This is a genomic window from Vibrio sp. 970 (genome assembly GCF_033339075.1).
Genome location: NZ_JAWOTW010000022.1, coordinates 1 through 57,671 on the forward strand (window position 1 = coordinate 1; position 57,671 = coordinate 57,671).

The 57,671-nt window shown below is 46.2% G+C and carries 50 protein-coding genes; 18 read left to right on the forward strand and 32 right to left on the reverse strand.

The genetic code is table 11. The features are described 5' to 3' along the window. The first annotated feature begins 1,013 nt into the window (after nucleotides 1–1,013). Together R7Q11_RS22165 and R7Q11_RS22170 are read left to right on the forward strand one after the other, a co-directional pair. Nucleotides 1,014–2,585 (forward strand): ABC-F family ATP-binding cassette domain-containing protein, encoded by a 1,572-nt coding sequence (locus R7Q11_RS22165; protein WP_054579333.1) that lies wholly within the window; start codon nucleotides 1,014–1,016, stop codon nucleotides 2,583–2,585. Then, nucleotides 2,582–3,739: an MFS transporter gene (locus tag R7Q11_RS22170; protein ID WP_054579332.1), complete on the forward strand. Its 1,158-nt coding sequence runs from the start codon at nucleotides 2,582–2,584 to the stop codon at nucleotides 3,737–3,739. Before R7Q11_RS22165 ends, R7Q11_RS22170 begins: the two co-directional genes overlap by 4 nt. Nucleotides 3,740–3,813: 74 nt before the next feature. Here the strand turns inward: R7Q11_RS22170 and fis are convergent, their stop codons facing one another. The 9 genes from fis to R7Q11_RS22215 all read right to left on the reverse strand — a co-directional run bounded on the left by fis (nucleotide 3,814) and on the right by R7Q11_RS22215 (nucleotide 13,608). After that, nucleotides 3,814–4,110 carry a DNA-binding transcriptional regulator Fis gene (fis, locus tag R7Q11_RS22175; RefSeq protein ID WP_000462885.1) on the reverse strand — a complete coding sequence of 99 codons (297 nt, stop codon included), beginning with the start codon at nucleotides 4,108–4,110 and terminating at the stop codon, nucleotides 3,814–3,816. 23 nt (nucleotides 4,111–4,133) lie between these two features. Then, nucleotides 4,134–5,102, reverse strand: coding sequence for a tRNA dihydrouridine synthase DusB (dusB, locus tag R7Q11_RS22180; RefSeq protein ID WP_005382505.1), 969 nt, complete (start codon nucleotides 5,100–5,102; stop codon nucleotides 4,134–4,136). Between the two features lie 139 nt (nucleotides 5,103–5,241). Continuing rightward, nucleotides 5,242–6,129 (reverse strand): 50S ribosomal protein L11 methyltransferase, encoded by an 888-nt coding sequence (prmA, locus tag R7Q11_RS22185; protein ID WP_225466728.1) that lies wholly within the window; start codon nucleotides 6,127–6,129, stop codon nucleotides 5,242–5,244. Between the two features lie 165 nt (nucleotides 6,130–6,294). Beyond that, the gene (gene accC, locus R7Q11_RS22190) at nucleotides 6,295–7,638 is read right to left on the reverse strand and encodes an acetyl-CoA carboxylase biotin carboxylase subunit (protein ID WP_005382509.1); all 1,344 of its coding nucleotides are present in this window, start codon (nucleotides 7,636–7,638) and stop codon (nucleotides 6,295–6,297) included. Nucleotides 7,639–7,652: 14 nt separating this feature from the next. After that, nucleotides 7,653–8,114 carry an acetyl-CoA carboxylase biotin carboxyl carrier protein gene (gene accB, locus R7Q11_RS22195; protein WP_005386355.1) on the reverse strand — a complete coding sequence of 154 codons (462 nt, stop codon included), beginning with the start codon at nucleotides 8,112–8,114 and terminating at the stop codon, nucleotides 7,653–7,655. Nucleotides 8,115–8,175: 61 nt separating this feature from the next. Next, complete coding sequence (gene aroQ / locus R7Q11_RS22200; protein ID WP_005382360.1) at nucleotides 8,176–8,625, reverse strand: type II 3-dehydroquinate dehydratase; 450 nt, start codon at nucleotides 8,623–8,625, stop codon at nucleotides 8,176–8,178. A 303-nt stretch (nucleotides 8,626–8,928) separates the two neighbouring features. Beyond that, nucleotides 8,929–10,881: an acetate--CoA ligase gene (acs, locus tag R7Q11_RS22205; RefSeq protein ID WP_225466729.1), complete on the reverse strand. Its 1,953-nt coding sequence runs from the start codon at nucleotides 10,879–10,881 to the stop codon at nucleotides 8,929–8,931. Nucleotides 10,882–11,118: 237 nt separating this feature from the next. Beyond that, on the reverse strand, nucleotides 11,119–11,748 hold the full coding sequence (locus R7Q11_RS22210; protein WP_005382363.1) for a 3'-5' exonuclease: 630 nt from the start codon (nucleotides 11,746–11,748) through the stop codon (nucleotides 11,119–11,121). A gap of 33 nt (nucleotides 11,749–11,781) precedes the next feature. Then, nucleotides 11,782–13,608: a DUF294 nucleotidyltransferase-like domain-containing protein gene (locus tag R7Q11_RS22215; protein ID WP_213894212.1), complete on the reverse strand. Its 1,827-nt coding sequence runs from the start codon at nucleotides 13,606–13,608 to the stop codon at nucleotides 11,782–11,784. Nucleotides 13,609–13,841: 233 nt separating this feature from the next. On the opposite strand from R7Q11_RS22215, the gene R7Q11_RS22220 reads away from it, so the two are divergent. Together R7Q11_RS22220 and R7Q11_RS22225 are read left to right on the forward strand one after the other, a co-directional pair. Further along, nucleotides 13,842–15,029: a 3-phenylpropionate MFS transporter gene (locus tag R7Q11_RS22220; protein ID WP_005382367.1), complete on the forward strand. Its 1,188-nt coding sequence runs from the start codon at nucleotides 13,842–13,844 to the stop codon at nucleotides 15,027–15,029. A gap of 135 nt (nucleotides 15,030–15,164) precedes the next feature. Continuing rightward, complete coding sequence (locus R7Q11_RS22225) at nucleotides 15,165–18,596, forward strand: PAS-domain containing protein (RefSeq protein ID WP_170890895.1); 3,432 nt, start codon at nucleotides 15,165–15,167, stop codon at nucleotides 18,594–18,596. Between the two features lie 90 nt (nucleotides 18,597–18,686). Here R7Q11_RS22225 and R7Q11_RS22230 read toward each other — a convergent pair whose 3' ends face one another. The 5 genes from R7Q11_RS22230 to R7Q11_RS22250 form a co-directional block, all read right to left on the reverse strand. Beyond that, complete coding sequence (locus tag R7Q11_RS22230) at nucleotides 18,687–20,072, reverse strand: class II fumarate hydratase (RefSeq protein ID WP_170890894.1); 1,386 nt, start codon at nucleotides 20,070–20,072, stop codon at nucleotides 18,687–18,689. Between the two features lie 17 nt (nucleotides 20,073–20,089). Beyond that, on the reverse strand, nucleotides 20,090–20,467 hold the full coding sequence (locus tag R7Q11_RS22235) for a hypothetical protein (RefSeq protein ID WP_005382370.1): 378 nt from the start codon (nucleotides 20,465–20,467) through the stop codon (nucleotides 20,090–20,092). 199 nt (nucleotides 20,468–20,666) lie between these two features. Further along, the gene (locus tag R7Q11_RS22240; RefSeq protein ID WP_005382371.1) at nucleotides 20,667–21,149 is read right to left on the reverse strand and encodes a hypothetical protein; all 483 of its coding nucleotides are present in this window, start codon (nucleotides 21,147–21,149) and stop codon (nucleotides 20,667–20,669) included. A gap of 108 nt (nucleotides 21,150–21,257) precedes the next feature. Then, a complete protein-coding gene (locus tag R7Q11_RS22245; RefSeq protein ID WP_170890893.1) occupies nucleotides 21,258–22,985 on the reverse strand; it encodes a sodium:solute symporter family protein in 1,728 nt (575 codons plus the stop codon). A 12-nt stretch (nucleotides 22,986–22,997) separates the two neighbouring features. Then, nucleotides 22,998–23,261, reverse strand: coding sequence for a DUF4212 domain-containing protein (locus tag R7Q11_RS22250; protein ID WP_005382373.1), 264 nt, complete (start codon nucleotides 23,259–23,261; stop codon nucleotides 22,998–23,000). Nucleotides 23,262–23,781: 520 nt separating this feature from the next. Between R7Q11_RS22250 and R7Q11_RS22255 the strand changes: the two genes are divergently transcribed. Then, the gene (locus tag R7Q11_RS22255; protein WP_054577280.1) at nucleotides 23,782–25,533 is read left to right on the forward strand and encodes a potassium/proton antiporter; all 1,752 of its coding nucleotides are present in this window, start codon (nucleotides 23,782–23,784) and stop codon (nucleotides 25,531–25,533) included. Here the strand turns inward: R7Q11_RS22255 and R7Q11_RS22260 are convergent. The 4 genes from R7Q11_RS22260 to aspA form a co-directional block, all read right to left on the reverse strand. Beyond that, nucleotides 25,530–26,159, reverse strand: a complete 630-nt coding sequence (locus R7Q11_RS22260; RefSeq protein ID WP_005382375.1) for a response regulator — start codon at nucleotides 26,157–26,159, stop codon at nucleotides 25,530–25,532. The genes R7Q11_RS22255 and R7Q11_RS22260 overlap by 4 nt on opposite strands. 194 nt (nucleotides 26,160–26,353) lie before the next feature. After that, the gene (locus R7Q11_RS22265) at nucleotides 26,354–28,186 is read right to left on the reverse strand and encodes a protein-disulfide reductase DsbD (protein WP_225455800.1); all 1,833 of its coding nucleotides are present in this window, start codon (nucleotides 28,184–28,186) and stop codon (nucleotides 26,354–26,356) included. 161 nt (nucleotides 28,187–28,347) lie between these two features. After that, complete coding sequence (locus tag R7Q11_RS22270; protein ID WP_005382378.1) at nucleotides 28,348–29,655, reverse strand: anaerobic C4-dicarboxylate transporter; 1,308 nt, start codon at nucleotides 29,653–29,655, stop codon at nucleotides 28,348–28,350. A 176-nt stretch (nucleotides 29,656–29,831) separates the two neighbouring features. Further along, entirely contained in the window at nucleotides 29,832–31,283 is a 1,452-nt protein-coding gene (gene aspA / locus R7Q11_RS22275) for an aspartate ammonia-lyase (protein ID WP_005382379.1), read from the reverse strand. Between the two features lie 431 nt (nucleotides 31,284–31,714). Between aspA and R7Q11_RS22280 the strand changes: the two genes are divergently transcribed. Then, complete coding sequence (locus R7Q11_RS22280) at nucleotides 31,715–32,233, forward strand: FxsA family protein (RefSeq protein ID WP_005386383.1); 519 nt, start codon at nucleotides 31,715–31,717, stop codon at nucleotides 32,231–32,233. 70 nt (nucleotides 32,234–32,303) lie between these two features. Here R7Q11_RS22280 and trmL read toward each other — a convergent pair whose 3' ends face one another. The 4 genes from trmL to R7Q11_RS22300 all read right to left on the reverse strand — a co-directional run bounded on the left by trmL (nucleotide 32,304) and on the right by R7Q11_RS22300 (nucleotide 35,786). Further along, the gene (gene trmL / locus R7Q11_RS22285; protein WP_225466736.1) at nucleotides 32,304–32,783 is read right to left on the reverse strand and encodes a tRNA (uridine(34)/cytosine(34)/5-carboxymethylaminomethyluridine(34)-2'-O)-methyltransferase TrmL; all 480 of its coding nucleotides are present in this window, start codon (nucleotides 32,781–32,783) and stop codon (nucleotides 32,304–32,306) included. 136 nt (nucleotides 32,784–32,919) lie between these two features. Continuing rightward, complete coding sequence (locus R7Q11_RS22290) at nucleotides 32,920–33,528, reverse strand: superoxide dismutase (RefSeq protein ID WP_005382382.1); 609 nt, start codon at nucleotides 33,526–33,528, stop codon at nucleotides 32,920–32,922. A 174-nt stretch (nucleotides 33,529–33,702) separates the two neighbouring features. Continuing rightward, nucleotides 33,703–35,097 carry an envelope stress sensor histidine kinase CpxA gene (gene cpxA, locus R7Q11_RS22295; protein ID WP_054579327.1) on the reverse strand — a complete coding sequence of 465 codons (1,395 nt, stop codon included), beginning with the start codon at nucleotides 35,095–35,097 and terminating at the stop codon, nucleotides 33,703–33,705. Continuing rightward, nucleotides 35,097–35,786, reverse strand: coding sequence for a response regulator (locus R7Q11_RS22300; protein WP_005382384.1), 690 nt, complete (start codon nucleotides 35,784–35,786; stop codon nucleotides 35,097–35,099). Before R7Q11_RS22300 ends, cpxA begins: the two co-directional genes overlap by 1 nt. Before the next feature lie 190 nt (nucleotides 35,787–35,976). Here R7Q11_RS22300 and R7Q11_RS22305 point away from each other — a divergent pair, with 190 nt between their 5' ends. From R7Q11_RS22305 to pfkA, 3 genes are all read left to right on the forward strand, one after another. Beyond that, nucleotides 35,977–36,489: a CpxP family protein gene (locus R7Q11_RS22305; RefSeq protein ID WP_005386388.1), complete on the forward strand. Its 513-nt coding sequence runs from the start codon at nucleotides 35,977–35,979 to the stop codon at nucleotides 36,487–36,489. A gap of 111 nt (nucleotides 36,490–36,600) precedes the next feature. Further along, the gene (gene fieF / locus R7Q11_RS22310; protein ID WP_025768809.1) at nucleotides 36,601–37,509 is read left to right on the forward strand and encodes a CDF family cation-efflux transporter FieF; all 909 of its coding nucleotides are present in this window, start codon (nucleotides 36,601–36,603) and stop codon (nucleotides 37,507–37,509) included. Nucleotides 37,510–37,792: 283 nt separating this feature from the next. After that, entirely contained in the window at nucleotides 37,793–38,755 is a 963-nt protein-coding gene (gene pfkA, locus R7Q11_RS22315) for a 6-phosphofructokinase (RefSeq protein WP_005381521.1), read from the forward strand. An 89-nt stretch (nucleotides 38,756–38,844) separates the two neighbouring features. Here pfkA and R7Q11_RS22320 read toward each other — a convergent pair whose 3' ends face one another. After that, nucleotides 38,845–40,227 carry an MATE family efflux transporter gene (locus tag R7Q11_RS22320; protein WP_064354383.1) on the reverse strand — a complete coding sequence of 461 codons (1,383 nt, stop codon included), beginning with the start codon at nucleotides 40,225–40,227 and terminating at the stop codon, nucleotides 38,845–38,847. Between the two features lie 240 nt (nucleotides 40,228–40,467). Here R7Q11_RS22320 and R7Q11_RS22325 point away from each other — a divergent pair, with 240 nt between their 5' ends. From R7Q11_RS22325 to R7Q11_RS22335, 3 genes are all read left to right on the forward strand, one after another. Next, nucleotides 40,468–40,758 (forward strand): co-chaperone GroES, encoded by a 291-nt coding sequence (locus R7Q11_RS22325; RefSeq protein WP_005381516.1) that lies wholly within the window; start codon nucleotides 40,468–40,470, stop codon nucleotides 40,756–40,758. Between the two features lie 77 nt (nucleotides 40,759–40,835). Then, nucleotides 40,836–42,482: a chaperonin GroEL gene (gene groL, locus R7Q11_RS22330; protein ID WP_005381509.1), complete on the forward strand. Its 1,647-nt coding sequence runs from the start codon at nucleotides 40,836–40,838 to the stop codon at nucleotides 42,480–42,482. A gap of 315 nt (nucleotides 42,483–42,797) precedes the next feature. Beyond that, complete coding sequence (locus R7Q11_RS22335) at nucleotides 42,798–43,361, forward strand: VC2662 family protein (protein WP_005381507.1); 564 nt, start codon at nucleotides 42,798–42,800, stop codon at nucleotides 43,359–43,361. A gap of 100 nt (nucleotides 43,362–43,461) precedes the next feature. Here R7Q11_RS22335 and R7Q11_RS22340 read toward each other — a convergent pair whose 3' ends face one another. Both R7Q11_RS22340 and epmB read right to left on the reverse strand, forming a co-directional pair. Further along, nucleotides 43,462–43,959, reverse strand: a complete 498-nt coding sequence (locus tag R7Q11_RS22340; protein ID WP_005381504.1) for an MgtC/SapB family protein — start codon at nucleotides 43,957–43,959, stop codon at nucleotides 43,462–43,464. 95 nt (nucleotides 43,960–44,054) lie between these two features. After that, nucleotides 44,055–45,077, reverse strand: a complete 1,023-nt coding sequence (epmB, locus tag R7Q11_RS22345) for an EF-P beta-lysylation protein EpmB (protein WP_225466730.1) — start codon at nucleotides 45,075–45,077, stop codon at nucleotides 44,055–44,057. Between the two features lie 32 nt (nucleotides 45,078–45,109). On the opposite strand from epmB, the gene efp reads away from it, so the two are divergent. Continuing rightward, on the forward strand, nucleotides 45,110–45,676 hold the full coding sequence (efp, locus tag R7Q11_RS22350) for an elongation factor P (RefSeq protein WP_005381500.1): 567 nt from the start codon (nucleotides 45,110–45,112) through the stop codon (nucleotides 45,674–45,676). A gap of 267 nt (nucleotides 45,677–45,943) precedes the next feature. Further along, nucleotides 45,944–47,347, forward strand: coding sequence for an SPFH domain-containing protein (locus tag R7Q11_RS22355; protein ID WP_171346246.1), 1,404 nt, complete (start codon nucleotides 45,944–45,946; stop codon nucleotides 47,345–47,347). A gap of 102 nt (nucleotides 47,348–47,449) precedes the next feature. Here R7Q11_RS22355 and frdD read toward each other — a convergent pair whose 3' ends face one another. Genes frdD through frdA form a run of 4 tightly spaced genes read right to left on the reverse strand, consistent with a single transcriptional unit; the run spans nucleotide 47,450 to nucleotide 50,782 of the window. Continuing rightward, nucleotides 47,450–47,827 (reverse strand): fumarate reductase subunit FrdD, encoded by a 378-nt coding sequence (frdD, locus tag R7Q11_RS22360; RefSeq protein WP_005381493.1) that lies wholly within the window; start codon nucleotides 47,825–47,827, stop codon nucleotides 47,450–47,452. Between the two features lie 11 nt (nucleotides 47,828–47,838). Further along, nucleotides 47,839–48,222: a fumarate reductase subunit FrdC gene (gene frdC / locus R7Q11_RS22365; protein ID WP_005381491.1), complete on the reverse strand. Its 384-nt coding sequence runs from the start codon at nucleotides 48,220–48,222 to the stop codon at nucleotides 47,839–47,841. Nucleotides 48,223–48,224: 2 nt separating this feature from the next. Continuing rightward, entirely contained in the window at nucleotides 48,225–48,983 is a 759-nt protein-coding gene (locus tag R7Q11_RS22370; RefSeq protein WP_005381489.1) for a succinate dehydrogenase/fumarate reductase iron-sulfur subunit, read from the reverse strand. Beyond that, nucleotides 48,983–50,782, reverse strand: coding sequence for a fumarate reductase (quinol) flavoprotein subunit (frdA, locus tag R7Q11_RS22375; protein ID WP_017821831.1), 1,800 nt, complete (start codon nucleotides 50,780–50,782; stop codon nucleotides 48,983–48,985). Before frdA ends, R7Q11_RS22370 begins: the two co-directional genes overlap by 1 nt. Before the next feature lie 438 nt (nucleotides 50,783–51,220). Here frdA and epmA point away from each other — a divergent pair, with 438 nt between their 5' ends. The 4 genes from epmA (at nucleotide 51,221) to R7Q11_RS22395 (ending at nucleotide 54,334) form a co-directional block, all read left to right on the forward strand. Beyond that, a complete protein-coding gene (gene epmA, locus R7Q11_RS22380; protein ID WP_225466731.1) occupies nucleotides 51,221–52,192 on the forward strand; it encodes an elongation factor P--(R)-beta-lysine ligase in 972 nt (323 codons plus the stop codon). 9 nt (nucleotides 52,193–52,201) lie between these two features. Then, nucleotides 52,202–52,576 carry a VanZ family protein gene (locus tag R7Q11_RS22385; RefSeq protein WP_225466732.1) on the forward strand — a complete coding sequence of 125 codons (375 nt, stop codon included), beginning with the start codon at nucleotides 52,202–52,204 and terminating at the stop codon, nucleotides 52,574–52,576. Nucleotides 52,577–52,597: 21 nt separating this feature from the next. Next, nucleotides 52,598–53,233, forward strand: coding sequence for a TetR/AcrR family transcriptional regulator (locus R7Q11_RS22390; RefSeq protein ID WP_042523716.1), 636 nt, complete (start codon nucleotides 52,598–52,600; stop codon nucleotides 53,231–53,233). Between the two features lie 144 nt (nucleotides 53,234–53,377). Then, nucleotides 53,378–54,334, forward strand: a complete 957-nt coding sequence (locus R7Q11_RS22395) for an acetyltransferase (RefSeq protein ID WP_053350700.1) — start codon at nucleotides 53,378–53,380, stop codon at nucleotides 54,332–54,334. 73 nt (nucleotides 54,335–54,407) lie between these two features. On the opposite strand, the gene R7Q11_RS22400 is transcribed toward R7Q11_RS22395, so the two are convergent. From R7Q11_RS22400 to gpsA, 3 genes are all read right to left on the reverse strand, one after another. Then, nucleotides 54,408–55,553 carry a murein hydrolase activator EnvC family protein gene (locus R7Q11_RS22400; RefSeq protein ID WP_005381476.1) on the reverse strand — a complete coding sequence of 382 codons (1,146 nt, stop codon included), beginning with the start codon at nucleotides 55,551–55,553 and terminating at the stop codon, nucleotides 54,408–54,410. 27 nt (nucleotides 55,554–55,580) lie between these two features. Then, nucleotides 55,581–56,402, reverse strand: a complete 822-nt coding sequence (gene cysE / locus R7Q11_RS22405; RefSeq protein WP_005381475.1) for a serine O-acetyltransferase — start codon at nucleotides 56,400–56,402, stop codon at nucleotides 55,581–55,583. A 78-nt stretch (nucleotides 56,403–56,480) separates the two neighbouring features. Beyond that, nucleotides 56,481–57,518 (reverse strand): NAD(P)H-dependent glycerol-3-phosphate dehydrogenase, encoded by a 1,038-nt coding sequence (gpsA, locus tag R7Q11_RS22410; protein WP_225466733.1) that lies wholly within the window; start codon nucleotides 57,516–57,518, stop codon nucleotides 56,481–56,483. Nucleotides 57,519–57,671 lie beyond the last annotated feature (153 nt).

Sequence of the window (57,671 nt, forward strand, 5' to 3'; positions counted from 1 at the left end):
GGTAGTTCAGTTGGTTAGAATACCGGCCTGTCACGCCGGGGGTCGCGGGTTCGAGTCCCGTCCACTCCGCCACTTATATTAAGCCTCAGTCGAAAGACTGGGGCTTTTTTTGTTTTGGTTACCTGACTTACCTTAAACCCACTTTCATATTGAAACCTTGCATCTAGAGGCAGGCTTCCCTCTGGCGATGCTTTCTAAGCCCTGTTATGAGTGAAGTGGAACTCAGTTTTGTGTGGTTTCTACTGAACCGGGTCCTAGTATCGAGCGCTAGTTCTCAGCCCTTATGCTTACTTACCAAAGCTTCCTTTATTATTACCTGGAAAATTTATTCACTAGGTTATGTTATTTTCGGGGGAGATTTCTCTGCTTTAGATGTTTTGATTTAGCCATAGGCGCTTATTAATATAAACTCAGCGCATTTAAAACTTTCCAAACATGGATTTTGTTTTGTCGATCTATTTAAGCCAGTGTCTTAAAGTGTATTCGCTACTTCTTCCCTCTAACCCTCTCTAACCTTCAAAGCCACCACTACGTACGTATATAACGTGAGCGGTATAGGTGCTTTCATAGCTGTGTTTGCAGAGTAAGCAGTTCACCTGGCACATTGACTGAGGAAAAGTCTTCTTTCTGTGGACCTTCGTGTAAGTCACGATAGTTTTAACAATTATCTGGTACTTTTTATTCTAAAGGTGTACGCTTCACATCGAATATTTTTTCGACAGTAAATCATGTTATATCTCTTGTTTAAAAGCTTTGTAAGAAGGCTGAACTCCGTGCAAAAAACGCGATGAAGTGTTGCTCGGAGTCTTAAATTATCTTCATCAGGTGTTTTATGTGTGGGTAGCTTCGCTGAAGTTATACGCAGGAGCTTGTACACCTGATAAAAGAGAAGAGATGGCCGGTGATATTTCATCATCGGCCTTTTTGTATCTGTTAAGCAGCTACAAAGCATTACCCAGTATTGAAATAAGGGCCGGTATTGATCACCGGCCCTTTTTTATTTGGTTGAAAACATGAGTATTTTACAAGTTAAAAATTTGTCTTATCAGGTAGCCGATAAGACATTATACAACAACGTGACCTTTCGTATTAACGTGGGAGAGAAAGTAGGTATCACCGGAGCGAATGGTGTTGGAAAAAGCACCTTATTGAAACTGCTTTTCGGTGAATTATCTGCAGATAAGGGCTGCATTGAATGGTTACCAAACCTTGAGGTGGGGTATTTAGAACAACATTTTAAGATCGATAATGTGCTGACAGTTCATGAGTGTTTAAAGGGCTCTTTTGAGAGTTTATACGCTGCAGAGCAAAAGCTTTGGACTTTGTATCATGCGATGACCGAGTCTCACTCTACATCTCTTTTAAGCCAAGTCGCTCGGCTACAGGCATATTTAGAAGATGAAGACTTCTATGCAATTAATACCAAAATTGAACGAGTTGCTGTAGGTCTTGGTATTTATCAATTTGGCTTAGATACACCGCTTATCTCGCTAAGTGGCGGTCAAAGGCACAAAGTCCTTTTAGGCAGGTTGTTACTTCGCAACCCCGATGTGTTAATTCTTGATGAGCCGACAAACTATCTTGATGCTCCGCACATTGAATGGCTAGTCACGTTTCTCAATGATTACATTGGTACCGTTTTACTGGTTTCTCATGATGTTGATTTTCTTAATCAAGTAGCGACCAGTATTTGTGATATTGATTATCAAACGGTTCGAAAATACAGCGGTACTTATGTCAAAGCAATGCAGCAAAAGCAGCACGACGGTGCTTTATTAGAAAAGCAATATAAGGCTCAGCAAAGTGAAATTCGAAAGTTAGAGAAATTTATTGCCCAAAATGGTGCAGGAGTTAACGCCAGTCTTGCTAAAGGGCGTAAGAAGAGACTGGATAAAATCGAACGTATTCAACTGAATCATGTAGAGAAAGTATCGACGTTTGACTTTGCTTACCAGCCCATTGAGCAACCGAATGTGGTTGAGGCAAAAGCGTTGATGATCGGTTATCAGCAGCCTCTGCTTCCAGTATTTGATATCACGTTAGCGCGCGGGGAAAATTTGGTTGTTGCTGGCTTTAACGGCGTGGGTAAGTCGACCTTACTTAAAACCCTGATGGGGAAGATCGAGCCACTCTCTGGTGAGGTGGTATTGGCAAAAGGTGCAATGATTGGTTATTTTTCTCAAGATTTGTCTTGGCGCCATCCTCAGAACACGCCTGAACAGGAGCTGTGCTCTTGTGCGCCAACAATCTCAAGCAAAGAGTCACGCAAGCTATTAGCTCGCTTTGGGATCACGGGGGATAAGACGCAGCGCCACTTAGGTACATTGAGCGGTGGTGAGCAAACTCGGGTGAAACTGTGTTGTTTATCGGTTCAGAAATGCAATGTTTTGCTGTTGGACGAACCAACAACACATTTGGATAGCAGCAGCAAAAATGCGCTTAAAGAGGCTCTCCAGCGCTTTTCCGGTAGCGTGATTGTGGTATCTCATGAGAAGGCATTTTTGCAATCTTGGCCTGATAGAGTTTTAGATATTTCGTTGCTCACTTGTGCTGAATCGAAAACAGAACAGGAGGTGGAGCTATGATGCAGTCCATGATCCTATTTCTCGTTGCTTTTCTTGTTGGTGCTGATGAGTTGATGCTTGGATCTATTCTTGAACCTATCGGAAATGATTTAAGTGTTCAACCGAGTCAGGTGACCTTATTTATTACGGCATATAGTTTAGCCATAGCAATTTTCGCTCCTTACTTGGGCCGTTTATCAGACCGAGTTGGGCGTATTCGAATCATGGTGCCTGCTTGCTTTGTATTTGGGGTTGCGTCTATTACGACGGGCATAGTTCATGATTTTGAACTTGCTATTGCAACTCGAGTGATCACTGGTATTGCAAGTGCAGGCATGTTGCCAATTGCATTCGCGTTAGCGGGAGACGCGAAGGGTAATAGAGCGATGCGTCAAATTGTGATGGTTCAGGCGGGATTAACGCTAGGTATGATAACCAGCCCGGCGCTCGGAGCATTGTTGACCCAGCTTTTATCATGGCGTGCCGCTTTTATTATTTTGGGCGTTGCGGCTCTTTTTGTCGGTGCCATGAGCGTAGTGTCCATGAACAACAAGCATAATGAGTCCAAGAAGTCAGATACTCTGCCACCTATCACAGACGTCATTCATCTTCCAGGCGCGTTGAGGGCGATTCTAGCGATGTGTTTAGGCCTAGGGGGAGGTATTGGTGTATTTAACCTGATAGGCCTTCATATTCGAGATACCAGTGATTTGGCGCTCGGTTGGGTGGGCGCTATTTATGCAGCTCTAGGGATCGTGAGTGTGGTTGGAAATATGTGCGTGGCGAGAGCTTCTCGCTGGCTTGGTAGCTCTCGAGCCGTTATGCGAGTGGCTTTAATGGTGTGCATACCTTGCAGTGCATGGGTGTTCTCAAATGAGATGAGTACGGTGACCGCTTATCTTCCAGCTCTAGTGCTCTGGTCTCTTGCTGGAGGGGTTGGTTCTCCGGCATTACAAGCACATATCGCAAGCTTATCTGATGAATATCGAGGTGTGTTAATGTCTTCTGGAATGAGTATGATGCACTTTGGTGTCGCGATTTGGTCTGCCTTGGCGGGCTTCGCGTATTCTGTAGGCAATGAATGGGTCGCTTTCGTGGCTTTCCTATTGTTTGGCTCAGCAGTAGTTATCTTAAAGCCAGTTGGTAATACTGAACAAAGTGAGCGTTATTCGTAGTGTTTTAGTAGATAAAGAAAAGCCGTTACCTAAAAAGGTAACGGCTTGTTCCAAATACTTTTTGAAAAACGGTCTTAGTTCATGCCGTATTTCTTAAGTTTCTTGCGAAGAGTACCGCGGTTGATACCCATCATAGTTGCTGCGCGAGTTTGGTTACCGCGAGTGTACTGCATGATAGTATCTAGTAGTGGCTGTTCAACTTCAGCTAGAACTAATTCGTATAGTTCTGTTACTTCCTGGCCGTTTAGTTGAGCAAGGTAGTTTTTAAGAGACGCTTTAACAGAGTCACGTAAAGGCTTCTGAGTAATCTGGTCTTGTGACGTTACTGTAGTTACTGTTAATGCTTCTGAAGTCAGATTTTGTTCGAACATATTCGGTCTAGCTCTTCTCTTAATTATGATGCAACGTTATCAAAATAACCTTCTAACGCCTCAATTTGCAGCGGAGCTGCGTCGATAGCGTTGAAGGTACGGCGAAACTCACTTGCCTGTTCATGCTCTTTCAGGTACCACCCAACGTGCTTGCGCGCGATACGTGGACCTAAGAACTCCCCATAAAACTCATGCAGAGCATTTACATGACCAAGCATAATGGTTTTCACTTCCTCAGTTGGAAGCTCCTCCATTGTGGTGCCGTTTTCCAAATAGTGATGGATTTCCTGGAAAATCCAAGGACGACCCTGGGCAGGGCGTCCAATCATTAAAGCGTCCGCACCGGTGTACTCCAGTACAAATTTGGCTTTCTCCGGGCTATCGATATCACCGTTCGCGATAACCGGAATTGAAATCGCCTCTTTTACCGCTTTAATGCTGTCATATTCGGCCTCACCTTTGTACATACATGCTTTCGTTCTGCCATGCAGAGCAAGAGCTTGTATGCCGCAGTTTTCGGCTAATTTAGCGATCTGGACACAGTTCTTGTTGTCTGTATCCCAGCCAGTTCGAGTCTTTAACGTTACAGGAACGTCCACTGCATTCACGACCGCTTTCAAAATCTCTTCGATAATGTTTGGGTATTGAAGCAGAGCAGAGCCCGCTAGCTTCTTATTCACTTTTTTTGCCGGGCAGCCCATGTTGATGTCGATGATTTGTGCACCGTTCTCAACACTGAATTGAGCTGCGTCCGCCATAAGCTGTGGATCGGAACCCGCAATCTGTACAGAGCGAATGCCCGATTCGCCCTCGTGTACCATGCGCTGTTTCGACTTTGACGTTCCCCATAGTTTTGGGTTAGCAGACATCATTTCACTGACGGCCATTCCCGCACCATAGCGAAGACACAACTCGCGAAACGGTCTATCCGTTACACCAGCCATAGGGGCTACGATTAGATTGTTCTTAAGTTGATAGTTTCCGATTTTCAAAACGTCATCACAGTTCTGTACCAGCAAGGGCGCGCATTTTACGCATTTTTTCACTGCGTGAAAAGACTAATATTTGAGCATTTACAAATTGTTTTTGTAAATTGTATGAATTTCAAACAATTAGCTCTGAAAACCTTGTCTAGCCTTGCTTACGACCAGAGATGCGACACCATTCACTTTGCTCAACAATCGGGTCAATGTGAAGCTCGTCACGGTAATAGTTCGCAACATCTTTAGCTTGAGTGTCTAATACGCCGGACATAGCGAGGTCGCCATTTGGCTTAACTAGTCCTTTGATGATAGGTGCAAGTTCACGTAAAGGTCCCGCAAGGATGTTGGCCACAACGACGTCAGCGACGAGACCTTCAGGTTGATTTTGCGGTAAGTAAACTTCTAGTTTGTCTGCAACGCCATTACGCTCAGCATTGTCTTTTGAAGCAAGCAGGGCTTGAGGATCAATGTCGATCCCTATCACTTTTTCAGCGCCCAGTTTGATCGCTGCGATCGCAAGAATACCTGAGCCACAACCGAAGTCGATAACGGTCTTACCGCTTAAGTCCATGCTTTCTAGCCACTCAAGACAAAGTGCTGTTGTAGGGTGAGTACCCGTACCGAATGCAAGGCCTGGATCCAACATAACATTAACAGCGTCAGGATCTGGAATGTCGCGCCAGCTTGGACAAATCCATAAGCGTTCACCAAATTTCATTGGGTGGAAGTTTTCCATCCATTCGCGTTCCCAGTCTTTATCTTCAAGCTGTTCTACTTTGTAAGCAAAATTGTCAGCCAGCATATTGCTCGCTTTAATTTGGTCGATGATGAAGTTAGTGTCTGCTTCTGCATCATACAGTGCCAGAATATCAGTATCGCCCCATAAGCGAGTTTCGCCAGGTAGAGGTTCGAATACAGGTGTATCCTGCGCGTCTAAGAATGTAACAGACAGCGCGCCAGTCTCTTCCATTAGCATATCGCCGATTTGCTCAGCGTTTTCATTGGTCGCGTTGAGTTTGATTTGAATCCAAGGCATTGGTTTTTGCTCTTAAAGTGAATGAAGTGGCGCAGAGTTTACCAGAACTCTACGATTTGTTTGAGTATATACCCAAATAAGCCGATTTATATGTTGAGCCGTTCGCGTACATATAAAACAAAAATGCCCACGGGAGTGGGCATTTTTTAAGACGTTTGCTTAGGTTTATTGTAAGCCAAGCTTCTTCTCTAGGTAGTGGATGTTTGCACCACCGTGTTGGAAGTTTTCGTCATTCATAATGGAGAATTGCAGTGGCACGTTAGTTTTGATGCCTTCGATGATCATCTCACCCAGTGCGTTCTTCATACGTGCAATCGCTACATCACGGTTCTCACCGTAAGTGATCAGTTTACCAATCATTGAATCGTAATGAGGTGGTACTGTGTAGCCTGTGTAGATATGAGATTCCCAACGTACACCCATACCGCCAGGAGCGTGGAAACGCTCGATCTTACCCGGAGATGGTAGGAAGCGCTCAGGGTCTTCTGCGTTGATACGACACTCAATCGCATGGCCACGGATCTTAATATCATCTTGAGTGAATGACAGAGGCTGACCCGCTGCAACGCGAAGCTGTTCTTTGATTAGGTCGATGCCAGTAACCATCTCTGTTACTGGGTGCTCTACCTGAATACGAGTGTTCATTTCGATGAAGTAGAACTCACCGTTCTCGTATAGGAATTCAAACGTACCTGCGCCGCGGTAACCGATCTCGATACATGCACGAGTACAGCGTTCACCGATGTACTTACGCATTTCTTCGGTGATACCAGGTGCTGGAGCTTCTTCCACTACTTTTTGGTGACGACGTTGCATTGAACAGTCACGCTCACCAAGGTGGATTGCGCCGCCTTGACCGTCAGCAATAACCTGAACTTCAACGTGACGAGGGTTTTCTAGGAATTTCTCCATGTAAACCATGTCATTGTTGAACGCCGCTTTTGCTTCAGCACGTGTCATTGCAATAGCTTGGATAAGGTCTTTCTCTGCGCGAACAACACGCATACCACGACCGCCGCCGCCGCCAGATGCTTTGATGATTACTGGGTAACCAATGCGCTTAGCAAATGCTTTGTTTTTCTCTTCGTCATTGTCTAGAGGGCCGTCAGAACCCGGTACACAAGGAACGCCTGCTTTCTTCATTGCATTGATAGCAGATACTTTATCGCCCATTAGGCGGATAGTGTCTGCCTTTGGGCCAACGAAGATGAAACCACTGCGCTCAACTTGCTCTGCGAAGTCTGCGTTCTCAGACAGGAAGCCGTAACCTGGGTGGATAGCCACAGCACCAGTCACTTCTGCTGCAGAAATGATGCGTGGAATGTTTAGGTAGCTGTCGATACCACGAGCAGGGCCGATACATACGGTTTCGTCTGCGAGTAGTACGTGCTTAAGATCGCGATCCGCTGTTGAGTGAACAGCGACGGTCTTAATACCTAATTCTTTACAAGCGCGAAGAATACGAAGTGCAATTTCACCTCGGTTCGCGATGACTACTTTGTCTAGCATAAGGCAAGCCCCGCTTATTCGATTACAACAAGAGGTTGGTCGAATTCAACTGGTTGGCCGTCTTCAGCTAGGATTGCTGTAACAACGCCAGATTTGTCCGCTTCGATTTGGTTCATCATTTTCATTGCTTCAACAATACATAGAGTATCGCCAGCATTTACTTTCTGACCCACTTCTACGAATGCTTTAGAGTCTGGGCTTGGAGAGCGGTAGAAAGTACCAACCATTGGAGAAAGAACTTGGTGACCTGCAGGTGTTGCTGCTGGAGCTTCTGCTGCTGGCGCTTCCGCTACTGGTGCCGCTGCTACTGGAGCAGGTGCCGCCGCTGGAGCTGCTGCGTAGTGAATTGGTGCTTGAGGAGCTGCAGTGCCATGACGGCTGATGCGCACTGACTCTTCACCTTCAGAGATCTCTAGCTCAGCAATGCCAGACTCTTCAACTAACTCAATTAGCTTCTTGATTTTACGAATATCCATCTTTTCTTTCTCTTTTATCTTGTGATTAAGACAACCCTCGTAGGGTTGCAGAGTGTTAGGGTTACTTTGCCTGTAGCTTATTGATCGCTGCAGACAGAGCAAATTCATAACCTTGTGCGCCTAAACCGCAAATCACACCCTCTGCTTTATCTGACAGATAAGAGTGATGACGGAATGGTTCACGTGCGTGCACATTTGATAAGTGCACCTCAATAAATGGGATGGCGACGCCAAGTAATGCATCTCGCAGCGCCACACTAGTATGAGTGAAAGCCGCTGGATTGATGATGATGAAGTCAATCTTGCCATAGGCAGCGTGAATGGCTTCAATCAGTTCGTACTCACGATTTGATTGTAGGTGTTCCAGTTCTACCCCAGCGTTATGGGCTTGCTCTGTAAGAGTATCCACAACTTGAGCTAAGGTACTGTGACCATAGTGTGTCGGTTCGCGCAGACCCAATAGATTAAGATTTGGTCCGTTTAGAACAAGAATCCGTGACTTTGCAGACATTGTGTTGCTATCTTCCCTTATCGTGAGTGGAACGTTTATATTCCCAAATATACGATAGTTCAGCACGATTTTTTTGTTAAAACCGAGCAAATTTTAAAAAATCGACCAAGATTATAGCTAATTCATAGCAATTAGCAGCAATTTACTGGTCTAATCTCCTAATAGCCACTCTCGTTTCTGTAACCAAGTTAACAAAAACAACATAATTGCCATATTTTTTTTGTGGCCAATTTGTGCACTAAAGCAAAAAACCGCCATGAGTGATGGCGGTTTTTAAAGTGCTTTTAAAACAGTTGGTTGAATTTATGCCAATTCTGCTTTCTCTGCGATAAGCTTGTCTACCACGCTCGGATCGGCAAGCGTTGACGTGTCTCCGAGGTTGCTTGTATCGCCCGTTGCAATCTTACGCAGGATTCGACGCATTATCTTACCAGAACGAGTCTTCGGTAAGGAATCTGTCCAGTGCAGTACATCTGGTGTCGCGATTGGACCAATCTCTTTACGCACCCAATCTTTAACTTCTTTGTGCAGCTCAGCTGACGGGAATTCACCATCGTTCAATGTAATGTAAGCGTAGATAGCTTGGCCTTTGATGTCATGTGGAATACCAACAATCGCCGCTTCTGCAATCTTGTGGTGCGCCACTAGCGCTGATTCAATTTCAGCGGTACCCATACGGTGACCCGACACGTTTAGTACGTCATCAACACGGCCAGTGATCCAGTAGTAGCCGTCTTCGTCACGACGAGCACCATCACTAGTAAAGTACATTCCCTTGAAGGTTGAGAAGTAGGTCTGTTCAAAGCGTTCGTGGTCGCCATAAACAGTACGCATCTGACCTGGCCATGAATCAAGGATCACCAAGTTACCTTCTGCTGTGGTTTCTTCAATGATGTTGCCCATGTTATCAACCAGTGCAGGTTGGACTCCGAAGAATGGTCGAGTTGCTGAGCCTGGTTTTAAATCTGTTGCACCTGGTAGTGGTGCAATTAAGATACCGCCGGTCTCTGTTTGCCACCAAGTATCAACGATAGGCGAGCTCTCGTTACCAATCGTTTTGTAGTACCACTCCCACGCTTCAGGGTTGATAGGCTCACCTACTGAACCCATCACACGTAAGCTTGAACGTGATGTCCCTGCTACCGCTTCGTTACCTTTTGCCATTAGTGCACGAATAGCGGTTGGCGCAGTGTAGAGAATGTTCACTTGGTGCTTATCAACCACTTCACTCATACGAGCCGTGCTTGGGTAGTTTGGAACACCTTCAAACAGAATGGTTTTGGCCCCGTTCGCTAGTGGACCATAAATTAGGTAAGTATGGCCTGTAATCCAGCCCACATCCGCGGTACACCAGAAGGTTTCACCTGGTTGATAATCGAAGACATATTTAAAGGTCATTGCCGCGTAGACGAGGTAACCGCCTGTAGTATGTAGTACGCCTTTAGGTTTACCTGTCGAGCCAGATGTGTAGAGGATGAACAGCGGGTCTTCGGCTTTCATCTCTTCTGGTGGGCAAACGTCAGAAACGTTGGCTGTTGCTTCGTGCCACCAAACATCACGGTGTTCATGCCATTCAACATCACCATCTGTACGTTTAAGCACGACGACTTTATTGATGGTTTTTACGTCTGGGTTGGTTAGTGCTTCATCCACGTTCTTTTTCAGTGGAACAGCGCGTCCGCCACGTACGCCTTCGTCAGCGGTGATCACGACTTTAGCGTCAGAGTCGATGATACGGCCGGATAGTGCTTCTGGTGAGAAACCGCCAAATACTACGGTGTGAACCGCACCAATACGGGTACAAGCGAGCATCGCCACTGCGGCTTCTGGCACCATTGGCATGTATAGACACACCACGTCGCCCTTGCGTACGCCTTGCTCTTTCAATGCGTTGGAGAATTTACACACTTCTTTGTGCAGTTCGTTGAAAGTGAGTGTTTTGTCGTCGGCTGGATCATCGCCTTCCCAAATGATGGCGACGTCGTCCCCGTGTTCTGCAAGATGACGGTCAATACAGTTAGCCGAGACGTTCAGTGTGCCATCTTCAAACCAGCGAATATCAACATGGCCAGTGTCGAAAGAAGTGCTTTTTACTTTGGTGAAAGGTTTGATCCAATCAACGATTTTGCCGTGCTCGCTCCAGAAGCCCTCTGGATCGGTTACCGACTGCTGATACATGGCTAAGTAAGTATCATTATCCGCGTGTGTATGAGTTTTAATATTTTCTTTTACCGGATAAACGTGGGCTTCGCTCATGGCTTCTCTCCTTGTGCCTTATTTCTCGGCCTTACACCAATCTAGATAAGATTTTGAATATATTTTTGTAGGGCTGTTTTTTGGTTCTAAATAACTTGGTCGTGGTAATGACGACGTTGTGCTTATAACTGTCAGTCACCGCGCGTATTTCCACAATTAGACTTTAGGATGAGAGTGATGGAAGCGCCGGGAAATCGCTGAAACAAAAGTATTTCTGGGAGCTAGGTCAACTGATTTTTATGTATACGGCGCGGTTAGGTTGGGTAAATCGCCTTTCGTTAAGCGGACAAAGACCAAAGCGGCAGAAATCGCGTCTTGCAAGGCGTCGTGTTTGTCTTGGATAGGAAGTTCGAGGTGTTTACAAATGGCATCCAGACTTAAGTCGAAATAGGCATTCGGCAAATGTCGTTCCAACTTATCGTGATAAATCTGACTGACCTCGATAAGTGGGTTAGGAAGTGGGAAGCCAAGTTGCCGCAGACAAGCAAGGTCTAAGATCTTTTTATCGTAACGAATGTGATAGCCCACAAGTGGTCGGTTGCCGATAAAGTCGAGCAGCTCGAGCAGCGCCTCTTTTTCACTGATGCCATCGACTAAGTCTTGGTGGCGAATTCGATGGATCTTGACCGAGCCTGAGTCGAGCGATTGCGGCGCGCGTAAGCGGACTTCAAATGGTTGACTGGTGATGATGCGGTTGTCGATGATCTTGGTGGCTGCAATAGTCACCAGCTCGGCGCGATTTGGGTCAAGGCTGGTGGTTTCGCAGTCAAGAGAGACGTATTCTGTTTTATCTGGCGTGCAAAACAGCGACTGATAAGGCGAGCCTTTCAATTTGTAATGCCAGTATTTGCGTTGTAACCAGTTCATTGCCTACGCCTCTGTGATTTATGAAAATCAGGGTTAATCACGAATTTGATAATGGAAGCCTAAAAATTGCTTAAATTTCTTCACCACATGTAAGCTGTGGCGAAGCAAATCACGCTCAGTTCTATCCAGTTGTTTAATATCAATGTTATTCAACGCTTCTTGCTTTTTGAGTTGCTGATTAAGACGAAGTTTAAAGAACAATTTCAGTGCTTCGTTGAGATTATCTGCCGTTTCGGATTCTAAGATGCGCTTATTTCTCAGAGCTTCAATGCGCTCAAACGTGTTCTTCTCCTCAATGGCATATTCCAAAGACAAGGTGCGAATGCCGTGTACAATTGGGAAAATACCGCCGCGTTTAATGTCCAATCCGTCTTTAGCACTTTTTACGTTGCCAAATAGAGTTAGGGGCACAGAAAACTGCAAGGCAGGGCGAGTAAAATCAGACAATATCAACATGCGATCTTTCATTGTGTCACGAAGATGCGCCGCAATTGGAGCCAGCAGCTCGCAATTCCCAGCAACAGCATGGGCGTCACTGAAAATGGCTAAGTCCATGATTTGTTCTGGTTCGGCTTTAGCTATCCAGTGGTTTAGGGTGCTTATCCATTCTTGCTGTGTTTTGACCCACTTCGGGTTGTTAACCATCACTTTGCCAGGGCAAAGTGGATAACCGAGCTGTTGTAGGGTGTGTGTGAAGGATTGCATCACTTGTTCGCAATGAGGCCATTCCAGACCATCTTGAATAATCAGGGCATTGTCTTGATCGGTTTTGAGAATTTGCTCTCCTCGGCCTTCAGAGCCGAGTACGATCAAGCAACAATGGTCGTGCAAGGCTGGTGGTATCACTAACTCGAACGCTTTCTCGATAATTTGTTCATTTACGGCTGAGATAAGCTCCATGATGAAGCGAGTGCGGATGCCGTTTTTCAATAAGCTCTCGACCAATTGACGTTGGCGGTTTGAGGCCAAAGTGAGCTCTTCCACGCTGCTTGCTCGAGCAATACTGAGCGTTAACACGTGAGAGTGGGTTGAGAACGCGCTAAGAATTTGGGTCATATCCAGCATGCCAACGGCTCTGTTGCCTTCACATACCATGAGGCGTTTCATTCTGTTTCTGGTCATTGTGATCATGGCGTTGAATAGAAAGTCACCATCATCAACGTGATAAACAGGAAAGCTAGCGATCTCACCCACTGGTGTGTCGAGCGCGCAACCATCCAACATCACAGAATGCAGCATATTAGTACGAGTCACTATTGCGTACGGGTGGGCTGATGGCCATTTTTCCAATCGTGGATCATCGCTATGGAGTTGAACCAATGCAGCGTCAATCCCATTCTCTTTTAAGGAACGTGTTACCTCGTTAATTGGTGTATTTGGTTCAAGGATCATCGGTGGGTGATAAATACTGCGGTCAACTTTAGTGAGAATAAACTCCGCTAAGTTTTGCTGTTGATGGGCCGCTTCGATGAGCTCTTGCCGTTTCGATAAATTGTTATCGAAATAGGCTGCAAACTGGCCATTTTCGTTGTAAAGGGCAAGGAAAACTTCTTTCGGCAGTAGGTAAGAGAGCGTGTCCTCAAGCGCGATGTAGTGATGACGTACCTTGTCTTCAAGTAACGAGCGTACATCGAACATATCGTCGTTGGCATAATGTGCGAACACTTCCTGTTGATCGTTGGAGCGCTCTTCTACCGCGCCTTTGATCAGAATATGTAAGTGGGGGTTCTTCTGTCCGCAGGATAAAATAACATCTCGAGCTCGATAGTAGGCAACGTCCAGAGACGATCGCAGTCGCGTTTGTTGTGCTTCAGTTAAGCGATCGAACGGTGGAGATTGCATGTTAAATTTGTCAGGCATGAGAACACCCAATAATGATGGAAGGAACACTCTCTAAGTCTGACAAATTTCTTACCGGAAGCCAGACGACTTTGGTCTAAATTACGATGTTTTCGCTTGAAGATGCCAAATGTCGCAAAGTTAGTATTCCATCGAGGAAACGATAAGTTTCTTATTCTTCCCTTTTTATAATACGCATGGCGATCCATAATTCCCGGCTCGAACGTTGGTGTTCCCGTTTTAGGATATTAGTAATGTTGAAACCTTCTCCGTATGGCTGGATTTCCCAGTACTTTCTCGGATTCTTCTTTGCGTATGGCGTGTATCTGCCATTTTGGTCACTTTGGTTTAAGGATCAGGGCGTATCTTCGACAGATATCGGTTTGCTGGTCGGGTTAGGCCTTGCGACACGTTGTGTTGCCAATATCGTGATCACCCCACGAGTACACAAAGTCGAACATCTTATGCCTGCTTTACGTTGGTTGAGTTTCGCTGCCCTCCTTTTTGTTGGATTTCACTTTTTTACGGGTGGTAGCTTTTGGTTAATGGCACTAGCGACAGTGTTGTTCAATCTTTGTTGTGGACCGATTATTCCGTTGTCGGACGCGATGGCAAATTACTACGCTCGCCTGAAAATGCTCGATTATGGCCGCACGCGGCTATGGGGTTCGATCGCCTTTATCGCAGGCTCGACGGCAGTGGGCTACCTGGTGGCTGAATTTGGCTCCGATATGATCTTGTACACTGCGATGTTCGGCGTGTTTATCTCGTTGCTGTTTGCTATGCGACCGACTAACCCAATGCCTGTAACGCACGGTGGGCAAAGCGCAGAACGTCCAAAGCTGACCGCTCTTTTGACCGACAAGCCGATACTAAAATTCTTAGTGTTGGTGTCACTAATTCAGGGCAGTCATGCGGCTTACTACGGCTTTAGTGCGATTCACTGGAAGGCCGCTGGTCACTCGGAAGATGTCATTGGCTACTTATGGAGCTTGGGGGTGGCCGCAGAAGTGGCAGTGTTTGCACTGAGTAAGCGTTTATTCGTAGGTTGGTCAATACGCGCGCTGTTTATTGCTGCTGCCGTTGGTGTAATGATGCGTTGGGGTATTACGGCGTCGACAACATCAATTATTGCTTTGGTGATTGTTCAACTATTGCATGGTGTGACTTTCGCTACCGCACACATTGCCGCGATCCAATATATCCAAAACTCCGAAGAAAATAAGATCGTAGCGTTGCAAGCGTTGTATAACGCGATTCCGTTGGGCGCATTTATCGCGTTAATGACCGTATTGAGTGGCTGGGGTTATGAGCACTGGGGACCGCTTGTGTTCTGGGGCATGGCCGCGATGGGGTTATTGGCTCTGTTCATCAAGCTTGATTCGCAAGACCCACATCAGGTGGTTGATGTATCAGACAAGCCACTTGAAACACAGAATTAGACTTATGTAACAAAGGTTAAAAACTAAGCTTTGTCTCCGTTATCAAAGCAGTGTTAAATGAAACCTCTCCCTCATGGAGAGGTTTTTTTATTCTCTTGCTTTAAAAGTAGCAAGAAAGGCAAGAAAGGATATCGGATGCAAGGATGGCTGGTGGTTCCCGTTTCTTTAGCGTATTTGGGAGCTTTATTTATCATCGCGTGGTACGGCGACATTCAGAAAAGGTGGCTAGCACGCTGGCGGCCTTGGATTTATAGCCTTTCCATTGCGGTGTACTGTACATCATGGACCTTCTACGGCACGGTCGGGCAGGCCAGCAGTAATCCTTGGTCTTTCTTGCCCATCTATATTGCTCCCATTTTAGTGTTTACCATCGGATGGCGCGTTTTAGCTCGGCTTATTTTGATTGCTAAACGGGAACACATCACGTCGATTGCTGACTTTATCGGAGCACGCTACGGTAAATCCCAAGGTTTGGCCGTGGTTGTTACGCTCATAGCGGTTGCGGGAATTTTGCCGTACATCGCTTTACAGCTGCGTGGTATCACTATGGGGCTTGAAATCATTGCTCCAGAGCTGGCTACTGATTTTGGTTATCAAAATGATAGCGTGTCGTGGTTTGTTGTGGTCGCATTGGCGATTTTTACGATGCTATTCGGTACCCGCCACATTGATAACACGGAACACCATCGTGGGATGATGATGGCAATTGCCTTCGAATCCATTATCAAACTGCTGGCTTTTTTAGTGGTCGGTGTCTTCATTGTTTGGTTGGCGATGAACACCGAGAGTTTGAGCTTAATTGATGTTGCCGCACAGACGTATCAGTCACCAAATATCCCGACTATATTGATTCATACTGTACTCACCATGCTGGCGATCGTATGCCTTCCGCGACAATTCCATACGATGGTAGTGGAAAATGAACGTGCTCAAGATTTGCATGTGGCTCGTTGGTTGTTCCCCATTTATCTGATCTTAATGGGGATTTTTGTTTTACCTATTGCGTGGGTAGGGCAAGGTCTCTTGAGTGGCGCTTCGCCTGATACTTATGTCATCAGTGTGCCGATGTCGGTAGGGGCGAGTGAAATCGCCTTACTTGCGTTTCTAGGCGGTACTTCAGCGGCAAGTGGCATGGTTATCGTATCGACGATTGCTTTAGCGATCATGGTCTCGAATGACTTGGTTATGCCATTGCTATTGCGTCGCATGCGACTGACGCAGCGTAACCATCATCATTTTTCTGAATTATTACTGCGGATCCGCCGTGGTTTGATTTTAGTTTTGTTGATTGGCGCGTGGTGTTTCTATCAAGCGTTGGACACCATTCATTCACTTTCTGCTATCGGCTTTCTCTCGTTCGCGGCTATCACGCAATTCGCTCCTGCGCTGGTTGGCGGTATGTATTGGCGTCAAGGGAATAAGAAAGGTGTGTATGTCGGCCTCGCGGTGGGTTTTGCTACCTGGCTGATTACGTTAATGAGCCAAACAGACATGCTTGCCGGAGACGCCAGCAATAACTTCCTGATCTGGTTGATTACGCCACCAGAGGTATTGGCTAGTTTTGATATCGCGATTTCAGATTGGGGGATGATCCTCAGTGTGGTCGCTAATGCAGTGTGTTTTGTTGTGGTTTCTATGGCTACCCGACCAAGCCTAAGTGAGCGCTTACAATCGGCATCATTCGTTGGTACACCGTTGCCTGAAAGCGAAAATATGAGTCTGTACCAGAGCCGCGTTACGGTTGCAGAACTGGAAATGCTAGCGTCCAGATTTGTAGGACGAACGCGAGTTAAAGCGGCGTTTCAAGCCTACTGGAGCCAGCAACGAGAAGAGTTGATGCCGAATCAACAAGCGCCATCTTCTCTGATTCGGCATACGGAGCGTGTGCTAGCAGGGGTATTTGGTGCATCTTCTGCTAAGTTAGTACTTACTTCCGCTCTGCAAGGTAGAAACATGCAGCTTGAAGAGGTGGCGACTATCGTCGATGAAGCCTCTGAACTGTACGATTTTAGTCGGGGTTTACTCCAAGGCGCGATTGAGCATATTGGACAAGGTATTGCGGTCGTCGATAAGCAACTACGCTTGGTAGCGTGGAACCAACGCTATTTAGAACTCTTTGAATTTCCGCCAGGCTTGATTCAAGTAGGTCGACCGATTGCGGATGTGATTCGGCACAATGCAGAGCAGGGGTTGTGTGGCCCTGGTGACCCTGATGACCACGTCCGTCGCCGTGTTTATCACCTTGAGCAAGGGACTCGGCACACCTCTTCTCGGGTTCGTCCCGATGGTCGCGTGATAGAGGTGCAAGGTAACCCAATGCCAGGTGGTGGCTTTGTGATGAGCTTTACCGACATCACCGTATTCCGTGATGCAGAGCAAGCACTGAAAGACGCCAACGAGACATTGGAAGAAAGGGTACGTCTGCGGACTCGAGAATTAGAACAACTTAACAAGCAGCTGGTGGAAGCGACGCAGCGCTCGGATTTGGAATCGAAGTCCAAATCACGGTTCTTGGCGGCAGTAAGTCATGACTTGATGCAACCGCTCAACGCGGCGCGTCTATTCGCATCTTCACTATCGGAAGTCGCCAAAGACAGTGAAGCCAAAAAGCTGTCAGCACACATTGAAAGTGCTTTAGAGGCTGCCGAAGACTTAATTGGAGATTTGCTGGATATCTCGCGTTTGGAATCGGGCAAGTTGGAAGTCAACGTGCATGGCTTTGCGTTAAATGATGTGTTATCGAATTTGAATGCTGAGTTTAGTGCGTTAGCCAAACAGCAAGGTATAGAGTTCACCATGATTCCGTCCTCACTCATGGTTAAGTCGGATCCCAAACTGCTGCGCCGTGTGGTGCAAAACTTCCTGACCAATGCGTTTCGTTATAACCCGAATGGCAAAGTCGCACTCGGTGTTCGCCGCGTGAAAGGGCGAGTGCGTATTGATGTATGGGATAATGGAGTGGGTATTGAAGAAGAGAAGCAGCAAGAGATTTTTGAAGAGTTTAATCGCGGAACTCAAGTTCGTTCCGACCAAGGTCTCGGACTTGGTTTGGCGATTTCGAAAGGAATTGCTCAGGTACTTGGGCATGAAATTTCGATGCGCTCTTGGGTTGGAAAAGGCAGTGTTTTTTCCATCACCCTAGATAAAGCTGATCATGTTCAGCCTCATCCAGTTCACGTGGCAATGAGTAAGCAATCTGAACTTGGTCATCTGAGAATCCTATGTGTCGATAATGAGCCTGACATTCTAGTCGGCATGGAAAACTTACTTTCCCGATGGGGCTGCGATACGCGAGTTGCGATTGATTTAGTTGAAAGTCTACAAGCGCTTGAGGATGGTTGGATTCCGGATGTAATTTTCTCCGATTACCGACTTGATGATGGTCGTACTGGTTTAGAAGTGCTACAGCAATGCCGCCTGAGATTAGGCCACAGCTTTGAAGGCGTCATCATCAGTGCAGATCGTACCGATGATATGCTTGATGGCATCCAAGCAAATGGGTTCAGCTTTATTGCTAAGCCAGTTAAGCCGCTTAAGCTGCGTTCGGTGCTCAATCGAGTCGCTTAGGATTGGAGTGTTTGAAAAATCGCTATAAAAGAGACCTCCGAATGGAGGTCTCGATATTTGTAATCTTAGTTGATAGGCTGAGTTTGCCGTTTATTCTGCGACGCCGCCTTGGGTCAGTTTGGCTGGATTAAGCAATCGCTCTAGTGTGGCTCTATCCAAATCAGTTTCTTCTTCCGCGACATCAATAATCGCGCGCCCCTGTTTGTAGGCTTTTTTCGCGACTTCTGCCGCTTTTAGGTAACCAATGACCGGGTTGAGAGCCGTGACCAAAATTGGGTTTTTGGCGAGTGCTACATCCAAGTTATCTTGGCGAACTTCAAACGTCGCAATGGCTTTGTCAGCTAAAGCGGTTGCGCTGTTAGAGAGTAACTCGATGCTCTCCAATACGTTATGAGCAATAACTGGCAACATGACGTTAAGCTGGAAGTTGCCCGCTTGGCCTGCGACGGTAATGGTGGTGTCATTACCAATGACTTGCGCTGATGCCATAGCTGCGGCTTCTGGGATCACAGGATTTACTTTGCCAGGCATGATGGAAGAACCCGGTTGCAAGCCTTGTAATTCAATTTCACCTAAACCAGCCAATGGGCCTGAATTCATCCAACGAAGATCGTTTGCGATCTTCATGATCGCAACTGCTGCTGTTTTGAGCTGTCCCGACAGAGCGACGATCGCATCTTGACTGCTTAAATTGAAAAAGAAGTTATCACTGGCCGTGAACTGAATGCGAGTTGACTGGGTTAGGTTGCTAGCGAATAAGTCTGCAAAGCGTGGATCGGCATTGATCCCCGTTCCAACCGCCGTACCACCTTGGGCTAAGGCTTTTACAGCAGGAAGTGTTTGTTCAATCGCTTGTTTTGCATGCTCGATTTGGAACTGCCAACCGCCAAGTTCTTGAGCAAAGGTAATTGGCATCGCGTCCATTAAGTGGGTGCGACCGGTTTTTACAACATCTTTCAATGCTTGCTGTTTAGACTCTAGTGTTTGGCTGAGGTGTGACAGGGCCGGGAAGAGCTGTTTTTCGATGGCTAATGCTGCGCTAACTTGAATGGCCGTTGGTACCACATCGTTGCTGCTTTGTCCCATATTGACGTGATCATTAGGGCTGACAGTGCCGCCTAGATGCTGGGAGGCCAGTGTTGCAATTACTTCATTCGCATTCATATTTGAGCTAGTGCCTGATCCGGTTTGAAATACGTCAATTGGGAATTGCTCAATATGATTGCCTTCGATAATTGCTTGAGCTGCGTCAGCAATCGCGTTGGCAATATCTCCTTCAAGCAGCCCTAGCTGTGCGTTGGTGAGTGCCGCAGTCTGCTTGATGTGTGCTAACGCTTTGATAAAACCAGATGGCATTTTATGTTGACTGAATGAGAAGTTATCGACGGCGCGTTGAGTCTGGGCTTGGTAGAGAGCATCTGCAGGGACAGTAACTTCGCCCATACTGTCAGTTTCTATGCGGAGTTCGGTGCTCATGGTAGGGATCCTTTTGGTTAATCGAGTGAGATTTGAATCAGGCGTAATTGTTGTTGTAGTGCGAGAAATTTCACGTCGCCTTGTTCAAACTGGTAGTAATAGCGTTTGAGACAGAATAATGGCGTATGGATAGAATCGAGACAGACACGACGGAAGATACGACTGCGAGTTGAGTCTTGAATTGCGTCTAGTAAATGGAAATAAACCTGACGTAAAAACAGCTCACACAACAATAGATTTTCTTCATCGGCATCGTGTTCATAACAGGAAGACAACACCATTCCCCAATGAATATAGTCATGAATCACGTCTGGCTCAAAGCCATGTGGTGCGGCGAGAAGGAATCTATCTTGGGCTTTAAAAAATGCGTTAAAGATGTCCCGTTTGTTGTCCATAACCACCTCTCATCAAATGTAATGATAATTATTATCAATTAAATTGTGAGTTGGCAACCCTTTTTAGAGTAAGAGGTTGTTGAAGAAAGACTTACTGAAACAAAAGCCGACGCAAAGGCGTCGGCTGAGTAGGAATTCATTTATGCTGAGTGAAACTAAGTCACTGTCGTTTGAATACCGGTGAATTAGCTTGTCGCCGTTATTCAGTAAATAAGGTTTCGTACTTCACAAATGCGGTTTGTGTTTCACCATAATATAGTGTGCCGCCTGATTGAATGACGACTCTTAACCAGCTTTCTGCAGATGCAGGCTTTGGTAAGGTGATGTACCAGCTTTGGCCTGCTTGATCTGCGGGCTTCATATCAATCGGTTGAGCGTTTTTCTCTTTGTCACTCACAATAGAAACTTTAACCCCTTCAAGTGGGTAAGCGGCGTTGAGTGACAATTCTAAGTTATTTTTAGTGAGTTTTTCAGAGCGAAATTTCACTTTAAAATCGCCATTTTCCATATCACACAGACCACTGGTGTAACGACAATTAGACTTACTCGCGAGTTTGTAAGTTTCCCCTTCTTGCGCCGCGTGGGGTTTCTCGCTGAGGGCCATATCGGTACCGAAGTAAGCGATCAAAGAGAGAACTGGCGCAATCAGTAGAGCGAGAATAAAGTGCTTGTTTTTGAACATCTTGGCTTCCTTGCAACGACATACTGCGAATATGGTAACTGAAAAGTGAGAATAAAAAAGCCCCGGACGGCTGGTTCCAAACGGGGCTTTTGTGGTTTTGATTAGTTTTTAGTGATCCACTGCACTACCAGCACCTACTGGCACGCGAACGTGTTCGACTAGGTCTTTTACTTCTTGTGGCGTTTCTGCTGTTACTTTGGATACAGCGAATGCGACGATGAAGTTAAATAGTGCGCCAATAGCACCAAACGCGTTTGGCTCAATACCCAGGAACCAGTTTGTTCCCCAGCTTTCTAGATATTTCCAATCAGCAACGAAAAGGATGCCTTTGTGTTGGAATACGTAGAACAGCGTAATACTGATACCCGCAATCATACCGGCGATTGCGCCTTCTTTGTTGATGCTCTTGCTGAAGATGCCCATCATCAATGCAGGGAAGATGGATGAAGCGGCAAGACCAAAGGCGAGTGCTACCGTACCTGCGGCAAATCCAGGCGGATTTAAACCGAGATAGCCTGCGGCTGCTATCGCTACTGCCATTGATATTCGACTAGCAAGTAGCTCTTTTTTCTCGGATATGTGCGGATTGATAACCCCTTTGATTAAGTCATGGGAAATAGCTGAAGAAATGGCGAGTAGTAAACCTGCTGCGGTAGATAGTGCAGCTGCAAGACCACCTGCTGCCACAAGTGCAATCACCCAGTTTGGTAGTTTAGCGATCTCTGGGTTAGCCAATACCATGATGTCGTTATCAACGCGCAGTTCGTTGGTGGACGCATCTGAAGTGTATTGGATATTGCCATCGCCATTTTTATCGTCAAAACCGAGTAGTCCAGTTGTTTCCCAGTTTTTGAACCACGCAGGACGCTCGTCATACGCTAGGTGCTGACCCGGAGCTGGATTTACCGTATTCATTAGGTTGAGACGAGCCATCGCTGATACCGCTGGTGCTGTAGTGTAAAGGATTGCGATGAAGATCAGAGCCCAGCCTGCTGATGTACGTGCGTCGCGAACCTTCGGCACGGTAAAGAAACGGATAATTACGTGTGGTAGACCGGCAGTACCAATCATCAGTGACATGGTGTAGACAAACATATTAAGTGTGTCGCCACGTACTTGGGTCGTGTATTCACTAAATCCGAGTTCGGTCACAACTTGGTCAAGCCGATCGAGTAGATAGACATCGGTACCAGCCATGGTACTCCCCAGACCAATTTGTGGGATTGGGTTACCAGTGAGTTGCAGAGAGATAAAGATTGCAGGGATAGTGTAAGCAAGAATGAGTACGCAATATTGAGCAATCTGCGTGTAAGTGATGCCTTTCATGCCGCCAAGAACCGCGTACATGAAAACGATACACATACCAATTAATAGGCCAGTGGAGTAGTCCACTTCTAAGAAGCGACCAAACGCAACACCCACGCCTTTCATCTGACCGATAACATAAGTCACTGATGCGATGATAAGACAAACAACCGCTACGATACGTGCGGTATTGGAGTAAAAGCGTTCACCAACGAACTCTGGCACCGTAAACTTCCCAAATTTGCGTAGGTAAGGTGCTAGCAACAGCGCAAGCAGAACGTAACCACCAGTCCAACCCATTAGAAATACTGAGCCGCCATAGCCCATGAAGGCAATTAAGCCTGCCATTGAGATAAACGACGCTGCGGACATCCAATCGGCTGCGGTTGCCATACCGTTTGCAATCGGGTTTACACCGCCACCAGCAACATAAAACTCTTTGGTTGAGCCGGCGCGAGCCCAAATAGCAATCCCGATGTACAGGATGAACGTGGCGCCAACGACCAGGTAGGTAATAGTTTTCAAATCCATCTGAGTGACTCCTTATTCGTCCACGCCGAATTCACGGTCAATTTGGCGCATCTTCCATGCGTAATAGAAAATAATTCCTAGGAACGCATAGATGGAGCCTTGTTGAGCAAACCAGAAACCGAGTTTGTAACCGCCTAGTTGAAATTGATTTAGTACGTCGACAAATAAAATGCCGCAGCCGAAAGACACGACGAACCAGATGACCATTAGGCCGATCATGAGCTTCACGTTTTTGTCCCAATAGGCTTTGGCTCTTTCTTCGCTTTCAAATGCCATTGCCGTCTCCTTACGATTGGTATTGTTGTTAATGAAATGTTTCAATATGTACATTAGCAAGGTGTTGGCAATAACTCTTTTCAACTTTAGTCGGGGTGTTAAAAATGAAGAACCCCCATATTATGGGCTTTTGCAGCGAACAAAGGGGCAAAACGTTATGTTAATAAACTGTTAAGTTAGCCAAAGGTCTAAAGGTTGATTGGATAAACAGGCATGATTAAGACGGGCCATTAATCTTTTCTTCATTGAACTTGGAGATGCTGTGTAAGTATTGGTGGTGATCTTGTGGCTCTTAAAGAGAGAAGGCGTAGATAAGAAAGCTCACAAGTAATTTATTTACATAAAGTTTTCGCATCAAATCACCGTTTTAACGCACAATAAAGTAATATAACTGAGTCATTCTCGTACAACCTCGCATTTTGAGACGGTGTAAAGGGGAGGCAGATTAGGGCATTACCTCATTAACGAAGTAGCCTTGCTCATCACAATTATTATCGTTTTTCATTAAGGGAGGGTGAGAATGGACGCAGACACCATTAACAGTTTTTTTCTAATAGGTGCGTTGTTAATCGCACTTAGCGTTCTTTTAAGCCCAGTGTCTTCTAAGTTGGGAATCCCAATTCTTTTGGTATTTTTAGCCGTTGGAATGCTAGCGGGGGAAGACGGCTTAGGCGGCATTTTATTCGATAACTTTTCGATCGCTTATTTGGTTAGTAACCTCGCATTAGCCATCATTTTGCTTGATGGTGGGATGAGAACGCGGGTCGCCAGCTTTAGGGTTGCGTTATGGCCCTCGGTCTCTTTGGCGACATTTGGCGTTGCGATCACCACCATTTTAACCGGGCTGATGGCAACGTGGTTATTCGACTTAGATTTATTGCAAGGCATATTGGTTGGTGCGATTGTTGGTTCCACCGATGCTGCCGCGGTCTTCTCTCTACTCAAAGGTCGTAGCCTGAACGAACGTGTTGGTTCAACGCTGGAAATTGAATCCGGCACCAATGACCCAATGGCGGTGTTTCTGACCGTAACTCTGATTGCTATTTTAGCGAACCCTGGCGCAGATTTAAGTGCGGGCTTTTTGGCGTTCAGTTTTCTTAAGCAGTTTGGTATTGGCGCGTTACTTGGCTTCGCTGGTGGCTGGATCTTATGGAAAGTTATCAATCGCAATCAATTACCAGATGGGCTGTATTCTATTTTAACGGTCAGTGGTGGCTTGCTTATTTTCGCTTTATCTAACACTTTGGGTGGCAGTGGTATTTTGTCGATTTACCTTGTTGGTCTTTTATTAGGTAACCGTCCAACACGCAGCCGCCACTCTATTCTTCATGTTTTAGATGGTATGACGTGGCTAGCTCAAATTGGTATGTTCTTGGTGCTTGGTTTGTTGGTTACGCCATCCAATTTACTCTCTATTGCGTTGCCAGGTCTTGCGCTTGCTTTCGGGATGATTTTGTTTGCCCGACCAATCTCAGTTTGGATTGGTTTACTGCCATTCAAGAGTTTCACGCCACGTGAAAAGTGGTTTGTCTCTTGGGTAGGACTGCGTGGTGCTGTACCTATCATCCTCGCGGTATTTCCGATGATGGCAGGGTTGCCAGATGCTCAACTGTACTTCAATTTGGCATTCTTTGTAGTAATGGTGTCTTTGATAGTACAAGGGGGCACGTTGACTAAGGCGATGTCTCTTGCAAAGGTCGAGCTACCTTCTAAGCCTGAGCCAATTTCGCGTACGGGTGTAGAGATTTACCCGACCAGTGAGTGGGAGCTGTTTATCTATAGACTTAAAGCAGATAAATGGTGCATTGGTGAGCCATTACGTAGTCTTTCGATGCCGGAAGGAACGCGTATCGCCGCTGTATTTCGCAGTAAAGAGCTATTGCACCCATCCGGCAGTACGCGTCTTGAGGAAGATGATACCTTGTGTGTATTAGCACAAGAAAAGGATTTAGATGCACTGAGCTTACTGTTTAGTGAAGCCCCAGAGAAAGCGTCGCTAGCGCGATTCTTCGGTGACTTCTTCCTCGATATTGAAGTGAAGCTTGCCGATATTGCCGTGATGTATGGTTTGAATCTGGGGGATGAACCGCTGGATAAAAGTTTGAGAAACCTTGTCGAAGAGCAATTAGGTAGCACGCCAGTATTGGGAGACCATTTCGAGTGGCAAGGTTTGCATTGGATCGTCGCTGATGTTGTTGATCAGCAGGTCACTAAAGTCGGTATCCGATTGCCAAACGAAAAAAGTAAGTCTGACGATAAGATGTCAATCTAGTCGCTCATTTCCGTCAGCATAATCACGGCTTGCGTGCGGTTCTTTACACCGAGCTTACGGAAAATCGCTGTCATGTGCGCTTTTATGGTGGCTTCTGAAACATTCAATTCGTAAGCGATTTGCTTGTTCAGCAAGCCATCGGACAACATTCCCAACACTTTATATTGCTGCGGTGTTAGCGCAGCAATCTTTTCCGCTAAGTCATTACATGCCGCGTTATTGGTGATCAACCCTTCAGGGAAGTATGGGTCGCCATTCAGCACTTGATTGAGCGCGTTCACTAATTCGCGCATGTCGCTGGACTTGGGAATAAAACCAAATGCACCATGGCTTTTCACCTGCGTCACGATCGCCGGCTCTTCACTCGCTGAAACGACGACGATAGGTAAATCTGGATGCTCTGCTCGCAAATGAATCAAGCCAGACATACCATTTGCTCCTGGCATTTTGAGATCCAATAGCACTAAATCTGGCTCTTCCTCTCGCTCCAACAAAGCCAGAAGTGCGTCGAGTGAGTCCGCTTCCAGCAAATTTGCACCACTAATAGCCATGTGGATAGATTGAAACAAGGCATTCCGGAAGAGTGGGTGATCATCTGCAATAATGATGGTGTAGGTCGAATCCATGACGTTAAACACTTTTGACTATTTCGTTAAATTTATTATTGTCCAGCTTTGAGAGAGTGGACAATATTTATTCGCTAAAAGTCTGAACCAAATCGACTTTTATTAGGAAAATTGCATATAAACGCAATGTTCTTATTCAAATCTGAGCAACAAAAAAAGCCAGTGGACATCACTGGCGTTTGAATATCTGGTTATCAGAACTGCTTGATATGCTCTAAGAAAGGCTCGGCTTGCATAAAGCCCGTCAAACGAGCGTTTGAAACGTGTTCACCACTGGCATCCCAAAACTCAATTGTTGGTAAACCAAGCACACTCATGTGCTTCAGTAGTTCGATGTCTTGCACTTGGTTTTTGGTCACGTCCGCTTGCAGAAGAACGAAGTCTTGCAGTTTGGCTTCGACGCTTGGGTCATGGAAGGTGTACTTTTCAAACTCTTTACATGCTACACACCAATCGGCGTAGAAATCGAGCATGACGGGTTTACCTGCCGCTTTCGCAAGTGCCAGTTGTTCTTCAAGATCCGCCACGTTAGCAATGCGAGTAAAGCTAACAGTGGCTTGCTGAGTTTGTGTTGTGCTGTTGCCAAACCAGTAATTTAAGATAGGTTGTGCTGAGGCTAGCAAACCTAAGACGGCGATTATGCCCACGGCACTTTGTTTCCAGCCACCAAACTCTAGACTGTTTTTGATGTGGTATAGCCAACCAAAAGCAGCAATACCCAGTGCTGACCACAGAATCGTTGACCACATTTCTGGCATGATGCGTTCTAGTAAGAAGATAGGTGCGGCAAGCAGAATAAAGCCGAAGAGTGTTTTCACTCGGTCCATCCAACCACCTGCTTTTGGTAGCAGTTTGTTGCCGAAGACCGCAACAAGAATCAGCGGAATACCCATGCCCATCGCCAGCGCGTATAACGCGATACCACCGGTAAGCAAATCGCCGCTTTGTGCCACGTAAAGTAGCGCACCAGACAGAGGTGCCGTGGTACATGGTGAGCACACCAGTCCAGAAATCGCCCCCATGGCGAATACGCCTGCACTGCTGCCGCCTTGCTGTTTGTTGCTGAGGTTGTTTAACCACGTTTGAACGTTGCTTGGTAGCTGTAATGAGTACAGACCAAACATAGACAAAGCGAGTGCGATGAACAGTACGCTCAAGCCAATCAGCACATAAGGGTGTTGCATTGCCGCTTGGAACTGCATACCTGCAGATGCCACCACAAGGCCGAGTAGGGTGTAAGTCAGTGCCATGCCTTGCACGTAGACGAATGACAAGCCTAGCGCGCGGCGTTGGCTTAGCTTGCCACTGCCAAGCACTATGCTGGTCAGAATTGGGTACATCGGCAGCACACAAGGTGTAAACGCCAAGCCCACACCAAGCGCCAAGAACAGAAGTGGTGTCCACCAGTTATCAGCAAGGTTGGCAGCAAGGCTATCTTGCTGTGTTACTGGCACTGATGATGTGTCACCAGACGTAGATGATTGCACCGCTGGTGGCGTTGCTGTTGGTGCCTGTTCTGCTTTTGATGCAGTTGTCGCCGTTGTTGAATCTGAGTTCGACGAAGTAAACGCGCTGATAGGAATCACGCGAGTTTCTGGCGGGTAACAGAAGCCTGCTTTCGCACAACCTTGGTATTGCACCACCACGCGCGCACCGTCTTGCCAATCATACATTGGTACGTTAACGAAGAGAGGTTGCGTATAGATATGCACGTCACCAAAGAATTCATCTTTATGCGGTGTGCCGTCTTCCATTTGCAGTTCGCCTAGCGATACTTTCTCACCAGCTACAGACAAGCGCTCTTGATATAGGTAGTACCCGTCACGTACCTGCCAATCGAGCATCAATTTGTCATCTTGCTGGTAGAAGTTAAATGGAAACGCCTGATCAACCGGAACAAAGCTGTCGCTGCTGCTACCAAAACTGTTGTTCTGGCTACTGTTAAACTGGTCTTTGCCAAATAAAGCTAAAGACGGAGTGGAAAAGGTAATGAGCCCTAAGAGTAAAACGGAAAGTAATGCGCGCATAAAAGAGTCAATTCATCTTAGATAATTGCCGTTAGTGTAACTCAATCAGACCCGGAGGCGAGTCAATAAGTTTCATGAAAATGAAGATTTATTGAGCATAAATCAAGACAACAGGCAATAAAAAAGGGAGCCGAAGCTCCCCGAGTAAGACTCTGTTTCTACTAGATCAGTAGACCACCGAATGCGAAGCCAAGTGCTACCGCAGAAGCGATGGTTACCACACCAGGTACAAAGAATGGGTGGTTGAATACGTACTTACCGATACGAGTTGAACCCGTGTCGTCCATCTCAACCGCTGCTAGAAGCGTTGGGTAAGTTGGCAGCACGAATAGCGCACTTACTGCTGCGAAAGATGCAACTGCGGTAAGTGGTGCCACACCGATAGCAAGTGCTGCTGGCATCAGCGCAACAGTGGTTGCACCTTGTGAGTAAAGCAGCATTGAAGCGAAGAATAGAACGAGTGCTAGCATCCATGGGTAGTCTGCTAGTAGCGCACCCGCAACTTCTTTGATGCCGTCAACGTGCGCGTTAACGAACGTAGAACCTAGCCATGCCACACCAAGAACACACACACATGCTGTCATACCAGAGCGGAATGTTGCTGCTGCTGGGATTTTGCCAGCATCGATTTTACAGCTCATTACGATAGCTGCCGCAGCTGCTAGCATTACCGTCATGATAGCTTCGTTACGACCTAGAGCAGGGTTCTCGATAAGGCCAACAGAGCCAGAAATTGCTGCTGCGTAACACACGACAAATGCGATTGCGCCTAGGAAGATGAATGTTGCTTTCTTCGCTGTTGGTAGGATTTCGCGTTTTGCTTCTGTATTTAGCTTGATTAAGCCTTTTTCTAGACGCTCTTGGTATTCAGCATCGTCTTTTAGCTCACAGCCCATGAAGTTCGCCACGAACGCACCGATCATGCACGCGATGAACGTCGTTGGGATACAGATTGCTAGTAGTGTTAGGTAGTCAACGCCAAATGGGTGCAGCATTGCCGCGAACGCTACAACAGCCGCTGAGATTGGTGATGCGGTGATAGCGATTTGCGATGCTACGACCGCGATAGACAGTGGACGAGAAGGGCGCACGCCTTGGCCTTTCGCTACTTCTGCAATCACTGGCAAAGTAGAGAATGCCGTGTGGCCAGTACCCGCCATTAATGTCATTAGGTAAGTTACGATAGGCGCATAAAAGGTGATGCGCTCAGGATGCTTGCGCAAAAAGTTTTCAGCAACTTGCACCATCCAGTCTAAACCACCCGCTACCTGCATTGCTGCGATAGCGGTGATTACAGACATGATGATCAAAATTACGTCAACGGGAATGTAAGCTTGGCTTGTTGGTACGCCCAAGATCAAAGACAACGCAATGACCCCAGCACCACCGGCAAAACCAATGCCGATACCACCGATTCTTGCCCCCAAATAGATGAAGAGCAGAACCACGAAGAGTTCGACCATGACCATATTGATACCTCTTTAGTTTTTTATTTGATTCTGATTTTTTGAACACTCAGGAACAGGAGTAAATGCTCAGAGAATGAGAACCTAGTGGTTTAGCGGCAATAAAAGCATATAAAAAATGTGGTTAACCGTATGAGAGCCTAAAAAAGGGGCCTGAGTGGCCCCCTTCGGATTCGTTATTACTCGTAACGTTTTGCTTTGTAAGTAGGATGCATGAAGTTTTCTACTGACAAGATTTCATCAAGCTCCTCTGCTGTAAGCAGACCGCGCTCTAGCACGACTTCACGAACACTCTTACCAGTTTCTGCACAAATCTTACCTACGATGTCACCTTCGTGGTGGCCGATGTATGGGTTTAGGTAAGTGACGATACCGATAGAGTTGTAAACGTAGTTTTCGCAAACTTCTTTGTTCACAGTGATGCCGTCGATACATTTATCGCGTAGGTTCACACACGCATTGTGTAGTAGAGAGATAGACTCAAACACGCTTTGTGCGATAACTGGTTCCATTACGTTTAGCTGTAGCTGACCGCCTTCTGCTGCGAAAGAAACCGTGTTGTCGTTACCGAGAACTTTGAAGCAAACTTGGTTTACTACTTCTGGGATAACTGGGTTTACTTTAGCTGGCATGATTGAAGAGCCTGCTTGCATTTCAGGTAGGTTCAATTCATTTAGACCCGCACGAGGACCAGAAGAAAGTAGACGAAGGTCGTTACAGATCTTCGATAGTTTCACTGCTAGGCGTTTTAGCGCGCCGTGAGTCATTACGTATGCACCACAGTCAGACGTTGCTTCGATAAGGTCTTCTGCTGCAACAACGTCAAGGCCTGTTACTTCCGCTAGGTGTTTTACTGCAAGTGCTTGGTAGCCAGTTGGTGTATTTAGACCAGTACCGATTGCGGTTGCGCCTAGGTTGATTTCTAGGAGGAGTTTAGATGTGTAATCTAGAGCACGAATCTCTTCGTTTAGTGTTACCGCCCACGCATGGAACTCTTGACCTACTGTCATTGGTACTGCGTCTTGAAGCTGAGTACGGCCCATTTTCAGTACATCTTTAAACTCAACGGCTTTAAGTTCGAATGCGCCTTTTAGGTACTCAATTGCTTCCATTAGCTTATGTACGCTGTTGTATACCGCAATACGGAAACCTGTTGGGTACGCACAGTTGGTTGATTGGCTCTTGTTTACATGGTCATTTGGGTTAACAAATTCGTATTGGCCTTTCTCTTTACCCATCAACTCAAGCGCAACGTTTGCGATCACTTCGTTCGTGTTCATGTTAACTGAAGTGCCTGCACCGCCTTGGAATACGTCTGATGGGAACTGATCCATACACTTGCCAGTTTCTAGGATCAAATCACACGCTTCGATGATGTAGTTTGCAACGTCTTTTGGAATAGCGCCAAGTTCTTTGTTTGCTAACGCTGCTGCTTTTTTGGTCATTACCATGCCGCGTACAAATTCTGGTACGTCAGAGATGGTCATATTGGAGATGTTGAAGTTCTCGATCGCACGTAGCGTATGAATACCGTAGTACGCATCTGCAGGGACATGACGTTGACCTAATAGATCTTCTTCAATACGAGTGGCTGGGTTTGCTGTTTTTGGAGCATCAGATAGGGTAGCCATAGCAGGATCCTTAGATGATAATTCTGATAATAAAGTTATTTATTAGCCATTTCTGCAATCTAGAATCCATTCATCAGAATTTTTGGCTGGAAAATCCGTCCTGACTTATGTGGCACATGATACTGCACCTAGCGCATAAAAATAGTAACTAGATCACCTTTTTCGTTTTTCATGAGTCAATAATTTGCAAAGTATGAACGGGTTATTAATAACCCTTTATAGGTACTCGATTTTCCTCGACAAACATGAGTTTTTAGAGTTCGAAATTAGCACTTTAAAAGCACGAAAAAATCGGTATGCAATTGAATGAAACGCGTTCCCGCTACTTTGTCTAAAAGAGAAGGAGACCAGTATGAACACGCTTTTTTACAACGATTCGTTTGAGCTTAGTCTGCTTTTACCATTACACTGAATTAAACAAAGGAGGGCGTGTGTTTCCTATCTTATTATTAGCGTTTATTTTTGTTCCGATCATTGAAATCGGCTTATTTATTCAGGTGGGCGGCTTTTTAGGTTTATGGCCGACCATTGCACTAGTCTTAATCACTGCATTTGTTGGTGCGTCGTTGGTTCGTAGCCAAGGTATACAAACACTGATGTCAGTACAGGGGCGTCTTGAACAAGGTGAAATTCCAGCCCAGCAAATTTTTGAAGGCGTAATGCTAGCGGTGGCTGGCGTGCTACTGTTAACCCCGGGCTTTATGACCGATGCCCTTGGTATGTTGGTGTTGCTTCCTGCGCCACGCGCCGCGATAGCTAAATACTTGATGAGCAAAATGGTGGTGAAAACCATGCATGGTGGTGGCTTCCAAGGTGGTTTCTCTAACCAGGGGCCATTTGAGCAAGACCCGTTCCGTCGTGACCCTTTTGATTCCCAGTCAGATAATGGCAAGACCTTCGAAGGGGAATACGAGCGTAAAGACGATGATGATCGCAACAAGCTCAACTGATTGAGTTAGACAGTAAAGAAAACAAAAGGGCGCACCAAGCGCCCTTTTCTGTATTTGGAATTCGTGCTGCTTACAATGCGCCTTCAAAGCCCATTTGACGCCATGCTTCAAAAGCAATGATCGCAACGGCATTCGAAAGGTTTAGGCTGCGCGCATCTGGCATCATTGGAATGCGAATACGCTGCTCCATTGGCAAGCTATCGATGATTTCAGCAGGCAAGCCACGAGTTTCTGGACCAAACATCAAAACATCACCCGCTTGGTATTGTGCATCAACGTGGTGACCTGTGGTTTTGGTGGTGCAGACAAACAATCGGTAGTTACCTTGCTTCTCTGTCTCTAAATACTCTAAGAACGCTTGATAGTTTTTATGGCGTGTTACGCGAGCTAAATCATGGTAATCCAAACCAGCACGGCGGACTTTTTTCTCTTCAAGATCGAAACCCAGAGGTTCAATTAAGTGAAGGTTTGCACCGCAGTTGGCGCATAGTCGAATGATGTTGCCGGTGTTCGGCGCGATTTCTGGTTCGTATAAAGCGATATCAAACATGGTATTGAAATAGAGTTGGTCAAAGAGAGGGGCAGTATATACCCAAGTCACCGAGATATGCGAGATTCAGCAAGATTGACCTGGGTATGAAAGCAGGCATTAGCGCGGATGTTAATACCGTAAGTAGCGATGCTCTTTATAAGAGAGCGTGAGCATAGTTTTCTTCAACTGCTCGCCAGTTGACGACGTTCCACCACGCATCAATATATTCTGGGCGACGGTTTTGGTAGCTGATGTAATACGCGTGCTCCCACACGTCTAATGCGAGGATTGGTTCACCGCGCACATCCACTACATCCATCAGAGGGTTGTCTTGATTACTGGTGGACGTAATGTGAATCTCACCATCTTTTACGATCAGCCATGCAAAGCCAGACCCAAAGGTATTGATGGCAGCTTGGGCAAACGCCTCTTTAAATTGCGCAAAGCTACCAAATTTATCGTTAATTGCTTGAGCAAGCGCGCCTTGAGGCTCTCCGCCACCGTTTGGTGACATGCAATTCCAATAAATGATGTGGTTGTAATAGCCGCCACCATTATTACGTACCGCAGGGCTGAGCTTAGAGATATTGTCAAAGATCTCGTCTAATGACTGAGTTTCGAGCTCGCTCCCTTCAACGGCATTTACAAACTTATCAAAGTACGTCTTGTGGTGTTTGCTGTAATGCACTTCCATGGTTTTCGCGTCGATGTACGGCTCTAGTGAATCGTACGGGTAAGGCAGAGCGGGAAATGTATGTGACATAGTAAATCCTCCTTAATTGGAAAATTCACTTTAATGCTAACGATAATTATTATCAACTTTGATCTTTGTAAGGGTATTCTAAGAAGCCTCGCCAATTTCTAAAGTGAGGGTGGGGCTGTGAATCACTCACTCTAGAAATATGGTGCGAATTATTGTTAGTTCATCAAATTGAGACTAACAATTGATCGGTAAGGTGATACTCATGCGCAATCCGCCTAACGGACTTCGGCTGGCTGCGATCGTGCCACTGTGCTGGCGAATGGCACTTTCGGTAATGGTTAGGCCGAGACCTGTGCCGCCAGAGTGGCGATCGCGTGCCGTGGAAACGCGATAGAACGGGCGAAAAATCGCGGCCAGTTCCTCTTCTGGTACACCTTCTCCATTATCGTCAACCGTGATACGAAGCGTATCGTCATCGGCTTTGATGTCGATTTGTACCTCATCTTTTCCGTAGTAAATGGCGTTACGAACGATATTTTCCACCGCACTCATCAGCAGTTTAGGGTTACCGGAAATATTGCGCTTAGGTAATTCTGAATAGTGTAGCTGTTTGCCCATTTGCTCTGCTTCAAACTGCGCATCTTTAATGATTTCTTCCCATAAACTTTCTAGTGGCTGTGTTTCGCGAGTCATATGACTGTTCGCCTGCATGCGAGAAAGCTCTAATAGTTCGCTGATCATCTGTTCCAAGCGCTGCGCTTCGGTATCGATACGAGTCAGTTCTGGGCTTTCGCCTTGTTTACGCGTCGCTAATGCGCTTGCCATACGCAGACGAGTTAAAGGTGAGCGCAGCTCGTGAGAGATATCGGATAGCAAACGTTGTTGTCCTGAAATCATTTGATTAACCGCTTCGACCATCTGGTTGAAGCTGCTGCCTGCTTGACGAAATTCCGCCGTACCTTTTTCTAAATTTGGGTCTGTGACAAATTCACCTTTCGCCACACGTTGAGCAGCGGCTTCAAGACGACGTGCAGGCTGACTCAAAGCCCAAGCAAGCCATAACAGCAATGGTGTACTAACCAGCATGACCGCAAGCAAGAGCTGGAATGGGTGATCAAACAGACGCAGGAGTAGAGGTGGTGGCTCATTCCACTTGAAGCCCACGTACATCAAGATATCGGAACCTGCCAAAGTGATAGGAATTGGGCCCGCAATCATGTATCGACCATACAGCTTCTGCTTTGGATTATTGTAATCTTCGATACTGGTGACAAAGTTTTGCATGGCACGCAATTGAAAATTGCTGCGTTTTTCTGTCGTAAGAACATTACCGCTGTAGTCAGAAAAAAAGACTCGTGGGCGAGGGTCGTGCTTGCCGTGGCGGTTGCCCTCGATACGAAAAAGTATGCGGCCTAAATCAGTTTGCTGGCTGTATTTTTGTTGGATTGAGTCACGCGTTTCTACCATACGTTTGTAGTGTTCTTCTGGAATATCGCGAGCTTTGCGTGGGTCCAAATGTGGCAGTGATAGCACGGCTATCAATACTAATAACATGGTGAACCAAAAAATGGCAAAGATGCGTCCATACAGGCTATTGATGTTTGGCAGTTTGATGCGTGATAGGTGCATTAATCCTCCTCAAGCAGCATGTAGCCACGACCACGCAGGGTTTTAATTCGCGGCTTGCCATTGCTTTGATCTGGTAATTTTTTACGTAAGTTCGAGACATGCATATCGATAGCGCGATCAAAAGCAGCGAGTCGTTTACCAAGCACATCTAAGCTCAGTGTCTCTTTGGTCAGCACTTGTCCTGGGTTTTGTACGAAGTGGGTGAGTAGCGCAAACTCGGTTGCCGTGAGGTCGAGTAGCTGTTGCTCACAATACGCTTCTTGCTTACCGGGATAGAGGCGGATTTCTTGATACTCAATGCAATCGCTGTTTTTGGTATTTTTTTGTGTGCTGCTAGTGCGGCGTAAAATCGCACGGATACGCGCCAACAGCTCTCGGTCACTAAAAGGTTTTGGTAAATAATCATCCGCGCCCAGTTCCAAGCCGATCACGCGATCAATTTCTTCCCCTTTAGCGGTCAGCATCAAGACGGGAGTTTCCCAATTTTCACGTAAGCGTTTCAGCGTTTCCATGCCATTGAGTTTTGGCATCATGACATCCAACAAAATCAAATCAATCTTATCATTGATCGCGGCTAAGCCGGCTTCACCGTCATTTGCTTCGCTGACGTCAAACCCTTCGAAACTGAGTACTTCTTTTAATAAGCTGGTTAGCTCGATATCGTCATCGATTAAAAGAATGTTTGCCATGGGGGCACCTATAGTAAGTTACCGATAGCCTAATATTACATTGGAATGATGCGCAACGAAGAGGAGAAAAATCACTCTTTACGATTCTTTACGCTCCCTATACGTCGCTTTACCTAGCGGGTCGTATTCTATACTCAAGCGCTGTGAGAACAGCTCAGAAGAACCACTCACCTGTGTAAGGAATCGTATTATGAAGTCTGCAAAAAAACTTGTGTTAGCTGCTGTTGTTCTACCTCTTACTCTTGGCGCCGCAAGCGCATTCGCTTACGGTGGTAAAAACCATCATAAAGGTCCTCGTGACGAATGCGGCATGGGTATGGACCGAGGTGTCATGCGTCAACTAGACCTGACTGATGCACAAAAAGATCAGCTAAAAGAAATGCGTGAAGCAAACAAAGCAGAAATGAAAGCAAAATTCGCTGATGGCAAAGAAGCACGTATGGCTGAGCGTCAAGCGCATCACGCAAAAGTACAATCGCTTTTGCTGGCGGATAACTTTGATGAAGCTCAAGCTAGCGAATTAGCAAAAGAGATGGTTGAGCGCCAAACGGAACGTCGCGTGCAAATGCTAGAAAGAAAGCACCAAATGCTTAGCGTATTAACACCTGAGCAGAAAGCGAAGTTTGTTGAGCTACAAAATGAACGTATGCAAGAGTGTGGCGACAGAATGCACAAGCGCATGGAAAAGTCGCGCAATAATTAAGTCATGAATTGATGTTATATAAAGAGGCAGCCATTGGTTGCCTCTTTTTGATCTGGTTATTTCATGGTCATTCAATATACTCAACGTATGGTTTTAGTTAACTCTTTGATTATGAAACAGCAATACGCACGTTTAGTTACGACCGCCGCTTGGACTGCAACCATTGTGGCGACGCTTCTTCTGATAGTAAAAGTCATCACGTGGTGGGTAACCGGCTCAGTGAGCTTATTGGCGTCATTGATTGACTCCATGTTAGATATCGCGGCTTCGGTTGTGAATCTTGTGGTGGTTCGTTACGCCTTACAACCGGCAGACCGCGAACATACGTTTGGACATGGTAAAGCTGAGTCCTTAGCGGCCCTAGCCCAAGCAATGTTTATTTCGGGCTCGGCAGTATTTTTGATTCTTAACGGGATTGACCGATTTTTCCGCCCACATGCTTTACACGCACCGGAGTTAGGTGTGTATGTATCGCTGTTTGCGATTGTGGTCACACTTGGCTTGGTGATGTTCCAAAAACATGTGGTTCGCGTGACGGGGAGCCAAGCAATAGCGGCGGATTCTCTGCATTATCAGACTGACTTGTATATGAATGCTGCGATCATGGTGGCTCTGGGGCTCAGTTATTTTGGAGTGACTCAAGCGGATGCTGTGTTTGCGATTGGTATTGGTGTCTTCATTCTTTATAGCGCTTTCAAAATGGTCAGCGAAGCGATTCAAACCTTACTTGATAGAAAGTTGCCCGATGAAGAACTTGAGCAAATTAACCAAGCTTGTTTGAGCGTAAAAGGGGTATTGGGCGTGCATCAGTTACGCACGCGAATGTCCGGACCGACGCGCTTTATACAGTTGCATTTAGAGCTAGACGATAACTTACGATTAATTGAGGCGCATTACATTGCTGATAAAGTGGAAGATAATTTATTGGCTCTGTTTCCTGATGCGGACGTACTGATCCATCAAGATCCATTGTCTGTCGTTTTCGGACCTGAGAAAGAGCAGAAAGCGCAAGATTGGTAGGCTTGAAAAATCCATCAGTGCCCGACGACAAACAGGTACTTATTGACTATCTTTCCATCAATACTTATTAAGATTCGTGATCCTGATATGAATCAACAAAGTTTCATAGAGAAACTGTAATACTCTTACATAAGTAGAAAAGTTACATAAAAAAGTGCGTTTTCATTGGTAATCCTGTAGAGGAAATGTAACATAACGCACAGTTCTGGATTATGCAGGTTGCTTGGTAACAAGGGGCCTAAAAGAAAATTAAATAATTGATTGCCAAAGATCGAGGGTGAGCATGATTAAGAAGATCGGTGTTTTAACAAGTGGCGGTGACGCACCTGGTATGAACGCTGCGATACGCGGCGTAGTACGTACAGCACTATCCGAAGGATTGGAAGTATTCGGTGTGTACGACGGCTACCTAGGCCTATACGAAGGCCGCATCGAGAAGCTAGATCGTTCTAGCGTTTCAGATGTGATCAACAAAGGTGGTACGTTCCTAGGTTCTGCACGTTTCCCTGAATTTAAACAAGTGGAAGTTCGTGAAAAAGCGATTGAGAACCTTAAAAAACATGGTATCGATGCACTAGTGGTAATCGGTGGTGATGGTTCGTACATGGGTGCGAAGAAACTGACTGAAATGGGTTACCCATGTATCGGTCTTCCGGGCACAATCGACAACGATATCGCAGGTACGGATTACACTGTGGGCTACCTAAGTGCACTAAACACCGTTATCGATGCAATCGATCGTCTACGTGATACTTCTTCATCTCACCAACGTATTTCAATTGTAGAAATCATGGGCCGTCACTGTGGTGATTTGACTCTGATGTCTGCAATTGCGGGCGGTTGTGAATACATCATCACTCCGGAAACTGGTTTAGACAAAGACAAGCTGATCAGCAACATCCAAGATGGTATCGCTAAAGGTAAGAAACACGCGATCATCGCGCTTACTGAGCTAATGATGGATGCTAATGAACTAGCACGTGACATCGAAGCCGCGACAGGTCGTGAAACTCGTGCAACAGTACTTGGTCACATCCAACGTGGTGGTCGTCCAACTGCATTTGACCGCGTACTAGCATCTCGTATGGGTAACTACGCTGTTCACCTATTGATCGAAGGTCATGGTGGTCGTTGTGTAGGTATCGTGAAAGAGCAACTTGTTCACCACGATATCATCGATGCAATCGAAAACATGAAGCGTCCAGTACGCAACGATCTATACAAAGTTGCTGAAGAGTTGTTCTAAGCAAGTTTGAAATAGATAAACAAAACCGCGGCTTTCCGCGGTTTTTTGTATTTGAGAATCAACAAAAAGAAACTAGCGATAGACGAGTGTTAAGACACGCTGCTCTGCTCTATGAGCGTTAATTTTCGCTCGCGCAGCGCAAACAAGTAGCCCAGTAGCCCACCCAACGTATTCCCAACCGCGATACCGATAAACAAGCCTTCAATACTGTAGATTTGGCTCCCGATCCACGCCGATGGCAAGGTAAAAATGAACAGCCGCATAAAGCTCCACTGGAATGCACGCAATGGCTTGTGCATCGCATTCAAACCACTGACTAACATCATCACTATGCCTTGGAAGCCATAACTAAATGGCACCACCAGTAAATAATGCCAAAGCAGGTTTTTCACCGCATCTTCCTGAGAAAACAGCGCAGCCAGAGGAATGCTCAGTGGCACCATCATCAAGAAGATAAACCCTTGGAATACCACTGCAAAACGCATGCTAATAAATAAACCGGAAAAGGCTCGTTGCGGTTGTTTGGCTCCTAAATTTTGTGCCATAAACGGTGTGAGGGCAGAGGTCAGCGACATCAATACTAAAATCAATATAGACTCAATACGCTGCGCTGCGCCGTAAGCAGCAACCGCCGCTGTACCATGGTTGGATAACAGCATCATCAGAATGGCACCGGACAACGGATTCATCGCGTTTGATAGCGCAGCAGGGGTACCAATTTTTAGTGTCTGTTGCCAGTCTTGTTTCAGCAAAGCCCATTGGGGTTGAGCAAGCAATTTTTCCCGTTTAATTAGCACATAGAATGAGCCACACAAAGCACCTAACCAGCTAAAGGCACTTGCTATGGCTGCGCCTTGAATGCCAAGTTCCGGAAAAGGGCCATAACCGAAAATCAACAATGGATCGAGCATGCCATTAATCAAACCAGCCAACATCATGACTTTTGCTGGTGTTTTTGTGTCGCCAGTAGCTCGGATAGCACTGTTGCCCGCCATTGGGATCACTAGCAGAGGAATGGTGAGATACCAGACCTGCATATATTGCTCAATAAGAGGGATGAGATCATCAGACGCACCAAGAAAACGAAACAATGGCGCAATGGTGGTAAAGCCAATAGAAGACGTGATAGCCACAAGTAACACGGCTAACAACAAACCGTGGGTGGTGAACCGAGCAGCTTGTGGTGCATGACCTTGCCCAAGCAAGCGACCAATATTGGTCGATAGTCCCATCCCAATCCCCATCGTAATGCAGTTAACCGCAAAGGTTACAGGGAAGGTATAGCTGATAGCCGCTAGCGCTTGAGTGCCAAGCAACGAGATAAAAAACGTGTCCACCAAGTTAAACATCAAAATTGCGATCATGCCCATGGTCATGGGTACGGTCATTTTCCGCAGCGTTTCAGGAATGGGTGCGGTCAACAAACCATGCTTATCGGTCGCTTGGGGTTCCAGCTTGTTATTTTCCTGCATGTGTGACAACTATCTGGTGAGCAAACTGCAAGGATACAAGAAAGCGAGATGCCGAGCGAGTGAGCATTTCTAACGCAAACCGTTGCCTAGTTGTTCGTTATTTTAACTAAGTCACAAAAATTTTGTGCCACCCCCTTGGGATCGCTGCTTCGACCCCTTATATAGGGATCACGTGTCTGGGGCTACAGTCCCTAAGGACAATTATCAAATAAACATGGAAATTTTCAGGAGAGACGACCGATGAACATTCGTCCATTACATGACCGAGTTATCGTTGAACGTAAAGAAGTTGAATCTAAGTCTGCTGGTGGCATCGTTCTGACTGGTTCTGCTGCAGAAAAATCGACTCGCGGTGTTGTTCTAGCTGTGGGTAAAGGCCGCATCCTAGAAAACGGCACCGTACTGCCACTAGACGTTAAAGTCGGTGATACCGTTATCTTCGCTGAAGGTTACGGTACAAAAACTGAAAAAATCGACGGTAAAGAAGTGCTTGTCATGTCTGAAAACGACATCATGGCGATCGTTGAATAATAGCAATCATTGAGTAATTTTTTGCTCAGATTCAATTACGAAATTACACACAAAGAATTTTAGAAAGGAAATCAAAGATGGCTGCTAAAGACGTTAAATTTGGTAATGACGCACGAGTTAAAATGCTGGAAGGTGTAAACGTTCTGGCTGATGCAGTAAAAGTAACACTGGGTCCTAAAGGACGTAATGTCGTTCTAGACAAATCTTTTGGTGCACCGACTATCACTAAAGATGGTGTATCAGTAGCGCGTGAAATCGAGCTGGAAGATAAATTCCAGAACATGGGCGCACAAATGGTTAAAGAAGTTGCGTCTAAAGCAAACGACGCAGCGGGTGACGGTACAACAACAGCAACGGTACTAGCACAATCTATCGTTAACGAAGGTCTAAAAGCAGTCGCAGCGGGCATGAACCCAATGGATCTTAAGCGTGGTATCGACAAAGCTGTTGCTGCGGCAGTTGAGCAACTAAAAGAGCTTTCTGTTGAATGTAACGACACAAAAGCGATCGCGCAGGTTGGTACTATCTCTGCAAACTCAGACGCAAGCGTAGGTAATATCATTGCAGAAGCAATGGAGCGTGTGGGTCGTGATGGCGTTATCACGGTTGAAGAAGGTCAGGCGCTACAAGACGAGTTAGACGTAGTAGAAGGTATGCAGTTCGACCGCGGTTACCTGTCTCCTTACTTCATCAACAACCAAGAATCAGGCAGTGTTGATCTAGAAAACCCATTCATTCTTCTTGTTGATAAGAAGATCTCAAACATTCGTGAGCTTCTTCCAACGCTAGAAGCTGTCGCGAAAGCATCTCGTCCACTGCTTATCATTGCAGAAGATGTAGAAGGCGAAGCGCTAGCAACATTGGTTGTGAACAACATGCGTGGCATCGTAAAAGTTGCAGCTGTGAAAGCACCTGGTTTCGGTGACCGCCGTAAAGCAATGCTACAAGACATCGCTATCCTAACTGGCGGTACTGTGATTTCTGAAGAGATCGGTCTAGAGCTAGAAAAAGTTGCACTAGAAGATCTAGGTCAAGCGAAGCGTGTTTCTATCACGAAAGAAAACACGACTATCATCGATGGTATCGGTGAAGAAGAGATGATCTCTGGCCGTGTTGCTCAGATTCGTCAACAAATCGAAGACGCAACTTCAGACTACGACAAAGAGAAACTACAAGAGCGCGTAGCTAAACTGGCTGGCGGTGTTGCAGTAATCAAAGTTGGTGCTGCGACTGAAGTTGAAATGAAAGAGAAGAAAGACCGTGTAGAAGATGCGCTAGCCGCAACTCGCGCAGCGGTTGAAGAAGGTGTTGTTGCTGGTGGTGGTGTTGCACTTATCCGCGCGGCATCTAAGATTGCTCACCTAACGGGTGACAACGAAGAACAAAACGTTGGTATCCGCGTTGCACTACGTGCAATGGAAGCGCCAATCCGTCAAATCACGAAGAACGCAGGTGAGGAAGACTCAGTTGTTGCGAACAACGTGAAAGCGGGTGAAGGTAGCTACGGCTACAACGCGGCAACAGGCGAATACGGCGACATGCTAGAAATGGGTATCCTAGATCCAACTAAAGTTACTCGTTCTGCACTACAATTCGCAGCATCGGTTGCAGGTCTGATGATCACAACTGAAGCGATGGTTACTGACCTACCGCAAAAAGACGCGCCAGCGATGCCTGACATGGGCGGCATGGGTGGCATGGGCGGTATGGGCGGCATGATGTAAGCCAGCTTATCTCATCGCTCTAAGGGAGCCCTTATAGCGGAAAGATAACCGACCAAACCTTTAAAAGTCGAGGCAGATGCCTCGACTTTTTTTATGCGTGTCACCTGAGAAACATGACGTTCTGGAGTGGCTTATCATGAGATTTTTGAGCGTAAAAAGCGCCATTTCAGAAGCAAAAAATCGAAGAGAAATATTTTTTCTTTTGAGTCAGATGGTTAAATCTGACCTATTGCTAACACTTTTTGAACGGGGACAGAGCAAAATCTGAACATTACACTATGTTGTAAATTGTTGCTTCCCATCATGGAGATGAAAATGAAAAAGCTTATGACGTCATTGGCGGTTGCAGCCGCTATCGCATCACCTGTTGCTTTTGCCGACAGTACACCTGTGATGTTCTCTACTATCGATAACACAAACGCACCCTCTAATTCTTCAGTAGGTGGCGTTCGTTTAGCTGTGTTGCATGGGCAGGTAAATGAGGTTAAAGGTGTCGACTTTTCACTGCTTGGTATGTCAGAAACGGATCGTACGACAGGTGTGAACTTCGGTCTGTTTTTTGGTGCAGCAAAAGTAAATCAAGAAATGAAAGGCGCGTCTTTAGGCTTAGTTAACTGGAACCAAGGTCAGACGACGGGTGTTAACTTGGGTGCTGTTAACATTACGAACAACGTAAAAGGCTTGAACTGGAGCGCGGTGAACTATTCTGAAGGCTACACCATGGCGGATGTGGGCTTAGCGAGTATCTCTAAGAAGTCTAATTTCCAGTTTGGTTTCTTCAACATGACCGATCAAATCGATGGTGTGCAAATTGGTCTTTTGAACTGTGCGGATAACGGTTTCTTCAAGTGTTTCCCACTCATCAACTTTGCTAAGTAATCCCTGAGAAAGTCAGAATCTTTATATACAGAAAGCCCTCGATGTTCGTCGAGGGCTCTTTAATTGCTGATGAGATGAAGCGAGTTTCTCGGAGCGTTAACTATTTAATTAATCGTGATGAAGTTTTGCGTTGTTGAATTCTTTGATGAACACCGCGGCGTAATGCTTTGATGTGGTTTTCTGCTTTATCCACACCTAACAACACGGTTAATGTCAGGAGAGTAATAACCACCGACTGCGTTAAATAACCCAAACCTATCATCAAACCTAAACCTGCTAGCACCCATATTACAGCCGCGGATGTTACGCCATGGATTTTTCCATCAAGTGTCATCATAACGCCAGCGCCTAAGAAGCCGACGCCAGTAATGATCTGACCAAGCACTCGTGCTTGATCAAGTGTATTTGGCGATAACGACACTGCCATCGACATAAACAGGTAGGTGCCTGAAATAATTAATATTGCTGTGCGAATGCCAACCGGTTTACCACGAGTTTGGCGCTCTATACCGATCATGAGCCCATTAATGGCGCAGCATAGTAGGGCAGGCCAACTGAATGGGCCAAGATCGAAAATTTGTTCGAATGCTGTATGCATCTTGACCTCCAAAAGTGCGGAGTATGCATAGACTTACCGTGCAAAGCGAACAAAAATAATCAATCTAGACGACAAATTTAATTGAGCGTCAGAGCTTATTCTAAATGCAAATCCAACGGCGTTTTACTTGGCCTGCCACCAATTTCTCGTGTGAGTTTTGGTACCAGATAACCCGATACACGCGTGATGAGTCCGCGCATAATAGCTTTCGCTTCTTCGTCCGAAATAAAGTAGTGCGCTGCGCCTTGCACCTTATCAAGAACGTGGAGGTAATAAGGCAAGACACCCGCGTCAAATAAGGCCTCACTTAACGCCACTTGAGCTTCTACCGAATCATTCACGCCTTTCAGCAGAACGCCTTGGTTTAGAAGCGTAACGCCCGCTCTTTTGAGCTTGAACATCTGTTCAGCAAATTCGTCATTGATTTCGTTGGCATGGTTGATGTGAGTGACGAGGATGATTTGTAACCTTGATGCTTGCAGAAGTTGGCATAGTTCATCAGTGACTCGAGCAGGAATCACCACAGGTAAACGGCTATGAATACGCAGACGTTTGATGTGAGGAATGTGAGCAATGTGCTCTAAAAGCCAATGAATCTCATCGTCTTTTGCCATTAATGGATCACCACCTGAGAAGATGATTTCGTTCAACTCTGGTTGTTGTGCCATGTACTCTAAGCACTTGGTCCAGGCTTGTTTCCCGCTTTTGTTCTCTTGATAAGGGAAGTGACGACGAAAACAGTAACGGCAATTTACCGCGCAGCCACCTTTGACAATCATCAGGGCGCGGTTGCGATACTTGTGTAGCAGGCCAGGGACTTCATTGTCCTGCTCTTCCAATGGATCATTGGAGTAACCCGGATGCACCTCAAATTCGTCGCTCAGTGGTAAAACCTGACGTAAAAGAGGGTCTTTAGGGTTGCCTTTCTCCATCCTATCGACAAAACTTTGCGGTACACGCTGTGCAAACAGCTTGCGCGCGGCAAACCCGTCTTGCCACGGTGAAGGATCAATTTCCAGTATTTCGAGCAATTTTGCAGGATCAGAGATCCCATTCGCCAACTGTTTGAGCCAGTTTTGCTCAACAGATTCGACTTTTCGGGTTATTATGTGCGGCATTGAATTTAGCTCTAAGAATGTAAGAGGAAAAAATGGCTACAGTTAGCACCAATGAATTTAAAGGCGGTCTTAAGTTAATGCTTGATAACGAGCCTTGTGTAATTCTGGAAAACGAATACGTTAAACCAGGTAAAGGCCAAGCGTTCAACCGTGTTAAAATTCGTAAACTTCTTTCTGGTAAAGTGCTAGAGAAAACATTCAAGTCTGGTGACACTTGTGAAGTGGCAGACGTAATGGATATCGACCTAGATTATCTATATTCAGACGGCGAATTCTACCACTTTATGAACAGTGAAACGTTTGAACAGATCGCAGCGGATGCAAAAGCGGTAGGTGAAAACGCTAAGTGGTTGGTAGAAAACAACACTTGTATGATCACTCTTTGGAACGGTAACCCAATTACTGTTACTCCACCAAACTTCGTTGAGCTAGAAGTTGTAGACACAGACCCAGGCCTGAAAGGTGATACTCAAGGTACTGGCGGTAAACCAGCGACGCTATCAACTGGCGCTGTTGTTCGTGTTCCTCTGTTCATCTCAATTGGTGAAGTGATTCGCGTAGATACTCGTACTGCTGAATACGTAGGTCGTGTGAAGTAAGCACTTTATATGATTGTTAGAAAGGTCGCTTCGGCGGCCTTTTTTATTGCCTGTGACTCTTCTCTTTTAATCCCTCTGCGTAAAACATCGATATCCTCCGCAAATTTTTGATGATTTTGTATTATTCGTAAAAATCTTATTTATTCCATGAATCTATCGATTATTCCTTAATGTAACATTTTGATACATTAGTACTTGTTGCTGAGTTGCATAGCAATCTGATTTTTATCGATTTAACTCAGTAACAATCCAAAAAAGGAGAACAAAATGGAAAGCAGAGGTTTAGGAAGGGGTTTAAAGGTGGAAGAAAGACGTCAGTTACTACATAAAGGATTAAAAGCAGCCGTATTTGGCGTACCGCTGTTGGCAATAGGCTTAACGATTAATAGCTCGGTGCTGATGACCGATGCGGGTTACAGCTACGTGCATCAGAATAATATTACTGGTGAGTTGGATGTGTTTACTGAACCTGGCATTCATTTTCGTATGCCATTTCTGTCCAAAATCACCAAGTATGACCAAGTGATCACCGTGTCATTCGGTAACAGCAAGGGCGAAGATTTTTATCAACGTCTTGATGCGATTCAGGTTCGATTTGCAGACACCTATATTGGTCAGATCCCCGTAACATTCCGCTTTAAGCTCAGTAATGACCCTGAAGCGGTGAAGAAGATGCATAAAGAGTTCCGCAACAACAGTAACTTGATCGATGCGCTGCTTGTAAAGAACGCACGTAACGTAACGGTGATTACCGCAACCCAATACACGGGTGAAGAGTTTTTCCAAGGTGGTTTGAACCAGTTCAAATCGAAACTTGGCGATCAGTTACGAGAGGGGATTTATCTAACAGAGCGACGTCAGGTTGAAGTGGAAGAGTTGGATCTTGCGCCTGTTGGGGTGAATCAAGCTAATCCGAACCAATTACAGCGCACCAATCAACTGGTATGGAAAACTGTGCCAGTCGTAGACAAAACCGGGCAACCAATTCGTCAAGACAATCCGTTACAACAATACGGTATTCAAGTGACGCAGGTGACCATTGGTGACCCGCAGCCAGAAAAGCAATTAGATCAGCTATTGGCAGATAAAAAGCGTTTAGTGGCGGATCGTATTCGCGCGATTCAGGAACAAGAAACGTCGAAAGCACAGGCAGAGACCGAGCAGTTACGCAAAGAGATTCAACGAACACGTGAGGTGCAAGACGCCCAGCGTGGTAAAGAACTCGCAATTATTGCTCAACAAAAAGAAGTGGAAGTGGCGCGTCAGATTGCAGAGCGTGAAATCGTTGAAGTGGAAAAAACCAAACGACTTGCTGAAGTCGAGAAGGAGAAAGAGCTAGCTATCGCCGAGGCTAACTTAGCGATTCAAAAAGCAAACGCACTTTCCGCAGAGTTTGAAGCGAAAGCGATATTAGCGAAAGGTCGCGCAGAATCTGAAGTCCTAAAAGGTAAGTATGCGGCGTTAGGTGCAAACCGTGAAGTTTACTTGGCGGAATTAAATCGAGACGTAGCGAACTCGTTGTACAATAACTTGCAAAACTTCCAAGTTCAGATGCCACAAAACTACATCGGTGGAAGTGACGAAACGGGCTTGAAAACGAACTTAGATGTGATTACTGGCTTTGGTGCTCTTGGTCTTATGGACCAAACAAAGAAGGTCACACAGCAATAAGATCATGGGTGGTCAAAAGCTTAAAAAGCAAAAAGATCATAGGTAACCCAAAGCAATAAAAAAGCTGGCATTTAGCCAGCTTTTTCTTTTTTGGTCAGTCTCTTAAATCATGAAGATAAAGATAACTGCTAGTGCAGTGATGAGGCCTGCAAATGCATAGCATGCAATTTTACCAATCACACCAGTGTGGAATTTAAGGTCGTGCATGCCGTGGTGTACACGGTGCATTGCGTGCCACATTGGCAATGCTAGCGTGCCAATGATGAATAGCGCACCGATGATGCTGGTTGCGAATGCAGAGACACGCTCGTAGCTCATCGCTTCTGCGTCAATCACGCCTAGTGGTACCAAGATACCTAGCACAAGAACAGTGATTGGCGTGATCATCGCGAACCAAGTACCGCCTGCGCCAAACAGACCCCACCAGATTGGCTCATCAGAACGTTTTGGTGATGTGTTTACACTATAATTCGGTTTCATTGCTCAGCTCCTTACACCACGATGAGAACGATCAGTGAGATGAACGCAACCGCGGCCCACTGAGTCAATACGATGATCTTCTTGTCCACTGGTTTGCCTTTCAAACGAATTGGCATTACTTGTGGCATCATGCTGAAGAAAGTTTGAGCGTGGAATAGGCTACCGAGTAGTGCAACAATGTTGATTGCGACTACGATTGGGTTCGCCATGAACGCTAACCAACCTTGCCATGCTTCAGGACCTTTCACCAAGCAACCTAAACCGAAAGTTAGGAACAGAGTGAATAGAATTAACGGAAGCACCGTCGCTTCACGTAGCATGTAGAAGCGGTAGAAAGGATGGTTCTTCCACCAAGTGCGTTTTACTTCACGAACGTAAGGTTTACGATTGCTCATCCTTATGCCTCCACTTTCTTTGGTGAACCATCAGGTTTCAACATAGCAATCACGAAGTCCATAGAAGACTCCACTTTGCCTTGGTTTACTGCCGCTGCTGGGTCAACGTTCTTCGGACAAACTTCAGAACAGTAACCAACAAACGTACAACCCCAAGCACCGTTTTCACCGTTGATAAGCTTCATGCGCTCATCTTTACCGTTGTCACGACTGTCTAGGTTGTAGCGGTGGGCTAGCGTTAGTGCAGCAGGACCGATGAACTCTGGGTTAAGACCAAACTGAGGACATGCTGCATAGCACAGACCACAGTTGATACAGCCAGCAAACTGTTTGTATTTCGCCATCTGTTCTGGCGTTTGCAAGTTCGTACCGTCTTCTGGTTTACGATCGTTACCAATGATGTATGGTTTGATTGCTTCTAGGCGCTCGATGAATGGCGTCATATCAACAATCAAGTCTTTCTCGATTGGGAAGTTCGCTAGAGGCTCGATAGTCACACCGTCTGGGTAGTCACGTAGGAAGCTCTTACAAGCAAGTTTCGGTACGTTGTTCACCATGATGCCGCAAGAGCCACAGATCGCCATACGGCAAGACCAACGGTAAGACAGATCTTTGTCTAGGTGGTCTTTGATGTAACCAAGTGCGTCAAGTACAGACATGGTTTCATCGAATGGGACTTCGAATGTTTGCTTGTATGGTTCTGCATCTTTTTCTGGGTCGTAACGCAGGATGTCTACTTTTTGAATGCGATTTGCTGACATTATGCTTGCTCCTCTGCGTTCTTCTCTTCAGCCGCGGCTTTTTCTGCTGCTTCACCGTATAGACGAGCTTTTGGTTGTGACTTAGTGATGGTCACATTGCTGTAATCGATACTTGGTGCTGACTCTGGCTTGTAGAAAGCAAGTGAGTGTTTTAGGAAGTTCACGTCATCACGTTCTGTACAACCGTCGTCTAGACGTTGGTGCGCACCGCGAGATTCTTTACGTAGAATCGCAGAGTGAACCATCGCTTCTGCGACTTCTAGGCCGTAGCCTACTTCAATGGCGTACAGAAGGTCAGTGTTGAACACTTTACCTTTGTCTTTGATGCTGATGCGTTTGTAGCGTTCTTTCAACTCAGTGATCTTGTCGATAGTCGCTTGCATCAAATCTTCTTGGCGGTAGATACCACAACCCGCTTCCATGGTGTGGCCCATTTCTGTGCGGATTTCTGCCCAGTTTTCGTCGCCTTCTTGGTTCATTAGGTTAGCGATGCGTTCTTCAACCGCTTTTACTTGCGCGTCAATTGCCGCGTCGTTCCAGCCTTTGAATTCTGCCGCACGTTTCACGGCGTTTTCACCTGCTACGCGGCCAAATACCACGAACTCAGCCAGTGAGTTAGAACCTAGACGGTTTGCACCGTGAAGACCAACAGACGCACATTCACCCACCGCGAATAGGCCTTTAATGCGAGTTTCACAACTGCCGTCCGTTTCAATACCACCCATGGTGTAGTGAACGGTTGGACGAATTGGAATTGGCTCTTTTGCAGGGTCCACGTTTACATAAGCTTTTGCTAGCTCACAGATGAACGGCAGACGTTCTTGTAGGTACTCTTCACCAAGGTGGCGAAGGTCTAGGTGCACCACGTCACCCAGTGGGTGTTTGATGGTGTTGCCTTTCTGTTGTTCGTGCCAGAAAGCTTGAGAAACTTTGTCACGAGGACCCAGTTCCATGTATTTGTTCTTCGGTTGGCCAACTGGAGTTTCAGGGCCCATACCGTAATCTTGTAGGTAACGGTAGCCATTCTTGTTAACGATGATACCGCCTTCACCACGACAACCTTCCGTCATCAGGATACCTGTACCAGGAAGACCTGTTGGGTGGTATTGAACGAATTCCATATCACGTAGAGGAACGCCGTGACGGTAAGCCATTGCCATACCATCGCCCGTTACGATACCGCCGTTGGTGTTACAGTGGTAAACACGGCCCGCGCCACCTGTTGCTAGAACAACAGATTTTGCTTTGATAGTAACAAGCTCGCCTTCAGACATGTGAATAGCAATCAGACCTTGAACTTCGCCTTCATCAACAAGCAGATCCACCACAAAGTACTCATCAAAACGTTTGATGTTGCTGTACTTCATTGATGTCTGGAATAGCGTATGAAGCATGTGGAAGCCAGTTTTGTCTGCAGCGAACCAAGTACGTTCAACCTTCATACCACCAAAGCGGCGTACGTTGACTTCACCGTTCTCTTTACGACTCCATGGGCAACCCCATTGCTCCATTTGGATCATTTCGCGAGTCGCGTTCTCTACAAAGTATTCAACAACATCCTGTTCACATAGCCAGTCACCACCGCCAACAGTGTCGTTGAAGTGGTTGTCTAAGCTATCTTCATCCTTGATAACTGCTGCTGAGCCACCCTCTGCAGCGACCGTGTGGGAGCGCATTGGATAAACTTTAGAAATCAGAGCGACTTCTAAGTCTGGGTTTGCTTCAGCCGCTGCAATAGCAGTACGAAGACCAGCGCCGCCTGCGCCGATGACTGCGATATCTGTGGTGATAATTTGCACAGTTATCCTCCAGTGTGTGATTGCGGAAATCCGCTTGTTATTGTCATTACGAGGCGCTCTTTAAAAAGAACTCCCCAAAAGTAGTAGGGTTAGTGTAGATGAGCCACATGGCAGAAAAATTGATGTAATTGGGTTTTTGCTTCGGTAATGCACTTAAGGGCATAGAATTTATAGGTTATGTGACTGCTATCACGGCATCGAGGTTTTGGTCCTCAAGCATTAACATTAGGGATGTTAAACCCGTGTTGCGTGACATTAACCGCATGGATAATAGGATTTTAACTGAGTGTTTTTTGTTCTGCAGCACGAGTAATGCTTGCTTCAAATTTAAACAATGTGGCGGGAAAATAGAGAAGGGAAATTCCCCTCTCGTCGAACCGTGAAAAGCATGTAGAATGGGGTTTTTACGCGCTAAATTAGAGTTTTGAGATACTTATTATGCAAACCAACTGGCAACCTACCGCTTCCATTGAGCAACTTCGTCAACGTGCGACGTTAATCGCCGCCATTCGTCAATTCTTTGCCGAGCGACAGGTGATGGAAGTGGACACGCCAGCGATGAGCCACGCGACCGTGACTGACATTCATTTGCATACTTTCCAAACCGAGTTTGTTGGCCCTGGTTACGCTGATGGCAGTAAGCTGTTCTTTATGACCAGTCCAGAATTCCATATGAAGCGCCTTTTGGCAGCGGGCAGTGGTTGTATTTATCAAATCAATAAAGCGTTTCGTAACGAAGAAAATGGTCGATACCACAACCCCGAGTTTACGATGTTGGAGTGGTATCGCGTTGGCTTTGACCACCATAAATTGATGGATGAAATGGATGACCTGTTGCAGCTGGTATTGAAGTGTGGCGCAGCGCAGCGCATGACGTATCAACAAGCCTTCATTGATGTGTTGGGTGTGTGTCCACTAGAAGGCTCGATGACTGAGCTGAAAGCGGCGGCAAGCAAGCTGGGCTTGAGTGACATTGCTAAGCCAGAAGAAGATCGCGATACGTTGCTGCAACTGTTATTTAGCGTGGGAGTAGAAAATACAATTGGTCAGGATGTGCCGGCTTTTGTGTACGACTTCCCTGCGTCACAGGCGGCGCTCGCAAAAATCAATCCTCAAGATCATCGCGTCGCGGATCGTTTTGAAGTGTACTTTAAGGGGATAGAGCTGGCGAACGGATTCCATGAACTGGACAACCCGAAAGAGCAATTAGCGCGCTTTGAACAAGATAACGCAAAGCGTATCGAAATGGGTTTAAAACCGCAGCCGATCGATTATCATCTGATTTCTGCACTGGAAGCAGGGTTGCCAGACTGTGCAGGGGTCGCGCTGGGTATTGATCGTTTGATCATGCTGGCGCTAGGCTGTGACCACATTGATCAAGTGACGGCCTTTCCATTTCCAATTGCATAAGGACGTCCAATGAACCTGACGGTTGCACGTTCCGTCATCTTTAGCTACGCCATATTGATCGCTTTTTTATCTCTGAGTTCAGGTGAACTGCAAGACTGGGGCAATATCGCGTATCTCGACAAAATGCAGCACGCTATGGCGTATAGCGGCTTTGCGTTTTTAGGTTGTTTTTGTGTGTGGCGTTGGCGTCAACGTTGGGCGGTGGCGATTGGTATTTTGCTATTCAGCGCCGTTATTGAGTGGTTGCAAGGGTATGTAGGGCGACAAACTTCTTGGTTAGACCTTGTCGCCAACTCAACTGGCATCTTAACTGGTCTGTTATGTTACCGTATTTGGAGCCTCTATCGACCTAGGTTGGTGAAGTCGCTATACTCGATTCGTTAATGAAGAGGGAACACGATAACAATGAAAACGCGCGACAAAATCGTCTACGCGGCACTGGAGTTGTTCAACCAACATGGTGAGCGCAACATCACCACCAATCACATTGCCGATCACATCGAAATTAGCCCTGGTAATCTGTATTACCACTTCCGCAATAAGCAAGAAATCGTTCGTGAGATCTTTGCGCTTTATTCAGCAGAACTTTTAGAAAGATTTACCCCTATTCAAGGTTCGCAAGAGAGCCTTACTATGCTGAAGAGCTACCTAGACTCTATTTTTACCTTGATGTGGAAATACCGCTTTTTCTACGCAAACTTACCAGAAATCCTGTCACGAGATGAACAGCTACACGAACAGTACATCGATGTGCAAGAGAAGCTGCAAGCGAACCTCATTGCTATTATGCAAGAGTTCGTAACGATGAAGTTGTTGAAAGTCGATCAACAACAGTTGAAGTCATTGGTATGTACATTGCACTTGATTGCGTGTAGTTGGTTGGCGTATCAATCCGCGATGGCTTCAAAAACCAACATTACCGAGCAAATGGTGAAGCAAGGGATGTTGCAGATGCTTAATGTCGTTAAGCCATTAGCAACTGAGCAGGGCTTAGAGCAGCTACTGTTATTAGAAGATGCGGTTAGCAATCTACACAGTTAAACGTCAAACTGCTTAATATTTCGAGAGTCACTCTCATTTTCGAGTCGTGGCTCGAGTTGACTTGTCAAATATGCCACGCACAATAGTCCCATACGCTAAAAACCCTTGCAGGGATAAGATTCTCGATAAAGGAACTATCGCCCCATGAATTACGACATTTTTAATGGTGATGCTGATGGCATCATTGCTCTTCTACAATTGCGTTTGGCTGATCCTGTCGATGCCCAGTTAATAACCGGTGTAAAGCGCGACATCAAGCTGGTGGAAAAAGTAGACGTGCAAGCGGGTGATGAGCTGACTGTGTTAGACATTTCGATGGAAAAGAACATGGCAGGTCTAGAGCAAGCTTTGGCTCAAGGCGCGCACGTCTTTTACGCCGATCATCACAAAGCGGGCGACATTCCTCAGCATGGTAATTTGGATGTGCACATCGATCTCGATGCCAACATGTGCACGGCGTTGATTGTCGATAAGTTGCTTGATGGGCGTTTTCATGACTGGGCGATTACGGCGGCTTATGGCGATAACATGATTGCTAAAGCCGATGAGCTAGCGAATAACGCGGGCTTGTCGCAGCAACAGAAAGAGCAGCTAAAAGAGCTGGGTACTTTAATTAACTACAACGGCTACGGAACGAAGGTCGAAGATTTACACTTTCACCCTGCGGAGCTGTACCGAGCTTTGCTGAAGTACACGTCACCATTTGAAGCTATTGAAGATACGGCCTCGCCATACTACCAATTGCAATCGGCTTACCAACAAGACATGGAGGCGGCTCTCGCAGTGCCTGCCATGCATGAGAGCGGTAAGCTGAAGTTGTTTGAGTTACCAAACACGGCGGCATCACGCCGAATCAGTGGTGTTTATGGCAACTGGCTAGCAAACCAAACCCCTGACTCTGCGCATGCGGTACTTACTGAAAATTCAGATGGGACTTATACGGTTTCACTCCGTGCCCCATTAAACAATAAACAAGGTGCCGTTGCCGTGTGTGGTCAGTTCCCGACAGGTGGGGGGCGAGAGGCGGCGGCAGGAATCAACGCGTTAAGCAAAGATGATGTGAATGCTTTTATTGATGCGGTAGAAACCTACTACGCATAGCATTTTCCAAAACATGAATACAACAAAGGAGCCGAGTGGCTCCTTTTTTATGACAAGTCAATAAGTCAGATAATCAGCGCTTTAACCAAGATTTCGGATTCTGCGCTTCACTATTACGACGAATTTCGAAGTACAGCGATGGCCTGTCTTGACCGCCCGTATCACCCGCGAGAGCAATCACTTCGCCGGCGGTGACTCGGTCGCCTTCTTTTTTAGTTAAGGCTTGGTTGTAACCATAGAGGGTCATGTCACCTTTGCCGTGGTCGAGCAGTACCACTAAACCGTATCCGCGCAGATACTCCGCAAATACGACAGTTCCGGGATAAACGGCTTTCACTTGTTGACCATAGTTGGCAGACAGCACCATGCCCTTCCAGTTTACCTGCCCGGTTTGTCGCGTACCAAAGTTGTGTAACACACTGCCTTTGAGTGGCCAAGGCAACTTACCGCGCTGTTTGCCGAGTCCGTCCATTGGCACCGCATTACGCTTCGCTGCTTTGGCGATCTCTGCTTTTAAACGGGTTTCGTTGCGTTGCAGCTCGGCTAAGTAGCGTTTGTCATTCTTGATACTGCTCTGAATTTTATTCAGGGTTTGCTTACGCTTGGATTGTGTACTCGCTAGCGCTGTACGTTTTTCGGATTGCTGCTTGAGCAGAGTCTCGATTTGCTCTTTTTCTAGCTCGAGTTGGTTTTTGTTGTGCGCTAATTCTTGGGTTATTTTGGTGATCGCATCAATCACTTCAGCACGTGCTTTAGCTAAATGCTGGAAGTATTGGCTCATGCGGTCTTCTTCCACACCTTGATTTAACAAGTGACCATTGGCTTTCGCTCGCTCGGTTACGTAATACGTTTGCAGTAGCTGTTTGAGTTCTTCTTCTTGCTCTTGACGCTGTGCTTCTTGCAAGGCAATTTTCTCTTCCAGGTTTTCTATGTTTTTGTCTGCTTGTGCGAGGTTAGACTTGGTTTGTCGTATTTCACGCTCAAGCTTAGAAATTCCAAGCTCTTGATCTTTTAGTGACTTCTGTAACTCATTGAGCTGCTTTTCTTGGGAAGAGAGCGATTTGCGCTGACGGCTTATCTCACTGGATACGCCTTTGAGCTCTTGCTGACTCACAGCAGAGGAGGTAATGGGATAAGTGGCAGATAAAGCACAAGTTAATAAAATAGCCGAGCGTAGAACAGGGTGATTTTGTTTTCGCACTTGAGAGTTACCTACCACGTTGTTGTCAAAAAGGTTTGTTGACGATTAAATACCATCTCCATGGATAAAGCTTTGCGACTTGCCGTTAAAGCCTTGATCCATATCGAGAGAGGGTTTGTCTGTTTTTGGACGTCCGACGATTTTTGCAGGCACGCCAGCCACCGTTGTGTGAGGAGGCACGGCTTGCAATACCACAGAGCAAGATCCGATTTTCGCGCCTTCACCGACTTCGATATTGCCAAGAATCTTTGCACCAGCGCCGATCATTACGCCTTCGCGAATTTTCGGGTGACGATCACCGCATTCTTTACCAGTACCACCAAGGGTGACATCTTGCAGTATAGACACGTCGTTTTCGACCACGGCAGTTTCACCAATCACGATGCCTGTTGCATGGTCGAGCATGATACCACTACCAATGCGCGCTGCAGGGTGGATATCGACCTGACATGCTACCGAAATCTGATTTTGTAGGTAAGTCGCAAGAGCGTGACGACCTTGCTTCCACAGCCAGTTTGCTACTCGGTAGCCTTGCAGGGCGTGATAGCCTTTTAGGTACAGCAAGGGCATTGAGTACATTGAAACAGCAGGGTCGCGATTGACCGTGGCACAAATATCACAAGCCGCGCCGTCAGTGATGGTTGGATCAGCCGCAAAGGCTTCTTCAACCACTTCACGCACAGCCATCGCTGGCATGGAAGCGGTGTTCAATTTGTTAGCCAGAATATAACTCAGAGCGGCACACAAACTTTCATGCTTGATAATGGTGGCATGATAGAAGCTCGCCAGCATAGGCTCTTGTTCTGACATTTCACGGGCTTCTGAGACAATTTTGTTCCAGACTTTTTGTTTTTCGCAGTGTTTCATTCTCAATATCCAGAGTGGTTCTTCCGTGACCCGACAACTTCAATTTTTCTCAGATGAGCTGCAAAGGGCGGTAGATTGCTACTTTCCTTCGGCTTTTTTGTCACGAGCAAGTAAATCTTGCGCTGCTAAGCGCGCATCTTTTCCTTGATACAATACTTGATAAATTTGATCAACTATCGGCATCTCAACACCCATACGTTGAGAAAGTAGCCATACTTCTTTTGTATTGCGGTAACCTTCAACCACTTGACCAATTTCTTCTTGAGCCGTATCAACGTCTTTACCTTGGCCTAATGCCAAGCCAAAGCGTCGGTTACGTGATTGGTTATCGGTACATGTCAGGACAAGATCGCCTAAACCCGCCATGCCCATAAAGGTTTCTGGCTGTGCACCCAGCGCAGCACCAAGGCGACTCATTTCAGCCAAGCCACGAGTAATTAATGCAGTACGGGCATTGGCGCCAAAACCGATACCATCAGACATACCCGCACCAATCGCAATAACGTTTTTCACAGCGCCACCCAATTGCATACCAATAAAGTCACTATTGGCATATACGCGGAAGGTTTTGCTACAGTGGATTTTTTCTTGTAGATCCGCAACAAATTCAGAATCTGGAGACGCAACAGAGATTGCAGTCGGCATACCCATTGCGAGCTCTTTCGCAAACGTTGGGCCAGACAATACTGCTAGTGAGTAGTTTTCACCGATAATGTCATAAGCGACGTCTTTCAGCAGGCGCCCCGTTTCAGGTTCAAGCCCTTTGGTTGCCCAACAGATGCGAGAGTCTTCGCGCAAGAATGGTTTACAGCTGTTTAGCACCATGCCAAAGACATGGCTTGGAACCACAACCAACAAATCTCGGCTTGCTTGAACGGCTTTTTCTAAATCCGATTCAATGATCAAGCTTTCAGGGAAATCAACACCTGGTAAAAAGGCATGGTTAGCTCGGTCTGCTTCTAGGCGAGCCATGTGCTCTGGCTCGTGTCCCCAAAGGACAACGTTCGCGCCGTTACGAGCGAGTGAGATTGCCAAAGAGGTGCCGTATGAGCCTGCGCCAATCACAGTCATTGCGATGTCTTTACCGTAAGCATTGTTTGTATTTGCTTGTGTCATGCTACCGCCTAATTGTCTTGCTACTAGTAGAATCTAGTTCCTAATCGTCAAATTTTACGCCTTCTGGCGATTAGGAACTAGGAACTTTTGTCAGAAATAAAAAATGCACATTGCATCGAATGGTAGACGCTCTGTGCATTTTATTTGAGTCGG

Coding starts and splice junctions, on each gene's coding strand:
- R7Q11_RS22300 (WP_005382384.1), bottom strand. CDS start 35,786: ATGGCAAACATTCTTTTAATCGATGACGATATCGAGCTAACCAGCTTA.
- accC (WP_005382509.1), bottom strand. CDS start 7,638: ATGCTAGACAAAGTAGTCATCGCGAACCGAGGTGAAATTGCACTTCGT.
- prmA (WP_225466728.1), bottom strand. CDS start 6,129: ATGCCTTGGATTCAAATCAAACTCAACGCGACCAATGAAAACGCTGAG.
- R7Q11_RS22320 (WP_064354383.1), bottom strand. CDS start 40,227: ATGCAGGAAAATAACAAGCTGGAACCCCAAGCGACCGATAAGCATGGT.
- R7Q11_RS22325 (WP_005381516.1), top strand. CDS start 40,468: ATGAACATTCGTCCATTACATGACCGAGTTATCGTTGAACGTAAAGAA.
- fieF (WP_025768809.1), top strand. CDS start 36,601: ATGAAACAGCAATACGCACGTTTAGTTACGACCGCCGCTTGGACTGCA.
- R7Q11_RS22170 (WP_054579332.1), top strand. CDS start 2,582: ATGATGCAGTCCATGATCCTATTTCTCGTTGCTTTTCTTGTTGGTGCT.
- R7Q11_RS22245 (WP_170890893.1), bottom strand. CDS start 22,985: ATGGATTTGAAAACTATTACCTACCTGGTCGTTGGCGCCACGTTCATC.
- trmL (WP_225466736.1), bottom strand. CDS start 32,783: ATGTTTGATATCGCTTTATACGAACCAGAAATCGCGCCGAACACCGGC.
- fis (WP_000462885.1), bottom strand. CDS start 4,110: ATGTTCGAACAAAATCTGACTTCAGAAGCATTAACAGTAACTACAGTA.
- frdD (WP_005381493.1), bottom strand. CDS start 47,827: ATGAAACCGAATTATAGTGTAAACACATCACCAAAACGTTCTGATGAG.
- R7Q11_RS22240 (WP_005382371.1), bottom strand. CDS start 21,149: ATGTTCAAAAACAAGCACTTTATTCTCGCTCTACTGATTGCGCCAGTT.
- R7Q11_RS22230 (WP_170890894.1), bottom strand. CDS start 20,072: ATGAGCACCGAACTCCGCATAGAAACTGACAGTATGGGCGAAGTTACT.
- accB (WP_005386355.1), bottom strand. CDS start 8,114: ATGGATATTCGTAAAATCAAGAAGCTAATTGAGTTAGTTGAAGAGTCT.
- R7Q11_RS22390 (WP_042523716.1), top strand. CDS start 52,598: ATGAAAACGCGCGACAAAATCGTCTACGCGGCACTGGAGTTGTTCAAC.
- R7Q11_RS22395 (WP_053350700.1), top strand. CDS start 53,378: ATGAATTACGACATTTTTAATGGTGATGCTGATGGCATCATTGCTCTT.
- cpxA (WP_054579327.1), bottom strand. CDS start 35,097: ATGCACCTATCACGCATCAAACTGCCAAACATCAATAGCCTGTATGGA.
- R7Q11_RS22225 (WP_170890895.1), top strand. CDS start 15,165: ATGCAAGGATGGCTGGTGGTTCCCGTTTCTTTAGCGTATTTGGGAGCT.
- acs (WP_225466729.1), bottom strand. CDS start 10,881: ATGAGCGAAGCCCACGTTTATCCGGTAAAAGAAAATATTAAAACTCAT.
- R7Q11_RS22250 (WP_005382373.1), bottom strand. CDS start 23,261: ATGGCATTTGAAAGCGAAGAAAGAGCCAAAGCCTATTGGGACAAAAAC.
- frdC (WP_005381491.1), bottom strand. CDS start 48,222: ATGAGCAATCGTAAACCTTACGTTCGTGAAGTAAAACGCACTTGGTGG.
- efp (WP_005381500.1), top strand. CDS start 45,110: ATGGCTACAGTTAGCACCAATGAATTTAAAGGCGGTCTTAAGTTAATG.
- pfkA (WP_005381521.1), top strand. CDS start 37,793: ATGATTAAGAAGATCGGTGTTTTAACAAGTGGCGGTGACGCACCTGGT.
- R7Q11_RS22355 (WP_171346246.1), top strand. CDS start 45,944: ATGGAAAGCAGAGGTTTAGGAAGGGGTTTAAAGGTGGAAGAAAGACGT.
- R7Q11_RS22235 (WP_005382370.1), bottom strand. CDS start 20,467: ATGGACAACAAACGGGACATCTTTAACGCATTTTTTAAAGCCCAAGAT.
- epmA (WP_225466731.1), top strand. CDS start 51,221: ATGCAAACCAACTGGCAACCTACCGCTTCCATTGAGCAACTTCGTCAA.
- R7Q11_RS22370 (WP_005381489.1), bottom strand. CDS start 48,983: ATGTCAGCAAATCGCATTCAAAAAGTAGACATCCTGCGTTACGACCCA.
- R7Q11_RS22290 (WP_005382382.1), bottom strand. CDS start 33,528: ATGTCACATACATTTCCCGCTCTGCCTTACCCGTACGATTCACTAGAG.
- R7Q11_RS22220 (WP_005382367.1), top strand. CDS start 13,842: ATGTTGAAACCTTCTCCGTATGGCTGGATTTCCCAGTACTTTCTCGGA.
- R7Q11_RS22215 (WP_213894212.1), bottom strand. CDS start 13,608: ATGCCTGACAAATTTAACATGCAATCTCCACCGTTCGATCGCTTAACT.
- R7Q11_RS22210 (WP_005382363.1), bottom strand. CDS start 11,748: ATGAACTGGTTACAACGCAAATACTGGCATTACAAATTGAAAGGCTCG.
- R7Q11_RS22270 (WP_005382378.1), bottom strand. CDS start 29,655: ATGGTCATGGTCGAACTCTTCGTGGTTCTGCTCTTCATCTATTTGGGG.
- epmB (WP_225466730.1), bottom strand. CDS start 45,077: ATGCCGCACATAATAACCCGAAAAGTCGAATCTGTTGAGCAAAACTGG.
- R7Q11_RS22340 (WP_005381504.1), bottom strand. CDS start 43,959: ATGCATACAGCATTCGAACAAATTTTCGATCTTGGCCCATTCAGTTGG.
- R7Q11_RS22255 (WP_054577280.1), top strand. CDS start 23,782: ATGGACGCAGACACCATTAACAGTTTTTTTCTAATAGGTGCGTTGTTA.
- aroQ (WP_005382360.1), bottom strand. CDS start 8,625: ATGTCTGCAAAGTCACGGATTCTTGTTCTAAACGGACCAAATCTTAAT.
- cysE (WP_005381475.1), bottom strand. CDS start 56,402: ATGAAACACTGCGAAAAACAAAAAGTCTGGAACAAAATTGTCTCAGAA.
- R7Q11_RS22335 (WP_005381507.1), top strand. CDS start 42,798: ATGAAAAAGCTTATGACGTCATTGGCGGTTGCAGCCGCTATCGCATCA.
- R7Q11_RS22305 (WP_005386388.1), top strand. CDS start 35,977: ATGAAGTCTGCAAAAAAACTTGTGTTAGCTGCTGTTGTTCTACCTCTT.
- groL (WP_005381509.1), top strand. CDS start 40,836: ATGGCTGCTAAAGACGTTAAATTTGGTAATGACGCACGAGTTAAAATG.
- gpsA (WP_225466733.1), bottom strand. CDS start 57,518: ATGACACAAGCAAATACAAACAATGCTTACGGTAAAGACATCGCAATG.
- R7Q11_RS22385 (WP_225466732.1), top strand. CDS start 52,202: ATGAACCTGACGGTTGCACGTTCCGTCATCTTTAGCTACGCCATATTG.
- R7Q11_RS22165 (WP_054579333.1), top strand. CDS start 1,014: ATGAGTATTTTACAAGTTAAAAATTTGTCTTATCAGGTAGCCGATAAG.
- R7Q11_RS22260 (WP_005382375.1), bottom strand. CDS start 26,159: ATGGATTCGACCTACACCATCATTATTGCAGATGATCACCCACTCTTC.
- R7Q11_RS22265 (WP_225455800.1), bottom strand. CDS start 28,186: ATGCGCGCATTACTTTCCGTTTTACTCTTAGGGCTCATTACCTTTTCC.
- aspA (WP_005382379.1), bottom strand. CDS start 31,283: ATGGCTACCCTATCTGATGCTCCAAAAACAGCAAACCCAGCCACTCGT.